The following is a 57483-nucleotide window of genomic DNA, read 5'->3' as shown; positions in this document are numbered from 1 at the left end:
GGGTGGTGATCCGCGGTGCCGAGTCGATCAAGTGGCTGGAAACCTTGTCTGCGCCGTTGCTGGTCGCGGTCGGCATCGGCTTGCTGGTGTGGGCGATGCCCAATGTATCGATGACCGAGCTGATGGCGATCCCGGCCAAGCGTCCAGAAGGGGCAAGCGTGGTCAGCTACTTCGCTGCCGGACTGACCGCCATGGTCGGGTTCTGGGCCACGCTGTCGTTGAACATTCCTGACTTTAGCCGTTACGCCAAGAGCCAGAAGGATCAGATCCTCGGGCAGATCATCGGTCTGCCGTTGACCATGTTTCTGTTCGCCGCCCTCGGTGTGGTGATGACCGCCGCGTCGGTCAAACTGGTCGGCGTCACGGTCTCCGATCCGGTCACGTTGATTGGCCATATCCAGAGCCCGGTGTGGGTGGCAGTGGCGATGGCGCTGATCATCGTCGCCACGCTCTCGACCAACACCGCCGCCAACATTGTTTCGCCAACCAACGATTTTCAGAACATTGCCCCCAAGGTGATCAACCGCACCAAAGCCGTGTTGCTGACGGGCGTTGTCGGCCTCGCGCTGATGGCCCATGAACTGCTGAAAAAACTCGGCTGGATTGTTTCCGATGTCAGCCTGGAGTCTGTGTATTCCAACTGGCTGCTGGGTTATTCGAGCCTGCTTGGGCCGATTGCCGGGATCATGGTGGTGGATTATTTCCTGATCAGGAAACAACGACTGGATCTGGCCGGGCTGTACCGCGACGACGTCTATCCGGCGTGGAACTGGGCCGGTTTTGTTGCGTTTGGCGTACCGGTGGTGTTGACCGTGATGTCGCTGGGCAGCGATGCGTTCAGCTGGTTCTACAGCTATGGCTGGTTCACCGGCTCGGCGCTGGGCGGGATTATTTATTACGGGTTGTGCGTGATGCGTGCGCAGCCCTCTGCCGTTAAAACAGCGGTGTAGCGGATGGCCTGTTCGCGATAGCGGTCTACCCGACACCACAGCAATATCCATAAGAAAAGCAGCCTGAGGAGATCCCCATGAACGCAGCCGTAGACGTTCTGCAATCGAGCCATCAGCACATCAACCGTGATCGCCTGTGGGCCTCGCTCATGGAACTGGCCAGGCTCGGTGCCACGGTCAAGGGCGGGGTTTGTCGCCTGGCCCTGACCGATCTCGACCGCCAGGCCCGCGACCTGTTTGTGCAATGGTGCAAGGATGCCGGATGCAGCGTCACCGTCGATGCCGTGGGCAACATCTTCGCCCGGCGCCCCGGGCGCAACCCCGATTTGCCACCGGTGATGACCGGCAGCCACATCGACACCCAGCCCACCGGCGGCAAGTTCGACGGCTGCTTCGGCGTGCTTGCCGGCGTCGAAGTCCTGCGCACGCTCAACGACCTCGGCGTGGAAACCGAAGCGCCGCTGGAAGTGGTGGTCTGGACCAACGAAGAAGGCTCACGATTTGCCCCGTGCATGATGGGCTCCGGGGTGTTCGCCGAGAAATTCACCCTCGAAGAAACCCTCGCCAAAGTCGATGCCGACGGCGTGACCGTTGGCGAAGCACTCAATGCCATTGGCTATGCCGGTCCGCGAAAAGTCAGCGGGCATAAGGTCGGCGCCTATTTCGAGGCGCACATCGAACAAGGTCCTATCCTCGAAGACGAACAGAAAACCATCGGCGTGGTGCTCGGCGCGCTGGGGCAGAAGTGGTTCGACCTCAAGCTGCGCGGCGTAGAGGCGCATGCCGGTCCAACGCCGATGCACTTGCGTAAAGACGCGCTGGTCGGCGCCTCGGTGATCGTCGGTGCGGTCAACCGCGCCGCCCTCGGTCATCAACCCCATGCCTGTGGCACCGTCGGTTGCCTGCAAGCCTATCCCGGCTCGCGCAACGTCATTCCCGGCGAAGTGCGTATGACCCTCGACTTCCGTCATCTGGAACCGGCGCGGCTGGACTCGATGATTGCCGAGGTGAAGCACGTCATCGACGCCACGTGCGAAGAACATGGCCTGACTTACGAACTGACCCCGACTGCCGATTTCCCGCCGCTGTACTTCGAAAAAGGCTGTGTCGAAGCCGTACGCGGCGCGGCGAAAGGTTTGGGGCTGTCGCACATGGACATCGTCAGCGGCGCCGGCCACGACGCGATCTTCCTTGCCGAGTTGGGGCCTGCCGGGATGATCTTCGTGCCGTGCGAAGGCGGCATCAGCCACAACGAAATCGAAAACGCTGCACCGGATGATCTGGCGGCGGGCTGTGCGGTGTTGTTGCGGGCGATGCTCGCGGCTTCGGCGATGGTGGCGCAAGGGCAGCGGGCGGCTTGAAGATCAAAAGATCGCAGCCTGCCGCAGGCTGCGATCTTTTTGCTGTCACCCAAATGTCATCAATCCATGCGATGTTGCCGCCCATGAAAATCATCACCTCGGGCGCGGCCTATCTGGATATCGATGCCTATGCCTGCTGTATCGCCTACGCAGAACTGTTGAACCTGCAAGGCATTCCCGCTCGTGCCGTCAGCAGCACACAACCCAACGCCAGCGTGTCGAAAACCGTGCTCGGTTGGGGCCCCGGTCTGCACGTTTACGCCGCGAAGCCGAACGACGAATTCGTCCTGGTCGACGTGTCCGACTATCACCATGTCGACCCAATAGTGGTGCTCGATCAGGTGGTGGAAGTGATCGACCATCATCCGGGTTATGAACATTACTGGGCGCAGAAGCTTGGGACTGCCGCCGATATCCGACCGATTGGCGCGGCGGCGACGCAGGTTTTTCAGCGTTGGCAGGCGGCAGGTTTGGTGTCGCAGATCAGCGAGCAAAGCGCCGCGTTATTGGCCACGGCGATTCTGGATAACACGCTCAATTTCACCGGGCAGACGACTACGGCGGCAGATATCGGGGCGTATGCCGAACTTGCGCCAAGAGCCCAGCTTTGTGCTGACTGGGCCGAACAGTATTTCCTTGAATGCCAGGCCGGCATCGAAGCTAACCTCGCCGCTGCGTTGGCAGCCGATTTGAAACGGATGAAGCCCGACAGCCATTTGCCACATAACTTCGCGCAAATGACGGTGTGGGATGCCGATGCCTTGCTGCAAAAACACCGCTCGACGATCAACTGCTGGATGGCAGAGCAGGGCGAGGACGGGGTGCTGAATGTCATCGGTATCCGCGACAGGAAAAGCTGTTTTCTGGCGCCTTCCACCGTTAGCCAACAAAAATTGAATAGGTTGTTGGCTCTCGATTGGGAGGCTGGAGTGGCTGTTGTAGCGCCTTCAATGCTGCGCAAGGAATTGTTGAAACTGGGGCTTTTTGCTGCCAGTCAAGGCGCGCCAAACAGCATCGTCCAGTAACCCCCTGCATCGCTGCCCGCTAGGCTTGCTCGCGAAGGGGCCAGTCCCGGTAACACAAATTCCCAGGCCCACCATCCTCACCGGTTTAACACATCCCCCATCCACTCCAGATACTGCCTGCGCTCGGAAATCGAGTTATGCCCGGAATCCGGCACCACTTTGAGCACGGCCACGCCCTTGGGGAAATACCCCAGCAAGCGCTCGGTGCTGGCCCGGGGAATCACCTCGTCATCACTCGCCGCCAGCAGCAACGTCGGCACACGAATATGCGCAGCGTACTTGCCCGACTCGAAACGATCCTTGAGCAACCACTTCACCGGCACCCAAGGGTATTGCCGCGCCGCAATTTCTTCGAGGCTGTTGTACGGCGTCACCAGAATCAACTGCGCCGCCGGACGCTCACTGGCCAGGCGCACGGCGACGCCCGACCCCAGACTGCGCCCGACCACGGCAATCTGCGGATGGCGGGCAGACACCTGATCGAACAACGCCAGCGCATCTTCGGCAATCGCTTCTTCGGATGGCGAACCGCCGCTACCACCAAAGCCCCGATAGTGCAGGAAAAACAGCGCGTAATCGGGAAACGCTTCGGCAAACGCCGGCAGATTGCGCGATACATCCTCGGCATTGCCGCCGAAATAGATCAGCGCCCGAGGCCCGACGCGCTCGCGCGTAGCGACCCAGATGTCGGCGTCCGGCATCGACAGTTTCAAACGCGAATCGGCGCTCTCGATGGCAGCGGGCTGCGGAAAATAGATCAGCGAGCGCTGGAAAAAGAACAGCGCGGCGCACAGCACCACGTAAACGGCGACGATCAATGCGACGAGTGACATCAGGGTTCGGGACATTCGGCTACTTTTAACGGGGTGTGAGGGTTTGCTGTCGCAGTGTAGTCCAGCGGTTCGCCCCGGCAGCGCTCCAACACAACATGCAACAGACTCACGCAGCGGGGGAGGCAGCATGAGCCACACTGAGGGTTACTCCCGTCGCCGATTGCTCACGCTGGCTGCCGGGGTTTCGGCGGTCTTCACCTTTGAACGGGCGCTGGCCGCTGTCACATCGTGCGCCGCTACCGGAGGCCAAGCCATGCAGACCCGTGTCATCCCTTCAAGCTCGGAGCCCCTGCCTATGGTGGGACTGGGCACCTATCGCGGTTTTGATGTTGTGCCGGGCGATCTGGCCTACAAGCAACTACCGGCGGTGCTCGATGAATTGTTCGCCAAGGGCGGTACGGTGGTCGATAGCTCACCCATGTATGGCCGCGCCGAACAGACCACCGGCGAATTGCTGTCGATCCACGAACCGCGCTCGCCGGCGTTTCTGGCCACAAAGGTGTGGACGCGCGGGCGCAAGGAAGGCATCGCGCAGATGGAGCAGTCGTTCAGCCTGCTGCGCACCGAGCAAATCGACCTGATGCAGATCCACAATCTGCTCGACTGGCAAACCCACCTGCCCACCTTGCGTGAATGGAAGGAGCAGGGGCGCATCCGCTACATTGGCATCACGCATTACACGCCTTCAGCCTATGACGAAGTTGAAGCGCTACTGAAGGCCGAACAGCTGGATTTCCTGCAGATCAACTACGCCCTCGACGACCGAGGCGTGGAACAACGCATCCTGCCACTGTGCCGCGAACGCGGGGTGGCGGTGATCTGTAATCGGCCATTCGGCGGCGGTGGTTTGCTCGCCCGGCTCAAGGGTAAACCGCTCCCGGCGTGGGTCTCGGATGTGCAGGTCACCAGTTGGCCGCAACTGGCGCTGAAGTTTTTGCTGACGCATCCGGCGGTGACTTGCGTCATCCCGGGTACCGGGAATCCGCGTTACATGGCCGATAACGTCAAGGCCGGATTCGGCCCGATGTTGACTGATGCGCAACGGCATCAGTTGATTGCATGGGTCGGTTAGGCCCGTTCAACCGCGAAACCGCAGCGCCTCCAGCAACAACGCAAACGCCGGTGCCGCCTGGCGCCGACTCGGGTAGTAGAGGTGATAACCGGCGAAGCGCGGGCACCAGTCTTGCAGAACTTGCACCAGCCGACCCTCTGCCAGATGCGCCGTGACGAGGTTCTCCGGGATGTAACTCAGGCCAAAACAGTCCAGTGCCGCGTCGAGTAACGGGTAGACACCATTCAGCGTGATCTGCCCGGACACCCGCACCTTGAGGCTTTCGCCGTCCTTTTCAAACTCCCAGGTGTACAGCCCGCCATTGGTGGGCAGGCGCAGGTTGTTGCAGGCGTGGTCGGTCAGGTCACGTGGCGTTTGTGGCGGTGGACGGCTGGCGAAGTAGGCCGGTGAGCCGACGACCACCATGCGCATGTCCGGGCCGATGCGCGTGGCGATCATGCCTTGGGCAACGTCTTCGCCCAAGCGCACGCCGGCATCGAACCCTTGCCCGGCGATGTCAACGAAGCCGTAATCGCAGCAGACTTCGACGGCGATGTCGGGGTATTTCGGCAGGAACGCCTTGAGTACCGGGCGCAGCAGCCAGTCCAGCGAATGATCGGTGGCGCTGATGCGAATCTTGCCCGCCGGGGTTTCACGCAGGTTGCTCAGGGCGGCGAGTTCCAGTTCGATCTCTTCGAAGCGCGGGCCGATGGTTTGCAGCAGGTGCTCGCCGGCCTCAGTGGGGGAGACGCTGCGAGTGGTGCGCGTGAGCAGGCGCAGACCAAGGCGCGCTTCGAGGGCGCGGATGGTGTGGCTGAGCGCGGACTGCGAGATGCCAAGTTTGGCGGCGGCTTTGGTGAAGCTGCGCGCGCGCGCCACGGCGAGGAAGGCGAGCAGGTCACTGGCGTTTTCGCGAAGCATTAATGAGTTTCCTGCATAAGTTATTTCGAACTCTAGTCGATTATCTGAAGAGTCGGCGCCGGTAAAGTTCAGGCATCACTTGCTGGAGAGACCGCCATGAACCCGATTGCCGCTTCTGCGTTGACCCTTTCCTTGCTGGCCGCCGACGCCCAAGCCAGCGAAATCCCGCGAGTCACCGTTACGCCCAACGGCTCACAACCGTCGGCCCAGGGGCCGGCGGATTGGTTCACCGGAACCGTGCGAATCGATGCGCCGTTCAAGGGCACTGATCGGGCGCGGGTCAGTGGCGCTACCGTGACGTTTGAGCCGGGTGCGCGCACGGCATGGCACACCCATCCGCTGGGGCAGACGTTGATCGTCACGGCCGGAGCGGGGTTTGTGCAGGAGTGGGGGCAGCCGGTGCGGCGGATTCAACCTGGCGATACCGTGTGGATCGCGCCCGGCGCCAAGCACTGGCATGGCGCCGCACCGACCACGGCGATGACGCATATCGCCATCGCTGAAATGCAGGATGGAGAAGTGGTGGAGTGGATGGAGCAGGTCGGTGAGGCGCAGTATCCGCGCAGCGAGTGAACCCATGGCCCTCGGCCCAGGCCTCTCCCTGAGTGAGAGGCCTGGGCCGAGGGGTTTTTCAGATCATTTCCGGTAATGACGAAAGAATCTTGTCCAGCGTAATCGGATACTCACGCACCCGGGTACCGGTGGCGTTGTAGATCGCATTCGCCACCGCCGCGCTCACACCGCAAATCCCCAATTCACCGACACCTTTGGCCTTCATCGGCGATGAAACCGGATCGGTTTCTTCAAGGAAAATGACCTCCTGATGCGGGATGTCGGCATGCACCGGCACTTCATATCCGGCCAGATCATGGTTGACGAAAAAACCCAGTCGCGTGTCCACCGCCAACGCTTCCATCAACGCTGCGCCCACGCCCATGGTCATCGCGCCGATGACCTGACTGCGCGCTGCTTTCGGGTTGAGAATCCGTCCGGCCGAACACACCGCCAGCATGCGCCGAACACGCACCTCTCCCGTAGCGGCATCCACCGCGACCTCAACGAAGTGCGCTCCAAACGTCGACTGCTGATATTGCTCGGCGAGGTCAGCAAACTCGATGCTGTCTTCTGCCTGCAACGCACCATCGTGTGCGGCGTTGCGCAGCGCAACCTGCTGGTCGCCGACGCGCACCAGACCGTCGCTAAACTCAGCCTTGTCGGCAGCCATGCCCAACTTGCCTGCCACTGCTTCGCGCAGTTTCATGCACGCGGCATACACCCCGGCCGTCGAGCAGTTGGCACCGAACTGGCCGCCTGATCCGGCAGACACCGGGTAACTCGAGTCGCCCAGCCGTACGGTCACGTCCTGGAGTCCAACGCCCATCATTTCAGCGGCGGTCTGGGCAATGATCGTGTAACTGCCGGTGCCGATGTCGGTCATGTCGGTTTCCACCGTGACCTTGCCGTCGCGCTCCAGCCTGACTCGCGCGCCGGATTTCAACAGCAGGTTGTTGCGGATGGCCGCAGCGACGCCCATGCCGATCAGCCAGCGGCCCTCGCGGCGCGTGCCGGGTTGCGCATTGCGCTTGTCCCAGCCGAATTTTTCGGCACCGGTTTGCAGGCACTCAATCAAATGACGTTGCGAGAAGGGCCGCTCGGTGTTCACCGGGTCGACTTGCGTGTCGTTAAGGATGCGGAACTGAACCGGGTCGAGTTTGAGCTGCTCAGCCATTTCGTCCATGGCGATTTCCAGCGCCATCAGGCCCGGGGTTTCGCCGGGGGCGCGCATGGAGTTGCCTTCGGGCAGGTCCAGCGGCGCCAGGCGCATGGTGACCAGACGGTTTTCGGCGGCGTAGAGCAATTGGCTCGGTTGCGCCGCGACTTCCACCTTGCCGTCCTCCAGATTGCCAGACCAGCCTTCGTGGGCGATGGCCGTGAGCTTGCCATCCGCTGTCGCGCCCATGCGAATGCGCTGGAGGGTGGCGGGGCGGTGGGTGGTGTTGTTGGCGACCTGCGGGCGGGCGATGGAGAATTTCACCGGGCGGTTGGCCATGCGCGCACCGAGGGCCGCGAGGATTACGTCGGCGCGGATAAACAGTTTGCCCCCGAAGCCACCGCCAATGTATGGCGAGATCAAACGGACGTTCTCCTTCGGCAGACCAAGGGTTTGGGCAACGTCGCCGACGCTCCAGGCGATCATCTGGTTGGAGGTCCACAGGGTCAGTTGATCGCCTTTCCATGCGGCCAATGTCGCGTGGGGTTCCATCATCGCGTGGGACTGATCGGGGGTGGTGTAAGTCTGATCGAACTGCACCGGCGCGGCAGCGAAAGCCTTGGCGAAATCGCCGTGGGTGACGTCCGGCAATTCGTCCTTCGCTTCGACGCCCTGGTCGCGCACGCTGGCCAGATCGAACTCGCCTTTGGTCGCGACGTAATCGACTTTGACCAATTGCGCGGCGGCCCGTGCCTGTTCAAAGGTTTCGGCCACCACCAGCGCCACGGCCTGGTGATAGTGCTGAACCTGAGGCCCGGCCAGCAAGTGCGCCGAGTTGAATTTGCCTTTGCCGAGTTTGCCGGCGTTGGCCGCGGTGACGATCGCCAAAACCCCTGGCGCTGCGTTCGCCTCCTCCAGATCAATGTGGCTGATTCGGCCCTTGGCGATGGCCGCACCGACCATAAATCCATAAGCCTGATTGGCCACCGCTTCATGTTGCTCGTAGGCGTAAGGCGCCTGGCCGCAGGTTTTCAGTTTGCCTTCGATACGGTCGGTGGGTTTGCCGATGACCTTCAGTTGGTCGATCGGGTTGGTGGTGGCGGGCGTGTCGAATTTCATGCTTGCTCCCTCGCTTGCGCTAACACCGAGCCGAGTGTGCGTTCGACCAGGGTCAGTTTGAACTGGTTGTCGTGGGTCGGCGTGGCGCCGTCTAGCAGGCGCGCGCTGACGGCTTTTGCGCCCTGGGGCAGCAGGGCTTCAGCCGCTTCCACCCGCCACGGTTTTGGCGCGATACCGCCAACGGCGACGCGGCCGCTACCGTCCTTTTGCAGAATCAAACCGACGGACACCAGGGCAAACGCGTAGGACGAACGATCACGCACCTTGTGATAAATGTGGGTGCCGCCCACCGGCGCCGGCAAAGTCACTGCGGTGATTAACTCGCCAGCGGTCAGGCTGGTTTCGATGTGCGGCGTGTGCCCCGGCAACTGATGAAAGTCCGCCATGGCGATGCGACGGGTGCTGCCATCGGGTTTGACCGTTTCAATCTGTGCGTCGAGGGCGCGCATCGCAATCGCCATGTCGCTTGGGTGGGTGGCGATGCAGGCATCGCTGACGCCGATAATGCCCAGTTGCCGACTGACCCCGCCAATCGCCGCGCATCCGCTGCCGGGGTTGCGTTTGTTACAGGCTTGATTCGTGTCGTAGAAGTAGGGGCAGCGGGTGCGTTGCAGCAGGTTGCCCGCCGTGGTCGCCATGTTGCGCAACTGCCCGGAGGCTCCGGCAAGCAAGGCACGGGAGAGCAGGGCGTAGTCCTTTCGCACGCGCGCGTCGGCGGCCAGATCGGTATTGCGGACCATGGCGCCGATACGCAAACCGCCCTCGGGCGTGGCTTCGATCTGATCCAGCCCCAGGTGATTGATATCAATCAGGTGCAGCGGAGTTTCGATGTCGAGTTTCATCAAATCCAGCAGGTTGGTGCCGCCAGCGATGAACTTTGCGCCTTCGACTTGCGCGGCTTGCGCTGCGGCTGTGGCGGGGGAGTCGGCGCGGCTGTAATTGAACGCTCTCATGCCGGCACCTCTGCGACTTCAGTGATGGCTTCGATGATGTTCGAGTAGGCGCCGCAGCGGCAGATGTTGCCGCTCATGCGTTCCTGAAATTCAGCGGCGATCATTTGCGGTGGTTCGGTCAGGCTGGCGCTGACGTGGCTGGGAATGCCGTCGCGGATCTCCTTGAGCACCGCCACCGCCGAACAGATCTGCCCCGGTGTGCAATAACCGCACTGATAGCCGTCGTGCTTGATGAACGCGGCTTGCATCGGATGCAGGTTGTCCGGCATGCCGAGGCCTTCGATGGTGGTGATCTCGCTGCCTTCTTGCATGACCGCCAGGGTCAGGCAGGCGTTGATTCGCCGGCCATCGGCGATCACCGTGCAGGCGCCGCACTGGCCGTGGTCGCAGCCTTTTTTGCTGCCGGTCATCTGCAGGTTTTCGCGCAAGGCATCGAGCAGGGTGGTGCGATTGTCGACCTCAAGGGTCTGAGGTTTGCCATTGACGTTTAAGGTGATTTTGCTCATGGCCGATTGCTCCAGGTTGGCCGCATAGGCCTTGAGGCTGATAAAGGGGGGCGTCGCAAACGCCGTCGCGGTCACGGCGCCGAGGATCAGAAATTTACGTCGGGAAATCGGCATGGTTCGATTCCTTTACTCTCATCAGGGCAGCAGGGTCACAAAAGGCCCAGAGGGGCGCGCCGGCATGTTTGCCAGTCTCGTTTGAGGAATGACCGCTGGAGAGAGGAAAAGGTTTTTGCCGATTTGCGCTATAGAGTTATGCGCATGGCTCATGAATCTTCAGATTTATTGTGGGAACGGGCATGCTGGCGAAGGGGCGTTTCAATCAACGAGAGGTTGAATGATCCACCGCTTTCGCGAGCACGCCCGCTCCCACAGGGGTTGCCTTCAGCCGTTATAAAAAATGAGCGCTCGCCTGGACGCGGGATCGCGCAGGCGTCGAGGCCTCGAGATCCAGCAAATGGGTGGCGAGAATGTCGCTCAGAAAGCGAAACTGATCGTTGATGCCGACCACTTCATTGCTGAAATGATGGGTCGCGGCGGGCATCAGCAAATCGTCGAAATCGTCGTTGAACACCAACGCCTGCGCCTTGCGTTGCACGACGTGTTGTTCGTAGTAGTTGCTGCCGAACACCGGGAAACTTACAGAGAGCGTGATGGTGTGAATCATGATGTGAACGCCTCGTTGTGGTTCGGATGGCGCAATCGTGCCTTTGATGTGCGGCGGGCGGAACGCAATCGTCGCGATGTTGGATATCGACGGTATTGATGGTTGGCGCAGACCCCTTGTGGGAGCTGTATTTGACCCAATACCAGACAAACGGCCTGTCTCCCGCACCTATACTCAAATTTGCCGCTCCTTACTCTGGGAGACCAAAACCGTGACACCGCGCGCGCTGCTCGTTGCCGCCCTGTTTCTGCTGGCCGGCTGCGCCTCTCCGGCGCGGGCCCCTGTAACGGTGCCGGCGGTGGTGGTTTCACCCGCCACCTGGCAGCAAATCGACCGCGAAATCGTCAACGCCTCGCAACAGTCCACCGAGCAGGTCAAGCTGTTCGCCCGTGGCTCGATGGAACATTGGCGCACTCGCGTCTATCAGCAAACTGAAGAAAATTTCATCCCGTGGTTCAGCAGTTACTGGACCCAGGAATGGCTGTCGATGAAGGTCAGTTGGTACACGATCAGCGCGGGTGGTGAGGAGGACGCGTCGGCCAAGCGTCTGGCGGCGTATCTGCTTGAGCAATATCAGGAAAAGGTGTTGGCGCCGGTGGCCGTGGAGATCGACCCGGACGCGATCCTCGGCCAGGCCACGGCGTTCTATGCGCAACTGATGGCCCGGCAGATGCCGCTCATCGCTCAGCGGCATGGCGTGCCGATGGCTCAGCTCAATGGACATTTGCAGAGGATTGCGGCGATCGCCCTCGGCCCGCCGCCGGCGCGGGATGCGTCGCTGTATCAGGTCATCAGCAGCGAACCGTTGAACACGCTGCCGGCCTACGCGGCGCTGATCGACAAAATCCACACCGACGGTGGTTCGAAAGGCATTGCCTCGACCGACGCCGGTATGGCCCCGGTGGCCAAACGCGCCAGCCAGCGGATGGAGGCGCAAATGGCCCCGCGCGGCGCCGCCAGCGCAGTGGCCGCTGCAGCCGGCAAGCTGGCCGGGGCGATGATTTCGGTGGGCGTGGCGGGTATTCGCGCAATCATCCAGGCCAACGACCGCCCCGACAGTGAGGCGCTGATCCGCAGCAGTCTGGGTAACACCTTCGACAAGGCCTGGTCGAAGCTGGTGCAAAACCCGACCACCGGTGTCATGGCCGGCACGCTGCACATGGCCGGGCAGATCGAGCGCAATCTGGGCGCAGGTGAAGAGCCGTTGGTCGGGTTTGGGGCGAACCGTGTCGAATGGCAGCCGCCACCATCGACCAATCAGCAGATCGAACCCAACCTGCAAGGAGAATGACCATGGCCTACATCGATATCTTTGTCGCACCCGTGCCGACCGCCAATCGCGAGCAATACAAAAAACACTGTGTCATCGCAGCGAAACTGTTCAAGGAGTACGGCGCCCTGAGCGTCGTCGAATGCTGGGGTGATGACGTGCCGGACGGCAAGATCACGTCGTTCCCGATGGCGGTGAAACTCAAGGAAGATGAAACCGTGGCCTCCGGCTGGCTGATCTGGCCGGACAAGGCCACCCGCGATGCGGGCATGGCGAAAATGATGGACGACCCGCGCATGCAACCGGACGTCAACCCGATGCCGTTCGACGGGCAGCGAATGATCTTCGCCGGGTTCAAATACCTCATCGAACCTTGAAACTCACGCAAGTCCCTTTGTGGGAGCGGGCTTGCTCGCGAACGCGGTGTGTCATTCAAAAATAATGTTGCCTGACACACCACTTTCGCGAGCAAGCCCGCTCCCACAGGTGTTGTATTTCACTCTGCCGATGGAGTAATCCGACAGCCTTTGCGATGACGAATCTGCTCATCCGTTGGCCGCTCTCGGACAAACTCGAAGCGCGGCTCACCTTCGCTGTAATGCACCAGCCAGCCCCATTCGAGCTCGGCTTCGTCCTGCCCGGGACTCGGTGGCCTGGCCCACCACGGCTCTTTGCTGAGGATCTCGCGCATGGCGGCCTCCGGTTGATGGCAATCCTTGAACTATAGACTTGTGTGGCGAGTCGTCAGAAAGGGGCAGGTAGAATCGGCAATCACAACCCTATAAGGAGCCAGGCCATGACGGATGAAAAACACGGGGATCTGCCGTCCAAGCGGCTGTTCTTTGCCCTGGACTGTCCACTGGCGCAGCGCAAGGCGATTGCCCAGTGGCGTGGGGAGTTGGGCTTGAGGGCCGGCAAACCCGTGCCCGCCGACAATTTTCACCTGACGTTATTGTTTCTCGGTGCCGTGCCATTGGCGCAGATCGGCGAAGTCTGCGAAGCCGCCAGTAAGGTACGCACGCCGGGAGGGGCTGTGCGGATTTCGCTGGATCGCTTGCAGGTCTGGCATCGCGCCGGGGTGCTGTCGTTGGCGCCCGAGCAGGCACCGCAGGCGTTATTGCGTTTGGTCTATGCGCTTGAGCAGGCCATGTTGCCGTTTGGTTTTGAGGCGCCGTCACACGCGTTTCGCCCGCATCTGACGCTGGCCCGTGATTACCGTGCGCCCGAGCCGGAAGCCGCCACACCGCCGGAGTTCTGCCTGCGTGCCGAGCGCTTTGCCCTGTTTGAATCGCACAAGGGGCGCTACCGCGTTTTGCAGGATTGGCCGCTGACCTGAGCGACAAAAAAAGGCGCCCGAGGGCGCCTGAAATTCACCTGAGCCGAGGGAGCCAGGTGAGGCCGTTCATGTGGGGGCAGCGGTGGTAAGGCGCTGCGTGAACGGGAAATCATAAATCTTCAAACCGCCACCTATCCCCTGTGGGAATGGGCTTGCTCACGAAGGCGTCAGGTCAGCCAATTCACAGGTGCCTGAGACTACGCTTTCGCGAGCAAGCCCGCTCCCACAGGGGGGGGGCGGTTACTGGCCGAGTTTCACCCGCGTCCAGCCGCGGGTCATGATCCGTTGGGTGGCAATCGGCTGATCCGGCACCGCATACAACGTCGCCATCACCGCTTGCGACGGATACGAGCCCGGATCGTTGCGGATCGCTTCATCCACCAGTGGCGTCGCCGCCGAGTTGGCGTTGCTGTAGCCGATGTTGTTGGTGACTTCGGCGATGATGTCAGCACGCATCAGGAAATTCATGAACAGGTACGCGTTGTCGACGTTCGCCGCATCACGCGGGATCGCGACCATGTCGTAGAAGCTGCCGGCGCCTTCCTTGGGGATGCTGTAGTCGATCTTCACGTTGTTGCCCGATTCCGCCGCCCGGGCCTTGGCCTGCAGCACGTCACCGGAATAACCGACGGCCACGCAGATGTTGCCGTTGGCCAAATCGGAGATGTACTTCGAAGAGTGGAAGTACGCCACGTACGGGCGGATCTTCATGAACAGCGCTTCGGCTTCGAGGATGTGCGACTTGTCCTTGTCGTTCACCGGATAGCCCAGGTAGTGCAGGGAGGCCGGGAGCATTTCGGTCGGCGAGTCGAGGAAGCTGATGCCACACGCCTTGAGCTTCTCGGCGTTTTGGGGCTTGAACAGCAAGTCCCAGGAATCGGTCGGGGCGTTGGCGCCGAGCACTTCCTTGACCTTGGCCGGATTGAACCCGATACCGATCGAGCCCCACATGTACGGGAATGCGTGAGCGTTGTCCGGATCACTGGCGGAGGCGTTTTTCAGCAGCACCGGGTTGAGATTCTTCCAGTTCGGCAGCTTCGATTTGTCCAGCGTTTGATACACGCCGGCCTTGATCTGCTTGGCCAGGAAACTGTTGGACGGCACGACGATGTCGTAACCGGATTTGCCCGCCAGCAAACGCGCCTCAAGGGTTTCGTTGCTGTCGAAGACGTCGTAGGTCACGCGGATGCCGGTCTCGTCTTCAAACTTCTTGACGGTGTCCGGCGCGATGTAATCGGACCAGTTGTAAACACGCAGCACCTTGTCGTTGGCCTGGGCGCCCATGGCCATTGCGCCCATTAAGGACAGTGTCAGCAGAGTCCTGCCAAACATTTTCATCGGTACAACTCCATTGTTCTTGTTCAAAAACTCAACGCGGTAAATCTGTGGCGAGGGGGCAAGCCCCGTCGCCACAACATCCGTTATCAAGCGCTGGCAGCGGTGCGTTGCGGTTGTTGCCACGACTCATTGGCGGTCTGATCCATCGCTTCCTGAATCGCACGTTTGCGGTTGGCTTCTGCCTTGCGGCCGAAATACCAGACCAGGAAGGTCACGATCGACACCGCCAGCAGAATCAGGCTGGCCACGGCGTTGATCTCAGGCTTCACGCCCAGACGCACCGCCGAGAACACTTCCATCGGCAGGGTGGTAGAACCCGGACCCGACACGAAGCTTGCCAACACCAGGTCATCCAGCGACAAGGCAAACGACATCATCCCGCCCGCCGCCAGCGACGGCGCAATCATCGGAATGGTGATCAGGAAAAACACCTTGAAGGGTTTTGCCCCCAGATCCATTGCCGCTTCTTCAATCGACAGATCCAGTTCACGCAGTCGGGCGGAAACGACCACCGCCACATAGGCTGCACAAAACGTGGTGTGGGCGATCCAGATGGTGACGATGCCACGTTCCTGCGGCCAACCGATCAACTGCGCCATCGCCACGAACAGCAGCAACAACGACAGACCGGTAATCACTTCGGGCATCACCAACGGCGCGGTGACCAAACCACCAAACAGTGTGCGCCCCTTGAAGCGTGTGACCCGCGTCAGCACAAACGCGGCCAGGGTGCCGAGGGCAACAGCGGCAATCGCGGTGTAGCAGGCGATTTCCAGCGAGCGCAGCACCGAGCCCATCAGTTGTGTGTTGTCGAGCAGGCCGACGTACCACTTCACCGACCAACCGCCCCACACCGTCACCAGTTTCGAGGCGTTGAACGAATAGATCACCAGAATCAGCATCGGCAGATAGATGAACATCAGGCCGAAGATCAGCATGAACTTTGCAAAACCGAAGCGTTTCATCCCCGTGCCTCCATCTCTTTGGCCTGGCTGCGGTTGAACAGCAGAATCGGCACAATCAGGATCAACAGCATCACCACTGCCAGGGCGGACGCCACCGGCCAGTCGCGGTTGTTGAAGAACTCTTGCCACAACACGCGGCCGATCATCAGCGTCTCCGGGCCACCGAGCAGTTCTGGAATCACGAACTCACCGACCACCGGAATGAATACCAGCATGCAACCGGCGATGATGCCGTTCTTGGCCAGCGGCACGGTGATTTTCCAGAAGTTGTTGAAGTTGCTCGAGCCCAGGTCTGACGCGGCTTCCAGCAGGCTGCCGTCGTGTTTGACGAGGTTGGCGTACAACGGCAACACCATGAACGGCAGATAGGCGTAAACCACACCGATATACACGGCCGTGTTGGTGTTGAGGATTTCGATCGGGTGATCGGTGAGCCCCGTCCACATCAGAAACGCGTTGAGCAAACCGTTGTTGCTGAGAATGCCCATCCACGCATACACGCGGATCAGGATCGCCGTCCAGGTCGGCATCATGATCAGCAGCAGCAAGACGTTTTGCGCTTCCTTGCTCGCCTTGGTGATCGCGTAAGCCATCGGGAAGCCGATCCCCAGGCACATCAGCGTGCTCAGTGCCGCGACCTTCAGCGAGCCGAGGTAGGCCGACAGATAAAGGTCGTCTTCACCCAACAGGGTGTAGTTGCCGATGTTCAGCAACAGTTGGAATTTCTGCTCGGCGTAGGTGTAGATCTCCGAGTAGGGCGGAATGGCCAGGGCTGCTTCCGAGAAGCTGATCTTCATCACCAGAAAGAACGGCAGCATGAAGAACAGGAACAGCCAGATGAACGGAATGCCGATCACCAGTTTTCGCCCGCTGGGCACCAGGCGCAGGAATTGCTGATTGAAAGTTTTCATGAGCGCAGTACCACGCCGCTGTCGTCTTCCCACCAGACGTAGACCTTGTCGTCCCAGGTCGGCCGTGCGCCACGACGTTCGGCGTTGGCCATGAACGACTGAACGATCTTGCCGCCGGGCAATTCCACGTAGAACACCGAGTGGCCGCCGAGGTAGGCGATGTCATGCACTTTGCCTTCGGACCAGTTGTAGCGGAACTCCGGTTGGGTGGTGCTGACGAGCATTTTTTCCGGACGGATCGCGTAGGTGATCGACTTGTCCTGTACGGAGGTGCTGACGCCGTGGCCGACGTAGATCTTCTGCTGCAAGTCCGGGCTGTGAATGATCGCGTGACCTTCCAGGTCTTCCACCACGGTGCCGTCGAAAGCGTTCACGTTGCCGATGAATTCGCACACCATGCGGCTGACCGGGGCTTCATAGATGTCGATCGGGCTACCAATCTGCGCGATCCAGCCCAGGTGCATGATCGCGATGCGTTCGGCCATGGTCATGGCTTCTTCCTGGTCGTGCGTCACCATCACGCACGTTACGCCGACGCGTTCGATGATTTGCACCAGTTCCAGCTGCATCTGCGAACGCAGCTTCTTATCCAGTGCGCCCATCGGTTCGTCGAGCAGCAATAGCTTCGGACGTTTGGCCAGCGAGCGGGCGAGGGCGACGCGCTGACGCTGGCCGCCGGACAACTGATGGGGTTTGCGCTTGGCGTATTGGGTCATGTGCACCAGGCGCAGCATCTCTTCGACGCGGGCGTCGATTTCGCTGGTGGGCAAACGGTCCTGCTTGAGGCCGAAGGCAATGTTCTGCGCCACGGTCATGTGCGGAAACAGCGCGTAGGACTGGAACATCATGTTGATCGGCCGCTCGTAGGGCGGCATGTCGGTGATGTCCACGCCGTCGAGCAAGATTCGCCCTTCAGTCGGGCGCTCGAAACCGGCCAGCATGCGCAGCAGGGTCGATTTGCCCGAACCGGAGCCACCGAGCAGGGCGAAAATTTCGCCCTGATGGATCTCCAGTGACACATCGTCCACGGCGGTGGTTTCGTCGAACTTCTTGGTCACGCGATCGACTTTCACCAGAACCTTTTTCGGTTGCTGATGACCTTCAAGAGCCTTCCTGTAAGTGCTGGAGGCGTTTGCCATGTGAAACTCCCAACAGGTTTCGTTCGCCGGGCCAATGTGGCCTGGCTTAAAAGTGGATTGCAGAGCGGTCAGCGCATTGCCTGTCGGATCACATCCCCCTGTGGGAGCGGGCTTGCTCGCGAATACGTCGTGTCAATCGACATCGTTGTTGCCTGACACACCGCTTTGGCGAGCAAGCCCGCTCCCACAGGGTTTTGCGTTGTCCTGACGGGCACTGCTCTTACCGATCCGGCTTGGTCGGCGCCGCCGTCCTGGCTGCCTGGGTCGTACTTGTTGTTATTACGGTTTGTCGTTTTCACGGATGACGGATGCACAAACGCGCAGCCGCCGACCCGTGGGGGCAGTAAACAGTGATGAAATCCCGGGTTGGGTCAGCGTTGGTTGCGTCGCGTCGCCCGTTGCCGGCAAGCCTGGCCGAACGCCTGGAAAATCCTCAGGTAGTTCGGGTTATCGAGTACCTGCCATTCCGGGTGCCATTGCACACCGAGGGCAAAGGTCGGGCTGTGCTCCACCGAGATCGCCTCGATCAGGCCATCCGGCGCCACCGCTTCGGCGCGCAGGCCGGGAGCGAGGCGGTCGATGCCCTGACTGTGAATCGAGTTGACATGGAACTCGTCCGGCAACCCCAGCGCTTCGAACACGCCGCCACCAAGCACGGTGACGGCATGGGCCGGTGCGTATTGCACGGCCACATCCGGGCTGTCGGCTTCGCGGTGATCGAGCATGCCCGGCAACTCATGCACCTTCTGATGCAGGCTGCCGCCGAACGCGACGTTCATTTCCTGGAAACCACGGCAAATGCCCAGCACCGGAACGCCCGCCGCAATGGCGGCACGCAATAAAGGGAGGGTGGTGGCGTCTCGCGCCGGATCGTGATCCGTGCCGGGGACGCTGGCCGGGCCTTGATAGTGGAAAGGTTCCACATTGGAGGGCGAGCCGGTCAGCAACAGACCGTCGAGTTGACCGAGCAGGTCATCGATTTCAGTCAGGTTGCCAAGGGAAGGAATGACCACCGGCAGCCCCAGCGCCGCAACGCTGACAGCGCGAACGTACTTGTCGCCGCTGATGTGATAGGGGTGCAGGCCAATCTGTTTGACGCACGCAGTAACGCCGATCAATGGCTTGAATGCCATTTTTATTCACCTCGAAGTTTGACACTTGAACGAGCTTTTCCGGAGCTTAGCCTCGTTGATTTTAATTAACAACTGCCATGTAAAAAATTCTAAACGCCGTTCATCCATCTTTCACGGTTTCCGGGTGTCTGGCGCCTGCGCTGGCATGAAAGTGTTAAAAAAAGCCCTAAAAATAAAGACTGGGCGGTCAGGTGTTCGCTATTGACTTCACTTTGTCTTTCGGATTGACTGGCTCGGCGAAACAGCAGTGAACATAATAATTAACAGCTAAATAGGTGCATCATGTCGGTCCCTCTGCGTGCCGTTCAACTCAACGAAGCAAACGCATTCCTTAAGAAACATCCTGAGGTTTTGTACGTCGACCTTCTGATTGCGGATATGAACGGTGTGGTGCGCGGCAAGCGCATCGAACGCACCAGTCTTCATAAGGTTTACGAGAAAGGCATCAACCTGCCGGCCTCGCTTTTCGCCCTCGACATCAATGGCTCCACGGTCGAAAGCACTGGCCTGGGGCTGGACATCGGCGACGCTGACCGCATCTGCTACCCGATCCCTGGCACCCTGAGCATCGAGCCGTGGCAGAAGCGCCCCACCGCACAATTGTTGATGACCATGCACGAGATCGAAGGCCAGCCGTTTTTCGCTGACCCGCGTGAAGTGTTGGCCAACGTGGTGCGCAAGTTCGATGAAATGGGCCTGACCCTTTGCGCGGCGTTCGAACTGGAGTTCTATCTGATCGACCAGGACAACGTGAACGGCCGTCCGCAGTCGCCACGTTCGCCGGTGTCCGGCAAGCGTCCGGTGTCGACTCAGGTCTACCTGATCGACGACCTCGACGAGTACGTCGACTGCCTGCAAGACATCCTCGAAGGCGCGAAAGAGCAGGGCATCCCCGCTGACGCCATCGTCAAGGAAAGCGCCCCGGCGCAGTTCGAAGTCAACCTGCATCACGTTTGCGACCCGATCAAGGCGTGCGACTACGCCGTCCTGCTCAAGCGTCTGGTGAAAAACATCGCCTACGACCACGAGATGGACACCACCTTTATGGCCAAGCCGTATCCAGGCCAGGCGGGCAACGGTCTGCACGTACACATTTCGATTCTGGACAAAGAAGGCAACAACATTTTCGCCAGCGAGGATCCCGAGCAGAACGCCGCGCTGCGACACGCAATCGGCGGTGTGCTGGAGACCCTGCCTGCGCAAATGGCGTTCCTCTGCCCGAACGTCAACTCGTACCGCCGCTTCGGCGCACAGTTCTACGTGCCGAACTCGCCGAGCTGGGGCATCGACAACCGCACCGTGGCGGTCCGTGTGCCGACCGGTTCGGCCGACGCCGTGCGCATCGAACACCGCGTGGCCGGTGCCGACGCCAACCCGTACCTGCTGATGGCGTCGGTGCTGGCCGGTATCCACCACGGCCTGACCAACCAGATCGAACCGGGTGCGCCGGTGGAAGGCAACAGCTACGAGCAGAACGAGCAGAGCCTGCCGAACAACCTGCGCGACGCACTGCGCGAGCTGGACGACAGCGAAGTCATGGCCCGCTACATCGACCCGCTGTACATCGACGTGTTTGTCGCGTGCAAGGAAAGCGAGCTGGCCGAGTTCGAAAACTCGATCTCTGACCTTGAGTACAACTGGTACCTGCATACGGTCTGATTTGCAGACCAACACCGACCCAATGTGGGAGCTGGATTGCTCGCGAATGCGGTGTGTCATTCAAAATCATTTTGTCTGGCATGGTGCTTTCGCGAGCAAGCCCGCTCCCACAGGGGATACGGTTACCAGGTTTTGATGAGTGGGCGATCGCCTGCCATCACCCCAATCCCCCCTTGTCGAGCCACAACAATGACTACAACCCGCAACGACTGGGAACAACGCTTCCAGTCCCTGACCCTCGAATCCCGCGCGTTCATCAACGGCGAATACCGCCCGGCGATCAGCGGCGACACCTTTGAATGCCTGAGCCCCGTCGACGGCCGTTTCCTCGCCTGCGTGGCCAGTACCGACGAAGCCGACGCCAACCTCGCTGTTGAAGTCGCTCGCCAGTCTTTCGAATCCGGCGTGTGGGCGAAAAAAGCCCCGGCCGAGCGCAAGCGCATCCTGATCCGCTTCGCCGATCTGATCCTGCAACACCAGGAAGAACTGGCGCTGCTTGAAACCCTGGACATGGGCAAACCGATCAGCGACTCCATGAGCATCGACATCCCGGCGACCGCCAACGCGATCCGCTGGAGCGCCGAAGCCATCGACAAAATCTACGACGAAGTCGCCGCCACGCCGCACGACCAACTCGGTCTGGTGACCCGCGAACCTTCGGGCGTGGTTGCCGCCATCGTGCCTTGGAACTTCCCGCTGATCATGGCCAGCTGGAAGTTCGCTCCAGCGCTGGCCGCCGGTAATTCGTTCATTCTCAAGCCTTCGGAAAAGTCGCCACTGACCGCCATCCGCATCGCGCAACTGGCGCTGGATGCCGGCATTCCAAAAGGCGTGTTCAACGTCCTGCCGGGCTTTGGTCACACCGTCGGCAAAGCGCTGGCGTTGCACATGGACGTCGACGTGCTGGCCTTTACTGGCTCCACGGCGATTGCCAAGCAACTGATGATTTATGCCGGCCAAAGCAACATGAAACGCGTTTGGCTCGAGGCCGGGGGCAAGAGCCCGAACGTGGTGTTTGCTGACGCCCCGGACTTGCGCGCAGCAGCCCAGGCCGCCGCCGGCGCCATCGCCTTCAACCAGGGCGAAGTGTGCACCGCCGGTTCGCGTCTGCTGGTCGAGCGTTCGATCCGCGAGCAATTCATCCCCCTGCTGGTGGAAGCGCTGCAAGCGTGGAAACCCGGTCACTCCCTCGACCCGGCCACCACCGTCGGCGCCGTGGTTGATCAGCGTCAACTCGACAACGTGCTGCGCTACATCAGCATCGGTCGCGAGCAGGGCGCCGAACTGATCGCTGGCGGCCAACGCACCCTCGAAGAAACCGGTGGCCTCTACGTGCAACCGGCGCTTTTCGACGGCGTAACCAACGCCATGACCATCGCCCAGGAAGAGATTTTTGGCCCGGTGCTGTCGCTGATCACCTTCGACACTGTGGAAGAAGCACTGCACATCGCCAACGACAGCATCTTCGGCCTCGCCGCCGGAGTCTGGACCAGCAACCTGAGCAAGGCGCACACCTTCGCTCGTGGCCTGCGCGCCGGCAGTGTGTGGGTCAACCAGTACGACGGCGGCGACATGACCGCGCCGTTCGGTGGCTTTAAACAGTCGGGCAACGGTCGCGACAAGTCGCTGCATGCGTTCGACAAGTACACCGAGCTGAAAGCGACCTGGATCAAGCTCTAATTCTTTTACAGCGACGGTCGCAGGTGTTCTGCGGCCATCGGAGAAACGTATGAAACAACAACACGTAAACAGCTACTACGCCGCCACCCGTAACGAAGTCATCGACTTTCCGATGCTGGAAGAAGCGGTGGACTGCGACGTCTGCATCATCGGCGCCGGTTACACCGGTTTGTCCTCGGCGCTGTTCCTGACCGAAGCCGGCTATAAAGTGACGGTGCTGGAAGCGGCGAAAGTCGGCTACGGCGCCAGCGGCCGCAATGGCGGTCAACTGGTCAATTCCTACAGCCGCGACGTCGACGTGATCGAAGAGCGCTACGGCGACAAGACCGCAGAAATCCTCGGCAGCATGATCTTCGAAGGCGCCGACATCATCCGTTCGCGCATCAAGGACTACGACATCCAGTGCGACTACCGCCCGGGCGGCATTTTCGCGGCGATGAACAAGAAGCAGCTCAACGGTTTGGCCGAGCAGAAGCGCAACTGGGAACGCTACGGCAATCGCAATCTGAAGATGCTCGACGCGGCGGACATTCGTCGCGAAGTCGGCTCCGACGCCTACGTCGGTGGTCTGCTGGACATGCAGGGCGGCCATGTTCACCCGCTGAACCTGGCCCTCGGTGAGGCCGCTGCAATCACGCGCCTGGGCGGCAAGATCTACGAGCAATCGGCCGCCGTGGAGATCACCTACGGCGAGCCCAACGTCGTGCGCACCGCCAAAGGCCTGGTACGCGCCAAGTACCTGTTGATCGCCGGCAACGCCTACCTGCCGCAAGGCCTCGACAACCGCGTGACCGCGAAAAGCATGCCGTGCGGCTCGCAGATCGTCGTCACCGAACCGTTGACCGAGAAGCAGGCGCGCAGCCTGATCACCAACAACTACTGCGTCGAAGACTGCAACTATCTGCTGGATTACTACCGCCTGACGGCCGATAACCGTCTGCTGTACGGCGGCGGCGTGGTCTACGGCGCGCGGGAACCGGACGACATCGAACAACTGATCCGCCCGAAGATCCTCAAGACCTTCCCACAACTCAAGGATGTGAAAATCGACTACCGCTGGACCGGCAACTTCTTGCTGACCATGTCACGCATGCCGCAATTCGGCCGCATCGAGAAAAACGCCTACTACATGCAAGGCTACAGCGGCCACGGCGTCACCTGCTCGCACCTGGCCGGCAAACTGATTTCGGAGATGATCCGCGGCGACGCCGAACGCTTCAACGCCTTCGCCTCCCTGCCACACATGCCCATGCTCGGCGGCCGTACCTTCTCCGCCCCATTGACCGCCCTCGGTGCCGTCTACTACTCGCTACGCGACCGCTTCGGCATTTAGGTTACCTCCCCGGCGGCGGCCCCCAAGACTCCCGCCGGTTTTTTTCCTGAGTCCAGCGCTCAAACTGTGGAAGCTGATCTGCCAGCGATAGCGTCATGACGGGGTGTGCAAGGCCAACTGCTTGATCACTTCAACCACTGGCGCCACCCGTTCAGCCTGCCCATGCGGCCAAACCGCATAGAGGTTGTAATGCGCCGCAATCTGCGCCAGACCGTCCGACAACACACTGGCAAACAACTGCCCGGCATCCGCCAGGTTGCTGCCGCCACCTTCACGCACGAACAGCGGCTGGCCGATGAACTGCATTTCGGTCGTGCCGCTGAGCGGTTGCATATCTGTCAGCCGCCTCTGAGCCAGCAGATTCGCCTGCTGGAAGAAGAACTCGGCACGCCGCTGTTCGAACGCAGTCATCACCGCGTTGAGCTGACAGCGGCGGGGTTGGTGTTCAAGGCGCTGACGCCACCGCTGACGCCACCGCTGCCGGAAGTGCCGCTGTACGCCACCTATCGGGCGGACGATGCTTCGCCGATGCTCAAGCTGTTTCTCGATACGTTGCGTGAGTGGGTGGAACACTGATCCCTGTGAGAGCGGGCCAGCCCGCGAGGAGGCCGGATAAATCAGCATCAAGTCTTATGACGGACCCTTGCAGGTGCTTCGCACGATCACGCGCCGCTGCGGTCGTAATCTTCACATGGTCGTATCACTTGTGGAGATCCAATGAGCCAGGAAGTCCTGACCCGCGAAACCAATCGTCGTCAGTTGCAACAGATCATCGCCGGGTTGTCCGACGGGGTGATTCTGCTTGAGCTTGATCAGAGCATCCTCTGGGCTAATGAAGCGGCGTTGGCCATGCACGGCGTCAACCGGATCGGTGAGCTGGGCACGAACGCCGATGAGTACGCCAAGCGCTTCAGCCTGCGTTATCGCAACAATCACCCGGTGCCGCCCGAGCACTATCCCATTAGCCGTGCCGCGCGTTGCGAAGTCTTCAGCGACGTGTTGATCGAGGTGTTCGCTGTGGATGACCCCGAGCGCATCTGGGTTCACAGCGTGCGCAGCATGGTGCTGACCGACCGTGATGGCCAGCCCGAGTCGCTGGTGCTGATCATGAGTGACGTTACTGATTGGGCCAATGCTGAGCAGCGCTTCGAAAAGACCTTCAATGCCAATCCGGCACCGGCGGTGATCTGCCGTCTCAGCGATTTGCGGTATATCAAGGTCAATCCGGGGTTCCTGGAGATGACTGGCTACACCCGCGACCAAGTGATTGGCACCTCGGCCTATGAAATCGACATCCTTGAGCAGGCCGATGATAAAGACCTGGCCATCCAGCGCCTGCGCGATGTGGCGACTATTCCGCAGATGCAGGCTGAACTGCGATTGCCCGATGGCACCACCAAGCAAGTGATCGTTGCCGGACAACCGCTGGTGCTTAATGACGAGCCGTGCATGTTGTTTTCCTTTGTCGACATGGAGTCGCGGCGCCAGGCTGAAGTGGCGCTGCGCCAGAGTGAAGAGCGGTTTGCCAAGGCTTTTCGCCTGACCCCGGTGCCGATTCTGATCTGCAGCGCCGACGAGCAACGGGTCATCGACGTCAATCAAGCGTTCCTCGAAACCCTGGCCTATGCCGGCGAAGACGTCGTGGGCAAAACCGTGACGCAACTGAACGTTATCAACGACGCCGAAGAGCGCGAACGGTTGCTGGTGGCACTGGAGAAAAACGGCCGGGTTGATCGGGTCGACGTAAGCGTGCGCAAGCAGGATGCAGATTTGCTTGAATGCACGCTGTCCGCCGACACGGTCAATATTCAGGGCATACCGTGCTACCTGCTGGTGCTGATGGACATCTCCGAGCGCAAGCGTACCGAGCTTGAACTGGTGGCGGCGATTGAAGAGGTGATGAAGGACGCTTCGTGGTTCAGTCGCACGCTGATCGAAAAACTGGCCAATGTGAAGAAGGTCAACTCGCCGCAATTGCCGAGTGTGTCGTTCACCGATCTGACCGCTCGTGAGCGCGATGTGCTGGGGTTGATCTGCGAGGGGCTGGCGGACAAGGAGATCGCGGCGCGGCTGAAACTGGCACCGAACACGGTGCGTAATCATGTGGCGACGGTGTATTCCAAACTGGATGTGCACAGCCGCAGTGAAGCAATTGTCTGGGCGCGCGAGCGTGGCTTGTTTTCGGGCGATTGGCGCAGCAAAGGCCAGCGATAGGGTGCAAATGCACTAGTGCGACAGGTGCAAATTCGTGTGTTGCTGTGACGAGGCTGTTCTTAGTCTGGCGGGGTGCGATACGAGCCTTTTTTGGCTTGGGATCGTGTCCCAGTGAGACAGTTCAAGGAATAGCTCCAATGATGAATCTTGCGCAGTTGCGCGCGCGGCTTGAGCACAGTTTTTCGCCGCTGGCTTGTGAGTGTTCGGTGGATGGTGATCATTCGCTGACGGTGAAGCTGTTTGACCCGGTTTCCGGGCAGGTGGATTTGGTGATCGGTGGTTTGAAACTCGATGCTTTGCGCACGTCCGGGTCTGTCGATGTGTTGATTGATGAATTGCGTTATGAGTTGCAGAGCAACTCTTTGGGGACTTCGCGGGATCCTGATCTGGCGTAGATTATGGTGTGGGCAGGTTGCTTGCTGGGGCTCTGAGTTCCTTCGTTTCGGGGCGCACCAATAGCAGCCGTGGTCGCCGACCCATTTCTGTCGGATGCCCGCGATCCCTGTGGGAATGGGCTTGCTCGCGAAAGCGGCCAGACTGGCCAGCGGCTTGTGCAGGCAACCTGCGCCGGGAGCACAACGCAAAATCGACAGCCAGTCTTCCCTGATCTGGCCGTTTTACTGGCGCTTGCGAGGGGCTCGGCTATAAAGAATGAGTGGTCAGGTCTTCCGTGGTCGGTTTGGTCGCGGGAGTTTGTCTCTCTTTTCGCGGGTCGTCCTATGAACAATCTTGGGAAACGCGTGTGTTCGCCGTTGTCGTTGGTTTTTTCTGTGGCGCTGTTGGCCGGTTGTGCCAGTGCGCCGCCACCGCCACCGGTAATGCCACCTGCGCCGCCGGAACGCACCTGCCAGGTCCTCGAGAATACCGAGGTAGCCGGCGATGTGTATGCCGACGGGCAAGTGACTCGTCACATCACCACTACCCGTTGCATCACCCAATAGCGTGCGCAGGGCAATAGTCTCTGTCTGAGCTGATTGTGCTGGAGGCTGACGAGGTGGGCGGGACGGTGTTGAGTTTCGGTTGGCAAGTGCCAAGGGTCTTGGCCTGGTACACATGCCCTGTGGACGCGAGCACGCTCACCTCCACAGGGTTATTGATTGACCGCCAGGATCAGGACAGGAACCCGCCGTCCACGTTCAGTGAGACGCCTGTGGTGTAGCTCGACGCATCACTGGCCAGGTACAGCACCGCACCGGCCATTTCACTCGGATCGGCCACACGCTTGAGCGGGATCTGCGTCAGCGCCTGTTTCAGAATCGCGTCGTTCTTCACCAGCGCCGAGGCGAACTTGGTGTCGGTAAGGCCCGGCAGCAGGGCGTTGCAGCGGATGCCGAATTGCGCGCATTCCTTGGCGAAGACCTTGGTCATGTTGATCACCGCCGCTTTGGTCACCGAGTAGATGCCCTGAAAGATCCCCGGCGAGATGCCGTTGATCGAGGCGACGTTGATGATGCTGCCACCACCGTTTTCGCGCATCAGCTTGCCCGCTTCCACGGACATGAAAAAGTAGCCACGGATGTTCACGTCGACGGTCTTCTGGAACGCGCCCAGATCGGTGTCCAGCACGTTGCAGAACTGCGGGTTGGTGGCGGCATTGTTCACCAGAATGTCCAGGCGGCCGAACTGTTCCTTGATCCCGGCGAACACTTGGCTGATCTGTTCCATTTCACCGATGTGGCAGGCCACCGCGGTGGCTTTGCCGCCGTCAGCGATGATGGCGTCGGCGACGTGCTGGCAGCCGTCGAGTTTGCGACTGGAAACGATGACGTGCGCGCCTTGTTGGGCGAGCAGTTTGGCGATGGCTTCACCGATGCCACGGCTGGCGCCGGAGACGAAAGCGATCTTGCCGTCGAGGTCGAACAACTGAGTCTTGGACATAAGGGTTCCTGGGTGTGGGCCGTCAGAGGCTCGATTTCGAAATGACCTGCAAGCTCATCTGCTCCAGCAGTTTGTTCATGTGAATGAACTGCGCGAAGCGTTTGTCCTGGGTCTGGCCATGGTAGAAGCGGTAGTAGATCTGCTGCACGATCCCGGCCAGACGGAACAGGCCGTAGGTGTAGTAGAAGTCGAAGTTGTCGATCTGGATGCCCGAGCGTTCGGCGTAGTAATCGACGAACTCGCGGCGGGTCAGCATGCCCGGGGCGTGGCTCGGCTGGCGGCGCATCAGTTGCACCGGCGCCGGATCGCCCGCCTCGATCCAGTAGGCGAGGGTGTTGCCCAGGTCCATCAGCGGATCGCCGAGGGTGGTCAGTTCCCAGTCGAGTACGCCGATGATCTGCATCGGGTTGTTCGGGTCGAGGATCACGTTGTCGAAACGGTAGTCGTTGTGGACGATGCTCGACGTCGGGTGGTCGGCTGGCATCTTGTCGTTGAGCCAGGCTTTGACCGCTTCCCAGTGCGGTGCGTCCGGGGTCAAGGCTTTTTCGTAGCGCTCGCTCCAGCCTTTGATCTGGCGGGCAACGTAACCTTCAGGCTTGCCCAGATCACCGAGACCACAGGCCTTGTAATCGACACGGTGCAGTTCGACGAAACGGTCGATGAAGCTCTTGCACAGCGCCTCGGTTTTCGCTGAATCCAGACCCAGTTCCGGCGGCAGTTCCGAGCGCAGGATGATCCCGTTGACCCGTTCCATCACATAGAACTCAGCGCCAATCACCGATTCGTCGGTGCAGTGCACGTAGGCTTTCGGGCAATACGGAAAACCGTCGCGCAATTGATTGAGGATGCGGAATTCGCGGCCCATGTCGTGGGCGGATTTGGCCTTGTGACCGAACGGCGGCCGGCGCAACACGAACTCCTGCTCGGGGTATTCGAGCAGGTAAGTCAGGTTTGACGCGCCGCCGGGAAACTGGCTGATCGCAGGCAAGCCGCGCAGGCCCGGAATGTGTGCCTTGAGGTATGGATCGATCAGGCTGGCATCGAGTTCTTCGCCAGAGCGGATACGGGTGGACTGGTCAGTAAGCGCCATGCTTATCCCTTCTGCTTATTTTGGAGGCCAGACATCATTGGCTAATCTAATGGGGCGCTCGGTCGGTCACAAGCGCGGGTCGGTCTTATAGGTTAGCGTGTTGCCGGACAATCACCTTTGGGAATGTGCAGGGCGGGCCGTAGCAGACTAAGGTTTAGCGGGTATGCCGTGTCCAACAAGGAGTCGGGAAATGGGCTGTCCACAAGTCTGTGCCACTGCCACTTTGCAATGCAGCTTCGGCGCCGCACCGTCGGCGCTCAACGTGTTGCCGGTCAATCGCACGCTGACCGGCGGGATGCCGGCGGCGAACATCATGGATTACATTCCGCTGGTCAACATCCTGCCGTTCGGGGTGTGCATGAGCATGGCCAATCCGACGGTGGCGGCCGCCACCGCTGCTGCGCTGGGCGTGCTGACACCGATGCCGTGCATTCCGGCAACCGCGTCGCCATGGATTCCCGGCGGCGCGCCGACCTTGCTGCTCGGCGGGATGCCAGCGATCGATGCCAACAGTACGTTGATGTGCACTTGGGCGGGGGTGATCAAGATCGTCATGCCGGGGCAGATGCAGATGCTGATTCCCTGATTGTTGCGTTGGATGTGCCGGCCTCTTCGCGAGCAAGCCCGCTCCCACATTTGATCGCATTCCAATGGGTAAGCGGGCTTGCTCGCGAAAGGGCCAGTCAATACACCCTGAAACGTCAGGCCTGCTGCGGATCCATCCAGCGTTGATACCACCAGCGCACCCGCGAAATCGGCTTGCCATCCGCGCCCAACGGCCGTCCATCCTCGGCAAACCCCTGTTCAGGCTCCATCAACTGCCCATTCACATAACGCGCTTGCACCGCCGGTTTGCCATTGGGATGAAAGCGCTGATAGCGCCCCTCACGCACGCCATCGCGATAAAACTCAGCCTCCGCCACCTGGCCGTCAGGAAAGTAATTGAACGCTTCCCCATGCAACAGCCCGCGCCGATACGTTGCCTTGCGTTGTAAAAAGCCCTCAGGTGCGTAAAAACTGGCAACCCCTTGCAGCTTGTCGTGTACAAACGGCATCTGCGCCGAGACCTTGCCATTGGGGTGATAGAGCAGCGACGTACCCTGCAACTCGCCCTGGCTGTAGTTCAGATCGGCTTGTTTGCGCCCGTCGTCCTTGATTTGCAACGGGCCATCGAGCTGGCCGTCCTGCAAACGTCCCTTGAGCTGCTTGTCATTTTGCTGCAAGTCCAGCGGTGTGATCGCCATGGTTGCTCCCTGTCAGTTGACCTGCACCAGCCCGCCCTTGATGGTCAGCATGCCGCCGCCGTCCACGGTCTGCGAGGCCGCGCCCTTGTTGGTCAGGCTGATGCCAGCGTCGTTGGTCAGGGTGGTTCCGGCCTTGTTGTCCAGCGATGTACCGGCCTGATTGGTCAAGGCAGTGCCGGCCTTGTGGGTGATCGAGGTGCTGGCAGAGGTCGCCAGATCGGCGCCGCTCTTGATGGTGAAGCTGCCGCCACTTTGCAGGGTCAGGGTGCCGCTGACTTTGATCGTCAGGTTGCCGTCCACGGTCAGGCTGTAATCGCCCGTGACTTTGTCGGTGTAATTACCGCCCGTGCTGTGATCTTGGTCAGCGCCGACTTTTACCGTGCGACTGTCCTTCACATCGAGCGTGTCGCTGCCGGTCTGGATCGTCACACTGCGTTTGCCTTTCTCCAGGGTCACGGTCTCGTCGCCGTCCTTGACCGTGCGGGTGCGGGCGTTCTGTACGGTGAGGGTTTCGTCGTGGCCGACGGTGGCCGTGGTGTCGTTGAGCACGTTGATCTTCAGATCTTTCTGCGCCTGCAAAAACACCTCTTCGGCGTCTTTCTTGTCCTCGAAGCGCAGTTCGTTGAAACCGCCGCCACCCTTTGACGATTGGGTCTTGATCCCCGATTGCGTCTGATTGGCCGGCAAGGCGTAGGGCAGGGCGTTGTCGCCGTTGTAGACGCACCCGGTCACCAGCGGCCGATCCGGATCGCCGTCGATAAAGGTCACGATGACTTCCTGACCGATGCGCGGGATGAACTGCATGCCAAAGCCCTTGCCGCTCCACGGCAACACCACGCGCACCCAGCAGGAACTGGTTTCGTCATTTTTGCCATCGCGATCCCAAGGGAACTGCAACTTGATCCGGCCGTATTCGTCGGTCCAGATTTCTTCGCCGGTCTTGCCCACCACAATTGCAGTTTGCGGGTGCATGCGCGGTTTTGGTGTGACCCGTTGCGGGCGAAACGGCGTGGCTTTGGGGATCGCTTCGAAACGGTTGCGATAGCTTTCATGGCTGACGTCATGGGTGACCCGCGTCACCACCCAGTCGATGTTCAGGCTCGCATCGTCGTGCCCGTCGAGGGTGAACCAGTGCCCCGGGATCAGCCAGCGACAGTCGCTCTCGCCGACAAAGCGTTTCTCTTCACTGCGCAAACCGTCGACGCGTTGCTTGGTCAACGCATCGCCGCGCGCCTTGGCGTTGTAGCCGCCCGGATGTTCGTAGATCGCACGCGGCCCGGCGACCGCTTCGGCCTGGCCGTACAGCGAAGTGGTCGGCGTGGTGAACTCGTAATCCGTCGCCTTGTATACCCCAGCCACCGCTTGCAAACACACCTGGCCTGCGCGAATCCCGTGCAGCTCGCGCTGACCCAGTCCTTGCCCCAGATAGCTGACCTTCGGCCCATTAGGGATCTGCACGAAAGCGTCGTTGCTGTCGCCCAGTACAAGCGTGTGCTTGCCGTCGTCGTGGGTGAAGAACCAGAAAATGCCTTCTTCTTCCAGCAACCGCGAGACGAAGGCGAAATCGGTTTCGCCGTATTGCACACAGTATTCGCGTGGGGTGTAGCTGCCGGTCAGCGACAGTTTGAAATCGCTGAAACCGTGGGCGTTGAAAATCGTCGTGACGATGTCCGAGGTGGCGAGGTTCTGGAACACGCGGTTGTTGCTGGCCAGGGTCAGCCACCAGAGCCATGGCCTGAGTACAAGCTGATAGCGCTCGGCGGTGGCGTCGGCGGGGAGCTGGCGGATTTCAGCGACCAGCGCATCGAACGGACGCAGTTGTTCGTCGTTGTGCAGGGTGGTGGTGACGTGGGTGGCGACGGCGCTGATCAGGGTGAGGGCGGTGCCGTCGTTGAGGCCGTTGAGGATTTGTGAACCGAGCAGGTTAAGGCCTTCGTCACCGGACAACGCCTCAGGGTAAAGCGCCGACAGCGACGTGGCAGTGAGCGAAAGGCTGGTGTTGCTGTCGGTGGATCGGGGCATGGTGTTGTCTCTTTAGAGGGGGCAGGTTCCACTATTCAGAGGCTGAGACAAGTGAATTTATACAGATAGATTTCGACTTGACCGGGCTTTTCAATTCGTTCGGTTATTAAACTATAACTGTACGACAACCGGATTCAGTGTCTCCATGTGCGCAGAGTACCCGCAAGGACCGACCTGTTGACTCGTGGCCTTGTGACTTAGGAAATCAACGAGATGCATCAAAGTGTCACTCATGTATCTGACTGTACCTGATACTCCATCGCCTACTGTGCCCGAGTGAGCCTCTATCTGAAACCAGGAGTCTCCATTGTTAGTTCCGAAAAGAACGGTTCCCCAGTTTTGTTGGGGGGTCAAAGGGAGGCGAAGTTCATACTGCGGATTGGCGTTCCCTGGATAATGAGAAGATGGAAGATTTACGCCTGAATTTCGCTGTCCCGAGGGGACTGTTAATTGTTGATATTCCTGTTGCCAGGTTTGATACAAGGCTGCTCCGTCTCTGACGATAACGTGCCCGCCATGAAACGCCAGAGTCCCGCCCTCGGTATTGCCTGCCTGAGTGGTACCCAGTTCATACAAGTAACGGACTTGGTTGATCAGGTCTATTTGCAGTCCACTGAAGTAAGCCTGATCGTAAATAAGTCGTTGATAGATTTCATTTGAGGTGAACACACGCATACCTGGGATGGTAGCCAAACTTAACCAGGGACGAACGCCACCACCGAGTTCTGCTGGGGTCATGATACTAAATGGCATGGTTACTCCGTGAATAGGTGAGTTATTGATGTTGACCAAAAAAAGGGTACGGATTTATTTGTTCGGCAAACGGCAGAATTAAATCCGTCCCCTTTGATTTAGCTACTTCTGAACATTTTTGGCCTCAGCCGCCTTGGCCTGCTGCCACATCGGAATCGCCTTGAACGCAGTGACCATGTCGTAATCCAGCGCCACCGGTTTTGCACCTGCTGAGGTGTCCGGCCCCATCGGGGTCTTGCCGTCGCGGCTCTGGAACCAGCTCATCCAGAGTTTCGATCCGGGGTCGGCCATGACCAGTGCCGCGTCAGGGTCACTGCCCGAAAGTGGTGGATCGATGGTTTGTGGTGGCTGGCTGGAGGTGGGCAGCAAGAACGAGGTCATCGGATATTGGGCGCTGCTGTGGCATCCCAGGCATCCGGCACTGGCCAGACCGGCCGGGTAATAGTGCGAGCCGGTCCAGGCTGGCGTCACGACGGCACCGTCGTTCGGGCCTGACAATCGGCCGTCCCATCCCAGCGTTGAGACCGAATAAGCCGGCGACTGGGGATTGATCCAGTTTTCGCTGAGCTTCGGATTGACCGTGACGGGCGGCGTCAGCGCCGTTGGCGCCGTGTTGATGACGTCCGGGTTGCCGCCCCAGGTGGCGCCCAGCGGAATCATCTTGTCCCAGGCGTCTTTGCCCGGCGCGTTCTTGTCGTAGACCAGGGTCGAAAACACCCATCCGGTTTGCGGTGAGGCGACACTGTCCTTGACGATGATGTCGAACTGCATCAACGACACCTTGGTCATCGCCGGTTGAGTGGTGGTGCCCTTGAAGTCTTTGCCGACGCATTGTGTTTTATTCAGCGCGCTGCCATTGCTGGTGTTCACCGGTGCGTAGATTTCCCATTGGGCGGCGCCTTCCATGGGGGCCCAATCGCTGCCACAGGCACTGACCATGGCAAATTTGATGATGACGCTGCCTTCGGCAAACTGCGTGGTGCTCGTTTCCAGCACCGGATTCATTGCGCGTTCAGGGGTTTTGCCCCAGATGTCGCCGAGGGTTTTCGCCGCACGGGTGTCGTACAGTGTCAGCACATAAGTGGTCACGGGCAGGGTCTGATCCGTCAGTGTGCCGGCGGGAAACCCTGACCCGACATACACACCACGAATGGGTTCGCGTTCGATACCCAGCCAGATCGAGTCGTACCAGCCGCTGTCCTTGTAGTTCCAGTTGGCGTAGTCGTAGACGATCTTGCGCATGTCCGGGGAGACGTAATCTTTCAGCGCCTGAACGTAGGCACCGGCGTTGGCCTGGGTGATCTTGCCGTTGCCGGTGGTCTTGCTCCACGGGAAGGAAGTGCCGGTCGGTAATTGGGTCGGATAATCATGGCTGAGTGTGAACAGCGGCCCCTTGTAGTTCGGCGGCGGGGAAATGGGCGAGGTCAGAAAGGGGTCAATCTGCAAGTTCGCGCCATTGAGTTTTTCGACCGTAGAGGTCAGGAAGGACACCTTGCCCACCAACTCGTTTTCCAAATGTCGGGTGTCCGCTGGTGCGGACAACGGTATTGCGACACAGGCTCCCAGCAGACTCATCGGTAATTTCAGGCTTTTTTTCATGACATTATCCTTGTCAGTTTTGGAAGAGTACCTTCCTTTCATCACGGTTTTTCGTACATCGGCGAAGGGCGATGGGGATTACTCCAGCACCCACTCCGCCAACTTCCCCGTCACTTGCGTCATCAACACATTCTCGACATCCCGCGCACCCGCCGCACTGCACTTGGCGAGCACGGCTTTGACAATCCCCGCATCAAACTCAAATTGTTTGCCGGTCGCTGCCTTATAGCGCCCGCGTAACTTCTCAAGTTTCGCCAGCACAATCCCTTCCAGCGTCGCCTCATCCAGCGGTCGATACGCAACCACGGTCATGCGCGCCAGAAATGCCGGACGGAAGGCTTGCAGGAGGACTTTATGCAGGGCTTCGTTGAAGGCGTCAGAACCGAGTTGCGCCACGGGTGTGTCGAGCAGTAACTCGGCACCGACATTGCTGGTGGCGAGCATCACGGTATTTTTGAAGTCCACCACCAATCCGGTGCCGTCCTCCATCAAGCCTTTGTCGAAAACGTTGTAGAACGCCTCCAGCACATCGGGATGGGCCTTCTCGATCTCATCGAGCAACACCACGGAATACGGCTTGCGCCGCACCGCTTCCGTCAATACACCACCGCTGCCATAACCGACATAACCGGGCGGCGCGCCTTTGAGTTGGCTGACGGTGTGGGCTTCCTGGTACTCGGAGAGGTTGATGCTGATCAGGTTGCGTTCGCCGCCGTACAACGCATCGGCCAGCGCGTAAGCGGTTTCGGTTTTGCCGACGCCGGTAGGGCCGACCAGCAGGAACACCCCGACCGGTTTTTGCGGGTCGGTGAGGCCGGCGCGATAGGCCTGCAAGCGTTGGGCGATAGTGTTGAGCGCGGTGCTTTGGCCCATGACGCGTTGGCCCATGCGGGTGCCGAGTGTGCGCACGGCATGGGCTTCGTCGGCGAGCATTTTGCCGACAGGAATGCCGGTCCATCCGGCGATCACGGCGGCGACGGTTTTGGTATCGACCTGCTCGGGCACCAGTGGATCGTCCTGGCGAATCGCATCGAGTCCGGCTTCCAGACGCAGCAGTTCAGCGGCCAGATGATCGATGCGGCTGTCAGTCGCTTCGTCGGGTTTGTCGCTGTCGGCGCGCTCGCTCAAGTCGAGCAACTCACGACGAGTGTCGAGCAACTCGCGCACGGCTACACGCTCTTCACCCCAACGGGTTTCCAGCTCGCGGATGGCTTGAACGTTGCCGCCAGATTCGCTTTCCAGCAGGGTAATGCGCTCACGGTGATCCAGCCCTGTGGCCTGTTCGCGGCGCAAGCGCTCGACTTCATCCTTGAGGCTGTTTTGCCGGTGGCGCAGGCTTTCCAGCGGTGGGGGCACGTCGTGCTGGCCGAGGGCGACGCGCGCGCAGGCAGTGTCGAGGACGCTGATGGCTTTGTCCGGCAACTGACGGCCGGAGATGTAGCGGTGCGACAGTTTCACCGCTTCGTGGATCGCCGCATCAAGCACCTGCACGCCGTGGTGCTGTTCGAGTTTGGCGGCGACACCACGGAGCATTTCCACGGCGGTGATTTCGTCCGGCTCTTCCACCTGCACCAGTTGAAAGCGGCGGGCGAGGGCCGGGTCTTTCTCGAAATATTTTTTGTACTCCATCCACGTCGTCGCGGCGAGGGTGCGTAATTCGCCTCGGGCCAATGCCGGTTTGAGCAGGTTGGCCGCATCACTGCCGCCCTCGGCACCGCCGGCGCCGATCAGGGTGTGGGCTTCGTCGATGAACACAATGATCGGTTTGTCGGCGCTGCGTACCGCGTCGATCACGCCTTTCAAGCGTTGTTCGAATTCGCCCTTGACCCCGGCGCCGGCCTGCAACAGACCGAGATCAAGCACGCGCAAACTGACTTCCTGCAACGAGGGCGGCACGTCGCCGGCTGCGATGCGCAGGGCCAGGCCTTCGACCACGGCGGTTTTGCCCACGCCCGGTGCGCCGACCAGAATCGGGTTGTTCTGCCGGCGCCGCAGAAGGATGTCGATGCATTGGCGAATCTCACCATCGCGGCCCACGATCGGGTCGATGCGTCCGGCATGGGCGTCGGCGGTCAGGTCCTGGGTGTATTGATCCAGCACCGAATCCTGTCGTGGCGCAGGATGTCCAGAGGAAGCCGCGGAACGCGGGCCGACATGCTCACGGGAGTTTTCGGTCCACTCCAGCAAGTTCGCCCGCAGCGCTTCTTTGGGAATGCGCAGTAACGATGAGGCACTGTTGAGCAGCAGGCTGCGGCGCTCGTCGCGGTCAATCAACGCCAATAGCAGCAGCCCCGAACGAATGCTGTCGAGTCCCAACACACTGGCCTGCACCACCGCATCTTCGAGCAAGCCCAGGGTGTGTGACGACAGCGCTGGCGTGCGCGTGCTGCCAGCCTTGAACAGTTCCAGCGCCTTGTTGATTTCAGCGCTCAGCGCATCACGCTCCAGACCGAAGCGCGGCAGCAAAAAGGCAAAGTCGCCGCCCTCGATATCCAGCAATTCCAGCAGCAAATGCTCAATCTCGACAAAGTGATGCCCGCGTTGCAGGCACCGTTGCGCGGCGCGTTCGAGGGCGCGGCGGTTGTCCGGGTTGAGGCGTCCGATCAGGCTGGCCAGTTCCATTTCAGGTGATCTCCAGCTGACGCAGGCGGGTTTCGATGCGTTGCACTGCAAGGCTGGCCTGACGTTGCAAACCACCGTTCCAGCTCAACAACGCCGGGGCCTGACGCCCCAGTTTCATCGGCCCGGCACCGCGCACCAGCAATACCAGCGTGACATCCAGATCTGGCCCGAAGTACAACGCGGCGAGGCTCGCCAGCGCCGGGTGCGCCTCACCGTCCGGCAGGAAACGTCCGGCTTGCGCCGACAGCAACGGCCCCAGCGTCAGGCGAATGCCGGCGTGTTCATCCCAGACCCGAGTACCGGCCACGGCCGTGCGCCCCAGTTGCAGATTGCGTCCACCGGGTTTGATCACGCTGCGGCTGGCGGGCGGAATCTCGCGCCAGGCACCCTCATAAGCGTTCAGTTCGACCGGCACTTCAAACTGCTCGCGGACAATGGCGGCGAACCCGGCCAGTGAGCGGCGGCCATCGGCAAACAACGCTGTACAGGCCAACACCGCACAGTCCGGAACCGCTTGGCGCTCCTGCAAGGATTTGGGCAGTAAACCGGTCAGTGCGCGCAGTTGCGCCTGTACCGGCGAAGCCCCTGGCGTGACAAAGCCAAGCGCGATCCGGTGTTTGCGCATCACCTTGTACAGCAGGCTGAGCAGGCGATGCTGAAACAGATCGAGGAATTCGGCGGGCGCATGATCCTTGGCCCGGGCGCGTTGTTGCAGCCATTCCTGATAGGCGTAGGGCAGCGGGCCGTCGGGGCCGCCGAGGCCGAAGATCGGCGTGTCGAGGGTCAGCGGTGCGCCGGGCTCTTCGCACAGATTTTCGATCTGGCTGGTGGGAAACAACGGCGTCAACGGCCCTCGCAGTTTCAAGGCCTCCGCTTGGGGCGAAGTGCCGCTGCCGAGGGTTTCGGCCTGTGGTTGTTCGCGCTCCAGCAAGAGCAGCGCCTGCAACCACTCGAACGCTTGGGGATCGCGGCGCAGTCGTTGGCTCAGGGTCAGAGCGATAGGGGCATGCCGGCTTGGGGTTGCCATGCCTTGACCTCCTTGTCGGCTTGCATCAACACCGTGCGCACAAAGCGATTGGCCGTGGCGTACACCGAGAAAAACTGCGCGAGCACTGCCGAAAACAGCACTGCGCTGCTACCGACGAAATGCTGCGGATCAAGCTGCAGTTGCACCTCCAGACCGTTGCGCCAACCGCGCCAGGCATCGACGCCGACATGGCCGATCACTCGCTCGCAACTCAGGCTCAACAACCCTTCGATCTGGCGCAAAGCGCTGGCTTCGTCACGCAGGTTGTGCAGATGCAGAATCTCTTTCAATGCGTCGAGTGCCTGCGGGCCTTCGACCAGCGACAAGTGATTGAGGGTCAGTTGCGACACCAGCCGCCAGCGCGAATCACCGTCCAGTCGCGGCATGCTCTGCGGGCTTGGCGGATTGCGCAGGCGTGCCCACGCGACCGGGCCGGGGCGTTCGAAGCCCAGCGGTGTGCCGGCGGCCAGGCTCTGAGCCAAATGACGATTGGTGCAGAGCAGTTCGGCGGTGAGGCTGTAGTCGGGCAGATCCGTTTGCGGTTCGAAGCGGGTGTCGACCACGCTCACCAGCAGGTCACTGCCGAGCCGGTTCGGGGTCATGCCGCTGACTCGCCGGGCATGCCAGTAACGCTGTTGATCACCGCCGCTGTGCTGACTGCCGTAATACGCCGGCAGGCGCTGCACGCCGGCACTGGAGCTGGCACGCATGCCGCGAATGCTGTGGATCTCGACGCTGTTCTCACGGTGGCTGTCGGCGATCAAACGGTATTCGCTGCGGGTGCCATCGGGGCGCAGCGGCTCGGAGGTGCGCGGGAACAGGTTGATGGCGGGGGCGCAACCGAGGGCGATGTCGCTGGCCTGCAAATGCAGACGGCTGGTGGGGGCGCGGTCGAAAACGATGTACAGATAGAGCGTCTGACTGTCGCTGGAAACGCCACTGAGTGGCAGATCGAAGAAGTGGAATTTGTCCGGGAAGGCAAAGTACTCGGCCAGCAGACGCATGCCCGGATGCACGCCGTCTTCGTCGGGCAGCAGCACTTCGTCGTCGCTGAAACCGACGATCTTCGGCAAGCCTTTAACGGTCACCGGAACGCTGCCCGGCGACCCTGCCAGCACCTGCACGGCATGGGCGCCGAGCAAGTCATATAAACCGGCGTTGATCACCGGCGAAGCCGCCAGATGAATACGCAACTGCTCAATGCCCAGCTGCGCCCATTGGCTGTCACCCAGGCAGCGCAGACTCAGGCGCAATGCTGAGCGAGACTGCGCCACACCCGTAAGCGCCTGGGCTTCATCGCTGCCAAGCAACAAGGCCTCTGTGACTTCAACCGGCCACAAACGCACTGCGGCACTGGTGCGAAAGTGGATGCTTTCACCTTTGCTGGTGGTGACGAACAGCGGCGTGTCGCGGGGCAGGGGATAGCCTTCGTCGAGGTTGCCTTTGCTCGGGTCCGGTTCAAATTGCACGATGGCGCAGGACGGCAACGGGCGCATGGCCAACGGGTAAAGTTGTTCGAGCAGCGCGTCGCTGAACTCGGCGTAGTCATCGTCCAGTCGTCGTTGCAGACGCGCCGCCAGCAGCGCAAAACCTTCCAGTAAACGCTCGACATGCGGGTCCGGGCATTCGCCGGGGGACAGTTCCAGGCGCCGTGCGACTTTCGGATAGCGCTCGGCAAACTGGCTGCCGGCATGCCTGAGCCAGGTCAGTTCGCGTTGATAGTAGTCGAGCAGTTGCGGGTCAATCGAGTCGCTCATGGCGCACCTCCAGCCCTTGGCCGCCAGGCTCGATGACAAACGCCACCGGCCAGTGCTGGTGGCCGCTGCGCAACTCGCCGAGCAGGCGAATGCTCATTTGCTGAGGGTGTTCGGGCAACGGATTGACCTGAACCTCGCCCAGACGCAGGCGCGGTTCAAAATGTGTGATGGCTTCGCGAATGTCTCGCGCCAGTCGACGTCGGTCGTCGCTGCGCTGCTGTTGCAGAGCGCTCCAGTCAGCGATGCCGTAGTCGATCACGCTCGGCGGTGTGGTCAGTGTGCGCGGGCCACGGCGGGTGTTGAACAGGCGCCCGAGCTCGGCGTGCACCGAGTCGAGCAAATCCTGGCGATCAAATTCCCGCGCGCCCTCAGCCTCGCTGGATGCGAGGCGTTCGAACAGCGGGGGAAGCATGCCGGTGCCTGCCATGGCCGGGGCGCCGGGTTAGCTGACGAGCTTGTTGGCGGCCATGTCCCACGTCGACGCGGCGGTGCCTTCCTTGGTGCCGTCGTCCTTCTGCGCGGTGAGTTCCCATTTGATCTTGGTGAAGTTCAGGGAAACGGTTTCCACCGGTTTGCCTCCGGTACCGCCACTGACGCTGACGTTCGACAGCACCACGTTGGTCAGGGTGTAGATGATGAACGGCAAGAGTTGCCCGCTGCCTTCGGCGGCGTTGCGGCCGATGGTGATCTTGGCTTCTGGAATCGGCTTGCCGGCACAGCAGTATTCGTTGAGGGACGGCGTCGAGGTGTCGACGAATTTGGTCACGGTGAACTCGCCGACGTGAGGTTTACCGGAAGTGCGCTCCGAGTTGCTGACGTCATTGGTGACTTGCATCGCGACGTTGTGGCTGTAGGACATGACTTCGATCTTGTCCGCGTAACCCTCGAGCAGGCTGTCGCCTTTGATGTCGCCGCCGAGGTCGAGAATGATTGCATCCATCGCTTGAAACTCCTGAAAGGTGTCGCGCTAGATAAAGGACAGCCCCCGCCGCACGGGCGGCGGGGGCTGCAGGTCAGGCAGCTACCGGTGGCGGCAGGGTGGCGACCAGGCGGATCGAGGCGGTCAGCTCTTCGAGTTGAAAGTGCGGCCGCAGAAACACCGTGGCCCGATAGGCGCCCGGTTTGCCGGCGACTTCGGTGACGTCCACTCGCGCTTCGCGCAACGGGTACTGCGCCTTGATTTCCTGCGGCGCGTTGTCGTTGATCAGCACGTAGTCGGCGATCCAGTTGTTGAGGTAGGTCTGCACGTTGTCGCGGGTCATGAAACTGCCGACCTTGTCGCGCATGATCACCTTCAGGTAATGGGCGAAACGCGAGGCCGCGAGCACGTACGGCAACATCGCCGAGATGCGCGCGTTGGCATTGGCCTCGTTGGTGTTGTAGAGCTTGGATTTGTTGGTGGTCTGGCCGCCGAAGAACACGGCGACGTCGCTGTTTTTCTTGTGGCACAGGGCAATGAAACCGAGGTCGTTGAGCTCTTTTTCACGGCGGTCGGTGATCGCCACTTCGGTCGGGCATTTGAGCGACAGATCGCCCGAACTGGTGCGGAACGTGTGCGCCGGCAGGCCTTCTACTGCGCCGCCACCCTCAGCGCCACGAATTGCCGCGCACCAGCCGTATTTGGCGAACGCTTCGGTGATGCGTTGCGACAACGCCCACGCGGCATTGCCCCACAGGTATTTGCTGTGGTCGGTGCCGTTGACGTCCTCGACGTAGTTGATGCCTTCCACGGGCGAGGTGTCCGGGCCGTAAGGCAGGCGCAGGAGGAAGTGCGGCAGCACCAGCGAGACGTAGCGCGAATCTTCGCTCTCACGGAACGAGCGCCACTTGATCAGCTCCTGGCTCTCGAACACTTTCGACAGATCACGCGGCACCGCCAGTTCGGTGAAGCTGTTCATGTCGAACAGTCGCGGGCTGGCGGCGGCAATGAATGGCGCGTGCGCCGCAGCGGCGACGTTCGACAGTTTTTCCAGCAGGCCGATGTCCTGCGGGTGACGGCCAAAGGTGTAGTCACCCACCAGCAGGCTGAAGGGATGGCCACCGAAGGTGCCGTATTCCTCTTCGTAGATCTTCTTGAACAGGGCGCTCTGATCGAACTCGACGGCTTTTTCCAGGTCGTTCTGCAGCTCTTTCTGGGTCACGTTGAGCAGGCGCAGTTTCAGCCGGGTGCTGGTTTCGGTGTTCTGCACCAGCATGTGCAGGCCACGCCACGAGGCTTCGAGTTTTTGCAGGTCGGGATGGTGCAGCACCTCGTTGAGCTGGGCGCTGATCAGCTCGTCGATCTGGCTGATGCGGTCGTTGATCATCGCCACGGTGTCCTTGTCGATGGCCATGCCTTCGTCGAGCACCTGGGTGGCGAATTCCGCGAGCATGTCGCGGGCGTAATCCTGCTGACTGTCATCGTGGGCCATACGGCCATCGAGAATGATCTGGTCGAGCAGGGAAAGTGTCTCGGTTGTACTGTCGCTGGCTTGGTTCTTGGCGGCGGCGGGCATGGTGAATTCTCCCCTCGGTTAAGTGGACGATCAGGCTTGCGGTTCGGCCGGCGCCTCGGCATCAGCTGCCGGGGTAGCGGTGTCTGGGCGGGCCGATTTGATTTCCTGCAAGCCTTCGGTGTTGGCGATGACGTCGCGCAACAGTTTGTCCAGGTCATCGTTGCCGTCGAGTTTGGTCAACAGGTCACGCAGACGTTGGCGGGCCTCGAACAGGCGACGCAGCGGCGTGACTTGCTCCACTACCTTGACCGGGTCGAAGTCGTCGATGTGTTTGAAATTGAGTTCGATGTTCAGCTTGCTGTCGTCGCCGCTGAGGGTGTTGTTGACCTGCAACGTGGCGCGCGGGGCGATCGAGGCGAGTACTTCGTTGAAGTTGTCGCGGTCGATTTCGGTAAAACGCCGATCGGTCAGTTTCGCCAATGGTTCAAGGGGTTTGCCCGAGAGGTCGGCGAGGATGCCGACCACCAATGGCAATTCCTTTTTCTCGATGGCGTTGCCGATTTCGACGTCGTAAGTGATTTGCACTCGGGGCGGGCGCACCCGGTCGAGCTTGTGCTGAGTACTTTCTGCCATGTCGGCGGACTCCGATGCGATGAGCGGGCGCAATGCATCGGGGGGGCCCGTTCATCGCTTTCCCTTGCTGGACCGTAGGTTAGAAAGGGTGGCAGATGAGCTGTCGTTCCTTTGACAAACCTTCTTGGATTCGGCTGTAGGAACCGAACTACCCAAGACGCTAGAACAGGTCTATAAAAATGCAAGCAAAAACATTTTTGGACACGGCCGAGAAAAGGAAAATTCATTTTGTGCGGACGATTTTTTGTAGCGTTTTGGTTGGTGCTTCTGACGGGCTGTTCTTTCTTCGAGCCGACGGTGGACCTCGACAGCCTGACCCTCGACGTAGCCCCCAAGGCCAACGATGACACGCCGATTGCCGTGGATTTCATCGCCGTCAACGACCCTGATCTGCTCAAACAACTGTCCGGTATCAGCGCCAGTCAGTGGTTTGCCGAGCGCGAACAGTACCAGCGCGACTATCGTCAGTTGATGAGTGTGTGGGGGCTGGAGTTGGTGCCGGGGCAATTTATCGACCACCAACCCTTCCCGCTGGGGGGCAAGAAGGCGGCTGGACTTTTGGTCTTCGCCAGCTATAACACTCCCGGAGCGCACCGCTTGCGCCTCGATGATCAGCGTCGAGCGTGGCTGAAGTTCGACAGTCGCGAGATGAGCCTGGTCAGTCAGGAAAACTGAAACACACCGCCCGCCGCCGGATCGCGGCGAGGTCGAAGGGAGTCGTATGAGTTTGCTACCTGACGCGGTTTGCTGGCATGAAGGCATGCAATTGCTGCCGCAGCATTTTCAGTTGCAGGGGCTGCGGGCCGAAGCACTCGGCGCGCATCTGGCGCATGCGTGTAACCCGTGGTTCTGGGGCGTCAGCCACATGGAGTTTGACCCGTCGGCACTGAGCGCCGGCGTGGTGCGGGTGGTGTCGCTGCAAGGGACGATGCCCGACGGCTTGCCGGTGGATGTGCAGGCGGGTGTCGGCCCAGTGCTGGAACTGGATGTCAGCGCGGCGATCAACGCCACTGACGACGCCACCGTCACTGTGTTCCTGGCGATCAGCCCGATGTGGCGCGCCGGACAATTGCTGCCGCTCAAGGGCCGTTTGCAATCGGTCGTCGGCGAGGCGCTGCCGGATCTCACCAGCGGCCAATTCCCTGAATCGATCACGGTGTGGCGACCCAATCCACGCCTGTGCACACAACTGAACAAAGCCGACTCGATCTGCCTGCCGCTGCTGAAAATCCGCAAGGAGGGCGGAGGCTTCCTGGCGCTGGGTTATACGCCGCCAACGCCGATCCTGTTGCCCGAATCTGTGCTCGGTCGACGCATCGCCGGGCTCTGCGCGCGGGCTCGGGAGAAGTGTCTGTTTCTGGGCGGGCGCTTGCGTCAGGCGCAACAGGCCGGCAATCAGGATGATGCGCTGGAAATCCGTCGGCAGTTGACCGCGCTATGGGCACGCCTGCCGGAAGTCGAAGGTTCACTGAACAGCCGCATTGCCCAGCCGCAAAGGCTCTATGTGCAACTGCTCGGAATGGCCGGTGCATGGTCGGCGCTTGATCCGCTGGCCGGTGTGCCGGCGTTTGCGCCGCTGGATTTTCTCGAATTGCAGCGTGGTTACGACGCGGTGCTTCAGTGGCTGGAAAGCACCCTCGAACTGATTCGCGCCGGCTATCGCAGCCTGCCGTTCGAACGCAGCGAGCAGAGTTTTTCCATTCAGTTGCCCGATGAGCAACCGAGCCAGCGTCTGGTCATTGGCTTGCGCATGCCAAACGGCGCCAGCGAGCAAGCCGCGATTGACTGGTTGCGCGGCGCGATCATCGCCTCGGCACCACACATCTCGCTGCTCGGTCGCCAGCGCATGAGCGGTCTGCCCCATCAAGTGATGAACCGCAGCGAGCAGGTGGCCTACAGCGTGGGCGAGGACACGCGGCTGTTTGTCATCACCGCCGAAGGCGCGTGGTTCGACGCGCAACTGCCGCTGGTGATCGCCGCCCCCGCCGCGAAGCTGACCAGCAGTCCATGGCAAGTGGTGCTGTTTGTCGCCCAGAACAGTGAAAGTGCCTGATCACACAAGGAACGCCGTATGTCGCAAGGAAGTGCCGCAAGCCTGGGGTTGCAGGACGCACCGTTGAGCAGCGCGTTCCGGCAGACGTGGCAGCAATGGCAACAGGATTGGGTGCAATTGCCCAAGGACAGCGACGACGAAGCGGCGCTGGTGGAGACGGTGGTCGAGCTGTCGACGCAGGCTTCGCAACGGCTCTGGCGCACGGCGTATTCGCGGGTCGGTGATTCGGCGACGGATCAGGTCAAGGCACTGGTTTACGCGTTTGTTGCACTGGTCGATGAAACCCTGTTGTTTACGCCGTGGCCGGGGCAAGCGGCGTGGCAGGACAAACCGCTGGAGTCGCGGTTGTACGCCAGCCGTCAGGCGGGCGAGCAAGTGCCGGCGGCCATTCAAACCCTTCTCGATGAACAACAACCGACCACCCGCGATCTGGCCAACGTGTACTTGCAGTGCTTGATTCTCGGTTTCCACGGGCGTCTGCGCGGTGAGCACGCTCAGGCGCAACGGGAGAAATGGCGGCTGGCCCTGTTCAACTTTGCCTGGCAGGACGAAGCCACGTATGACGATGTCAGCCAGCGACTGGTGCAACCTTCACTGGTGGCGCCGTTGCAGTTGCCCGTGCGCACCGCGCTGCCGGACGGCTTTCGTCTGGCGTTGGGTATTCTCGCGATGGTGTTGTTGCTGACCGGACTTGGCCAGTTCCTGTGGCGTGACATTCGTTCCGAGCTCGATCCGGTGCTGCAAATGACCGATTCAGTGGCCGCGCCGGAGCAAGACTCATGAGCCCCCTGACGATTGTCGCGTGGGTCGTCGCGCTGCTGCTGTTGCTGGTCATCATCGCCGTGGCCGTGTGGTGGCTACGGACCCAGAGCGGCGCGGCTATCCGCAGTTTTTATGCGTCCGTGCGCCATATGGAGCAGGAGCAGGGCAGTCACGATCGTTATCAGATGCCGTGGATGTTGATGCTCGGCGATGAAACTCAAGGCACACAATTGGTCACCGAGTGGCGATTGCAGCCGACCGATAAACCGGCGTGGTTTGGCCGCTGGTGGTCGGACCCCGAAGGCGCTGTGCTGGTGGTGCCGCAGGCATTGTTTCTGCCGGACGACGGCATGCATTTGCAGCGCGGTGGCTGGTGGCGACTGCTTGGGTTGATCCTGCGCATGCGCAGCAAGCGGCCGCTGGACGGCGTGATCTGGACGGTGCCGGTCAGCCAACTGAGCAATCTTGAGCAGGCTGCCAGCCTTGGTCTGGCCGCACGCCGACGCTTTATCGATCTGCTGCAACGCTTTGGCTTGAGCGTGCCGGTGTACGTGATCGTCACCGGACTGGAAGAGTTGCCGGGGTTTCAGGAGCTGATCAGCGCCTTGCCCGAGGAGGCCCGTGAACGCACCTTGGGCTGGTCGTCGCCCTACGCGCGCGATGCCGTGTGGCAAGGGCAGTGGAGTGATCAGGCGCTGGATCGAATCCACCGCGCCATGGCCGAAGCCGTGATCGAAATCGGCACGTTGTCGGGGCAGTTGAGCGCCGACCTGTACGCCTTGCCGGAGCGTCTTGAGACGCTGCGCCGTGGACTTCAGAGCGTGCTCGAACCGGTTTTTCAGGGCAACGCGCAGGGCGAAGCACCGTGTTTTCGCGGTGTGTATTTCACCGCCAATGAAGCTTCAGAGGACGCCAAGGACGGCTTTTGCGCCGATGACAGCGGATTGCAGCAGAGCGTGTTCGTGCGCCAGTTGTGGCGTCAGCGTCTGGTCGGCGAACACGGACTGGCCCAAGGCGTGCCGCGTCTGTTGCGTTTGCGTCAGCGTTGGCAGCGGCTGACAGCCGGGGTGGCGTTGGTGGTCGCAGTGGTCTGGGCGGTAGCGATGCTGTGGGTCTGGCACCAGTCGGTCAAGGATGCCCACGAACTGGCGCGGCTGATGCAGGGCGCGCAAAAGAGTTACGTGGCGGTCACCGATGAGGCGCATCGGATTGAACCGACCCGGCGCAATGTGCAGGGTTTCTGGCGGGTGCTGGAGCGAGCACCGCAATGGCGCTACGTTTCGCTGGCATTTCCGTCCTCTTGGTTTTCATCCCTGGACACCCTGCTTGAGCAGGAGCTGTTCCGCTCAGCTCAGGGTCAAATGCTCGTGCCGCTGCATGAACTGCTGGTCGCTGAACTGGCGAAAATCAAAACGATCCGCGCCACTGATCGGCGCAGCAGCATTGAAAGTGAAGACCCGGCGCAGTGGAAAAACTATCAAAAGGCCACGGATCTGGTGGACCGGGCATTACGTCTGGAGCAGCAGAACCAATTGTTTGGCGAAGTGCAGAACAATCAGCGGGCACCGCTGGACGATCTGGTGCAACTGAGCAACAGCGCTCTATCACTGAACCTCAATGCCGCGACATTGCCCCATGCCGCGTATTACAACCGGTTGTTGGCGGCGGGTGATGGCGGCAATTTGCAGGCGTTGGATTTGAGCGTCGAGCAGCCGCTGATACTGAGCAACTTCAACGGGTTGATGGAACTCTGGCTCAATCAGTATTTCCTTGCCGACAACTTTGTCAGCAAGGCCGGTTACCTCAAGTTGCACCTGGAACAACTGGAGGCCGGCAGTGGCAACAGCCTCGGTGAACTGGAAGAACTGCGCGCACTGATTGATGGCCTGCAAGCAGCGATTTCCATGACCAACGCGGCGTGGGGACGCGGCAAGGGCCAGGAACTGGTGCCCGGCTATCGCGCTTTTCTCGACAAGGTGCACAAGAGTTCATTGCTGGGGCCAACCGTGGAGCAACAACTGGAAAACCAGGCCAGCAAATTGCAGCAGAGTTTTCGTGACCAATGGATCGCCCGCGCAGGTTCACGGGACAACTTGCTGGTGCAGCAAGGCAGTGGACAACTGGCGCTGCAGGAACACGTGATCAAACTCGATAACGCCCTGCAGTCGCTATTCAAACGCGATTTTCTGGCCGTTGCCTTGCGCGCCAATCAAGACAATGGGGGCATGCAAGGCCAGACCGTGGACGGCGATGACTTCAACCTGTCGTTGAGCTATTTCGCCAGTTACAAAAGCTACGTGGCTGAAGAGCTGCCCCGGATCCCGCCGGCCTATCGCGGGGCGGTGTTGCAAGCCGCCGAAAACGCCGCCGCCCAGGCGATGTGGCTCAGCCTCAGGGATCACGACGACCGGACTCAATCGTACGCAGTGTTCAACGTGCGCGCCGAGCAGGCCATGGCCCTGCAAAAAGCCTTTGTGGAACTGCGTCGCAGTGATCTGGCGGCACGTTTGCAAGGCGGGTTGAACCGTCGGGCGATGGCGCAGATTGTCAGTGGCCTGAATGAAATCAGCGACCAGCCGCTGTTTGGCGGGCGCACTGAAGTCAGTCAGTGGGACGGCTCGAAAAACCTCGGTCTGCAACTGTACGGCGCCAGTGATGTGCAGGACTTGAAACTGAGCCTCAAGCAGCAGTTCAACACCATGCTCGGCATCACCGAACGGCGCACCTCGGCGTTGCAATGGCTGATGACTCAACAGGGCAGTCTGTCGGCGCTGGATTACGAGCGGGTGACACAGTTCAGCGCGCTCAACGACGACTTGCTCAAGTACAAGGATTCGAACCCGGCCAGCTCACCGGCGCAGATCGAGCAACTGGTCAGCCGCGACTTCATCGAGATGGATACCGCCTCGTGCGAACACGTATTACAGACCGCCAATGTTGCTCCCGGACGCAGCACGCTGGCGATGCGTGCCGTGGAACTGCAACAGTCCGCCATGCAGCGTTGCCAGTCCCTGCAACAGCAACAGGCCGCAGCGGCATGGAATGAACTGGCCAACTATTTCAATCAATACCTGGCCGATCGCTTTCCCTTCGCCAATGGCGTGCAAGCGCAGGATGCCGACCCGGCACGGGTTCAGTATTTCCTCGAGATCATCGACAAACGCTTGCCGGTGGCGCAGGCCGGACTGGTCCTGAGCCAGACACCGGAACGCTTGGCGGCGGAGGATTTTCTCAATCGCCTGAAGCAGGCGAGCGTCTGGCTCAAGCCGCTGTTCGTGCGCGACAAGAGCGGCATTCTCGGCGTTGAACTGGACGTGCGTTGGCGTACCGATCGTGATGATGAAAAGGGCGCCGATAAGGTGATTGCCTGGAGCCTGCTCGCCGGCCGTCAGGAGATCAACTACCCGGCAGCCGAAGAGCCGAATCTGCGCTGGAGGGTTGGCCAGCCTATTCGCCTGACCCTGCGCTGGGCGCGTAACGGCAAGGAACGTCCGGTCAACGATCCGCTGCAACCGAACCTGGTGGTGCGCGATCTGGAGGCAGGCTGGGAGTACGGCGGGCCGTGGTCGCTGCTGCGCCTGATGCGTGCGCATTTCTCGGTGCAGCGCCAGCCGAGCATGGATTACACCGATTTCCCGCTGGCCCTGCGTTTGCCGGTGACCGGGGCGCCCGACAGCGTTACCAGTGAATTCGCACGAATGTACGTGCGCCTGTCGTTGATGAGTCAGGGCTCGAAACTGCCGCTGTCGATTGCACCGTTGCCCACGCGCGCACCGCACTCACCGTTTCAGTTCATCGGCACGACGACGGCCGCCATTGAATCGCAGAAGGAGGGATTGTGAATCTGCCATCGACCCCGTTGCCGGATCTGATTGATCAGTTGCTTGCGCCGATCAGCGCAGAAGCGCCGTGCGGCGTCGATCTGCGCTATGAACGCGAGTTCGACCAGTTGCGCGACCTGCGCCGCGAAGACGACGCCAGCCTGCCGACCGGCGTGTGGCAGTCGACGCTGAAGCGGGCGAACTGGCCGCAAGTCGAAAAGCTCACGACCACGTTGTTGCTGGAACGCAGCAAGGACCTGATGCTCAGCGCCTGGCTCGGCGAAGCGTGGCTGCACCAACAGGCGCTGGACGGTTTACCCGGTAGCCTGGCGCTGATTGCCGGTTTGTGTGAGCGTTTTCCCGACCAGTTGCACCCGCAAGCCGAGGACGGCGACCAGTCATGGCGGGTTATTCCTCTGGAATGGCTGGTGCGTCGATACAGCGAGGTGTTGCTCACCCGGGTGCCGCTGTTCGGCAGTCGCAACAGCGATTTCGAGGCCTATACCCTTGAAGTCTGGCGGCGTTTGCAGGTTCAGCAGGTGCAGGCCAACGACAGCAAGAATGCCAAGACATCGGCGCAAACCGCGAGCAATGAACAGAAGAAACTCAACGATCAGATCCGCGTTACGCCGCTGGCGTTCTGGCTACGCACCCAAGGCAATCTGCTGCTGAGCCTGCAACACCTGCAACGGCTCGACACCTGGAGCGAGGCTTATCTGGGCGATCAGGGCCCGGGGTTACGCCCGTTGCAGGACATCATTGAAGCGCTGCTGAAGCTGGTTCAGGAGTTTATCGCCATGCACCCACAACAACCGGCGTCGTCCGCGCCAATGCCCGACGTACCCGCCGCCGTGGCGCCATCGACTGAAGAAACCCCAGTGGCTCAGGTGTTTAGCGAACCGGCAAGCCGCGAAGAGGCCTACCGCCAATTGCTGCTGATCGCCGAATACCTGGCGCGCACCGAGCCCCATAGCCCGGTGCCGTATCTCATCCGGCGTGGAGTCGAGTGGGGCAACAAACCGCTGAGCGAGCTGCTTGGCGAGTTGATCTCGGCAGATGCCGAGTCACGACGTTTATGGACGTTGCTCGGGGTGCTTTAGTGCACGCGCTGATTGCCGGTTTTCGACGGCAGTTGAATCGGTGTGAGTACCGGTTGGCCTGAAAAGAACGCCACGAGGTTTTTGCCCACCAACTCGACGGTACCTCGAATGGCTTCCGGTGACAGACCGGCGACGTGTGGCGTGAGCAGCACATTGCTGAGGGCTTTCAGCGCCTCCGGCACTTGTGGTTCGTGGTCGAATACATCCAGCGCGGCACCGGCGATTCGGCGTTGTTCAAGGGCCGTGATCAGGTCCGCGGTGGCGATCACACTCGCCCGCGCAATATTGACGATGAAACCTTTGGGCCCCAGCGCATCAAGTACCGGGCGGGTTACCAGGTGCTGAGTGCCGATGCCGCCGGGTGTGGCGACGATGAGAAAGTCCGACGCCCGAGCCAATTCGGTCGGCGTCGAGCAGAACGCGTAAGGCACGTCATTGCGTACCTGACGGCTGTGATAGCTGATCTGCATGTCGAAGCCCAGGCCTGCGCGTTTGGCAATCGCCATGCCCACAGATCCCAAGCCGAGAATCCCCAAATGTTTGCCGGCCAGCGACGGACGCATGATCTTCGGCCATTCACCCCGACGCACGGCCGCATCGCAACGTGGAATGTCACGCACCAACGCCAGCAGCATGGCCATCGCGTGATCAGCCACCGACGAGGCGTTGACCCCGGCGCCATTGGTCACAGTGATCCCGCGATCACTGGCGGCTTGCAAGTCGACGTGTTCGTAACCGGCACCAATCACCGTGATGATTTTCAGCGCGGGCAGGGCGGCGATTTCGTCGGCGGTCAGGCCCAAGGGGCCACGGGTGAGCACAGCGTCGATGCGGCTGCCATGGGTGGCGATCGCTTGAGCGCGTTCGGCGGGTGTCGGCGCCAGAATCAGGTGGAAGCCCTGATGTTCAAGAATCGGCAAATAGTCATTGATGGTTTCAACCAGTACCAGAACGGATGCGGGCATTGCGCGGCTCCTGTGATCGTCGGTGTCGAGGGCATCAAATGAGTTTCAGAGTGCTGATAGCAAGGCAGCATGGCAATGGTCGACATTCAAGCATGGGTGCTTTGATTCTGGACGGCTTCGCGCAAGAAGCAAGGGCCGCAGCACACCGGCTATCCAGTGCGCTCAAGGTTGGCGACTGATCGTGTTTGAGCCAGACGGTCAGTTCCCACAGTTGTCAATTAGCGGTCGGCGGCCTTTACCCCCCCCACACACATGAACTCGTGGTTTCAAACCTGAGTCGCACGTTGCTTACCTGCAATCTGTCAGATATTTCGTCAGCTTTTGTAGCTGATAAACGCGATTCTTGGCTTCCGTGTAAAGACATCCGTAGTTACGTGCCAATGCCCACAAATTCTTGCGTCGTTGCCTACGCGTGCGCCAGAATCCGCCGGCTTGTGCGCCTGGAGGGCGGTCGGTAACTTGGTTCGCATCACTGATTTCCAGTGATCGGGCTTAGCGGCCCGGTTTGTTCTCGGTTGCATAAGTCTTATCTAGACGGGCATATGCCTGCGCTTGATGGTGGCTGTGCGCATGGCACCTTCGGGTGCGCCGGGTTTCGAGAACTTACCGGTCCGCTAACTTGCGCATAGCCGCCACCCTTTTGCTTAGCGGCGAGAGGGGAGGCGGCATTACCGGAGGTAAGTTCTCAATGTTCAAGGTAACGCCAAACCCGCCGAATCCCGATCCGGCATCCCCCTACGAATCCCCTGGCTCCAAGAAATTCCACGAAGCCGCCGAGCGCGCCCTCGACCACTACCTGGATCCGCCAGCCGCCAAAGTCATGGCCGCGCCCTACGCACCCAATCGCCTGTACATGGCCAACCCCGCCGCCGGCAACGAACCCCTGCTGGCCGATGCGAGCGAAACCCTCGGTTCGGCCAACGTCATGCTCAACAACTTCGCCGCCCTGCTGGAAGGCACCCATCGCCAGACCGCATTAGGCATCGCCCAGAACGTGATGCTGGCTGAACTGGCGGTCAATCAGGTGCTCGATAATCTGGTGCCCACGGAATAAGCCAAACGCTGCGTCGGGGTCATTCGCCTCGCCGCAGTCTCTGTCATGGCGTTGTATGAGGCGGCCTGCTCGACTCCCGGATTTTGCCTGCGAAACCCTCGGATCCATCCGCTTTCCGGCAAGCGATGAGCGCGAAATCATGAGGACTCAATGCAGTCTGAGCAGCCACTGCCAACAGCCAAGGAAGGCCAGTTTTGCATTTCACTTGGATTCATATTGGGTCGATCGGTCTGATCAAGTTTTTTCGGTCACATGTGGCACTGAAACATGCCTAAAAACGACAGTTAACCTTTCCATGGCCGACATATATTTTGCCAAAAGCGACATTCAATAATCTGATCCGCACAACCATTGCTCAGCTAAGTCTTTGCTTCTGTTGATTTATCACGGAGAATCGCGCCCCTGTTTCGGCCGGAGCATGTCTGTCGGTTTTTTCCGACGCGTCCTGACCGAGTGGCAAGTGACCGGAATGCGGAGATCCGACCGGATGAATGAGCAGGCCAATAGCGTCAACGAACGCTATGAAGCAGCACCAGCCGAGCTGTCGAGCTGGAGTCGCCAGGACACCACCTGGATGTTGGGACTGTTTGGGACGGCGATTGGCGCCGGTACCCTGTTTTTGCCAATCAATGCGGGGCTGGGCGGCTTCTGGCCGCTGGTGATCCTCGCGCTGCTGGCGTTCCCGATGACGTTCTACGCACACCGTGGCCTGACCCGTTTTGTGCTCTCCGGTCGCGAAGGCGCCGACATCACTGAAGTGGTCGAGCAGCATTTCGGCATCAAGGCCGGGGCGCTGATCACATTGCTGTACTTTTTCGCCATTTTCCCGATTCTGCTGATCTACAGCGTGGGCCTGACCAACACGGTTGCCAGTTTCCTCGAACACCAACTGCACATTACGCCGCCACCGCGGGTGATTTTGTCGTTTGTGCTGATCCTCGGTCTGCTGGCGGTGGTACGTTGCGGCGAGCAGGCGATCGTCAAGGCGATGAGCCTGATGGTTTACCCGTTTATCGTCGCGCTGCTGTTTCTGGCGGTGTACCTGATCCCGCACTGGAATGGCGGCATCCTCGCCACCGCTTCGCACGTACCGGCACCATCCGCGTTGCTGCATACGCTGTGGCTGGCCATTCCGGTGATGGTGTTCTCGTTCAACCACTCGCCGATCATTTCCGCGTTTGCGGTCGATCAGAAGCGTCGTTACGGCGTTCACGCACAAGAGCGCAGTTCGCAGATCCTGTCCCGCGCTCATGCGTTGATGGTGCTGATGGTGCTGTTCTTCGTGTTCAGTTGCGTACTGACGCTGTCGCCCGCGCAACTGGCTGAAGCGAAGGCGCAGAACCTGTCGATCCTGTCGTACCTGGCCAACCACTTCAGCAACCCGACCATTGCCTTCGCGGCACCGTTGATTGCATTCGTGGCGATTTCCAAGTCGTTCCTCGGTCACTACATCGGTGCCAGCGAAGGTCTGAAAGGTCTGATCGTCAAGAGCGGCAAGCGTCCGGGGGCGAAAGCGCTGGATCGCATTGTGGCGGCGTTCATGCTGGTCATCTGCTGGATCGTGGCGACGCTGAACCCGAGCATTCTGGGCATGATTGAAACCATCGGCGGCCCGGTGATTGCGGCCATTCTGTTTTTGATGCCGATGTACGCGATTCGTAAAGTGCCGGCGATGGCGCGCTATCGTGGGCAGGCGTCGAACGTGTTTGTCACGGCTGTGGGGCTGGTGGCGATTTCGGCGTTGATTTATTCGCTGACGGCGTAGGCCAAAGCGCCGGATACTCAGCTACAGTGGCCGCTGTGCGTGATGCGCACAGCGGCTTTTTTTCGTCTGGAGACAGTGGATTGTCGAGCGCCCCGCAACCTGTTGAACCCACCCACCGCTGGCAGGACGTACTCGCCGGCCTGTCGATTGCCGGGCTGCTGTTGCCTGAAGCGGTCGCGTATTCGACCATCGCCGCGCTGGCGCCGCAGGCCGGAGTCATCGCGCTGTTTGCCGGGTTGCTCTGTTACGGGTTGTTCGGCACCAGCCGCTTTGCGATTGTTTCGGCCACCTCGTCATCCGCGGCGGTGCTGGCGGCGGCGACAGCGACGCTGGCTCAGGGTGATCCGCAATTACGCTCGACCTTGGCGGTCGGCTTGGTGCTGGTCACCGGGGCGCTGTTTTTGCTGGCGGGGATCTTTCGTTTCGGCAGCGTCACTGCATTTATCGCCAAACCGGTGTTGCGCGGATTTGCCTTTGGTCTGGCGCTGACGATCATTCTCAAACAGGTTGCCAGCGTCGTCGGTGTGCATCTGAGCGACGCCAATCTGGTGCGCTTCGCCCCGCAACTGCTGGAGCAACTGCCGCAATGGAACTGGCCGGCGGCGGGCGTCGCCGCTGTGGCGCTGGTGTTGCTGGGGCTGTTCTCACGCTTTCCACGGGTGCCGGGTGGCTTGCTGGTGGTGGTGATCGGCATTGTGGCCGGGCAATGGCTGAACCTGCCGGCCTATGGCGTGAAGATGATCGGACTCATCGATCTGAGCCTGGAAGTGCCGACTCTGCCAGTGCTGCCATTTGCTGATTGGCTGCGGTTGGGGGAGGTTGGGTTTGCGCTGGTGATGATTCTGTATGCGGAGTCTTTCGGCTCGATCAGTTCGTTTGCGCTCAAGCATGGCGACCGGGTGACTTCCAATCGCGATCTGCTGGCATTGGGGGCGTCGAACCTGTTGTCCGGGTTGTTTCATGGCATGCCGGCAGGGGCAGGGTATTCGGCGACATCGGCGAATGAGGCGGCGGGTGCGACTTCACGCTGGGCGGGTGGGGTTGCGGCGATGGTGGTGTTGCTGATCGTGCTGACGGTGTTGCCATGGATCGCCCTGACGCCGGAGCCGATTCTTGCCGCCATCGTCATGCATGCGCTGGGCAGGGGCTTGAGCTTGCAGCCGCTGGGTCGCTACTTCATTTGGCGCCGGGATCGGGTATTGGTGCTCTGTGCTGTGGGCGCGGTGCTGGTATTGGGCGTGCTGGATGGTTTGCTGGTGTCGGTGGCAATCAGTGTATTGCTGATGCTCAAGCAGATGTCGGCGGCGGATATTCAGGTACTGGGGCGGATTGACGGCGGGCATGATTTCGTCGACTTGCAGCGTCATCCGAGCGCGACAGCGGAGTCGGGTGTGTTGATTGTGCGGCCCAGTGAGGCGTTGTTCTTTGCCAATGTCGAACGGATTCTCGGCGCGGCGTTGCATTTGGTCCGCCATTCGCCGGTGCCGGTGCACACGGTGATCCTCAGCCTGGAGGAAACGCCCAACCTGGATGGCACCAGCATCGAGGCCATGCAGGAGTTTTTTCTGCGGGTGGATCAGGAGGGTAAGCGACTGATCCTGGCGCGGCTCAAACATGAGGCCAAGAGTGCCTTGGCGAAGCTGCCGGAGGTTTCTGCCAATGACGTGATTCTTAGCGGGCTAAGTGTCGATGGCGCTGTCCAGCAAGCCCAATCCCACAGGTAATTTGAGTCCGATTGTTTGGGGTATAAAAAAACGCCGCTCATCTCACGATGGGCGGCGTTTTTCATTGCGTTGCAGCGTTAGGCTTGAACGACCGGGATGTTGGCGTTCGCAGCCGCTTCACGGAACTCGGCAATCTGGTCGAAGGACAGGTAGCGGTAGATATCGGCCGCCATGCTGTCGATCTTGCCAGCGTATTCCATGTACTCCTCGACGGTCGGCAGGCGACCCAGGATCGAAGCAACGGACGCCAGCTCGGCCGAAGCCAGGTAGACGTTCGCGCCGTCGCCCAGACGGTTCGGGAAGTTACGGGTGGAGGTCGACACCACGGTGCTGTTCGGCTCAACGCGTGCCTGGTTACCCATGCACAGCGAGCAGCCTGGCATTTCCATGCGAGCACCAGCCTTGCCGTAGATGCCGTAGTAGCCTTCTTCGGTCAGTTGGTGAGCGTCCATTTTGGTCGGCGGCGACAGCCACAGACGGGTTGGCAGCTGACCCTTGACCTGGTCCAGCAGTTTACCGGCAGCGCGGAAGTGACACATTATAGAAAAGCACTAAACTAATAACACTTCGTCGATCTTCTCGCCAGCAACGCTGGACAGCAGACGGGCGTCGTCCGGATCGTTCGGCGCGCAGAGCACAGGCTCGTTGACGTCGGCCAGATCGATTTCGATGACTTCGGCGTATTCGGCGTCGGCATCGGCTTCCATCAGCTCAGGGTTGGCAACCCAGGCTTCCATTGCTTGCGCGCGACGTTCCAGGGTACGTGCATCGCCGTAGCCTTCGCCGATCATCCAGCGCAGCAGGGTGATGTTGGAGTTCAGGTACTCGGTGATCGACTCTTTCGACAGCTTGATGGTGCAACCGGCAGCCGAACGTTCGGCCGAGGCGTCGGACAGCTCGAAAGCCTGTTCCAGCGTCAGACCTTCCAGGCCTTCGATTTCCAGGATGCGTCCGGAGAAGGCGTTCTTCTTGCCTTTCTTCTCGACGGTCAGCAGACCGTTCTGAATGGCGAAGTAAGGAATGGCATCAACCAGGTCACCCAGGGTGATGCCAGGCTTCATTTTGCCTTTGAAGCGCACCAGGATCGATTCCGGCATGTCCAGCGGC

The 57483-nt window shown here is 60.6% G+C and carries 50 protein-coding genes and 2 pseudogenes (1 of these 52 only partly in view); 24 read left to right on the top strand and 28 right to left on the bottom strand.

The genetic code is table 11. The features are described 5' to 3' along the window. The 3 genes from ACIOWA_RS08610 to ACIOWA_RS08600 form a co-directional block, all read left to right on the top strand. On the top strand, positions 1-950 hold the 3' portion of the coding sequence (locus ACIOWA_RS08610; protein WP_339507867.1) for an NCS1 family nucleobase:cation symporter-1. 535 nt of this gene lie to the left of the window's left edge; only the last 950 of its 1485 coding nucleotides appear in the window; its start codon lies beyond the left edge, outside the window; it ends in the stop codon at positions 948-950. A gap of 77 nt (positions 951-1027) precedes the next feature. Further along, positions 1028-2311, top strand: a complete 1284-nt coding sequence (locus ACIOWA_RS08605; protein ID WP_339465638.1) for a Zn-dependent hydrolase — start codon at positions 1028-1030, stop codon at positions 2309-2311. Between the two features lie 83 nt (positions 2312-2394). Then, on the top strand, positions 2395-3336 hold the full coding sequence (locus tag ACIOWA_RS08600; RefSeq protein ID WP_401159288.1) for a DHH family protein: 942 nt from the start codon (positions 2395-2397) through the stop codon (positions 3334-3336). 77 nt (positions 3337-3413) lie between these two features. Here the strand turns inward: ACIOWA_RS08600 and ACIOWA_RS08595 are convergent, their stop codons facing one another. After that, entirely contained in the window at positions 3414-4184 is a 771-nt protein-coding gene (locus ACIOWA_RS08595; protein WP_339494236.1) for an alpha/beta fold hydrolase, read from the bottom strand. Positions 4185-4296: 112 nt separating this feature from the next. Here ACIOWA_RS08595 and ACIOWA_RS08590 point away from each other — a divergent pair, with 112 nt between their 5' ends. Next, positions 4297-5241 carry an aldo/keto reductase gene (locus tag ACIOWA_RS08590; protein ID WP_401159286.1) on the top strand — a complete coding sequence of 315 codons (945 nt, stop codon included), beginning with the start codon at positions 4297-4299 and terminating at the stop codon, positions 5239-5241. Between the two features lie 6 nt (positions 5242-5247). On the opposite strand, the gene ACIOWA_RS08585 is transcribed toward ACIOWA_RS08590, so the two are convergent. Beyond that, positions 5248-6141, bottom strand: a complete 894-nt coding sequence (locus tag ACIOWA_RS08585; RefSeq protein ID WP_401159284.1) for a LysR family transcriptional regulator — start codon at positions 6139-6141, stop codon at positions 5248-5250. Between the two features lie 96 nt (positions 6142-6237). Between ACIOWA_RS08585 and ACIOWA_RS08580 the strand changes: the two genes are divergently transcribed. Further along, the gene (locus tag ACIOWA_RS08580) at positions 6238-6714 is read left to right on the top strand and encodes a cupin domain-containing protein (protein WP_339494233.1); all 477 of its coding nucleotides are present in this window, start codon (positions 6238-6240) and stop codon (positions 6712-6714) included. 58 nt (positions 6715-6772) lie between these two features. Here ACIOWA_RS08580 and paoC read toward each other — a convergent pair whose 3' ends face one another. The 4 genes from paoC to ACIOWA_RS08560 form a co-directional block, all read right to left on the bottom strand. After that, positions 6773-8971: an aldehyde oxidoreductase molybdenum-binding subunit PaoC gene (gene paoC, locus ACIOWA_RS08575; RefSeq protein WP_401159282.1), complete on the bottom strand. Its 2199-nt coding sequence runs from the start codon at positions 8969-8971 to the stop codon at positions 6773-6775. Continuing rightward, positions 8968-9924, bottom strand: a complete 957-nt coding sequence (locus ACIOWA_RS08570; RefSeq protein ID WP_401159280.1) for an FAD binding domain-containing protein — start codon at positions 9922-9924, stop codon at positions 8968-8970. The genes paoC and ACIOWA_RS08570 overlap by 4 nt, the downstream gene beginning before the upstream one ends. Next, positions 9921-10544: an aldehyde dehydrogenase iron-sulfur subunit PaoA gene (gene paoA, locus ACIOWA_RS08565; RefSeq protein WP_401159278.1), complete on the bottom strand. Its 624-nt coding sequence runs from the start codon at positions 10542-10544 to the stop codon at positions 9921-9923. Before paoA ends, ACIOWA_RS08570 begins: the two co-directional genes overlap by 4 nt. A gap of 274 nt (positions 10545-10818) precedes the next feature. After that, positions 10819-11094, bottom strand: coding sequence for a hypothetical protein (locus ACIOWA_RS08560; RefSeq protein WP_339432736.1), 276 nt, complete (start codon positions 11092-11094; stop codon positions 10819-10821). 211 nt (positions 11095-11305) lie between these two features. Between ACIOWA_RS08560 and ACIOWA_RS08555 the strand changes: the two genes are divergently transcribed. Both ACIOWA_RS08555 and ACIOWA_RS08550 read left to right on the top strand, forming a co-directional pair. Beyond that, the gene (locus ACIOWA_RS08555) at positions 11306-12385 is read left to right on the top strand and encodes a hypothetical protein (protein WP_401159275.1); all 1080 of its coding nucleotides are present in this window, start codon (positions 11306-11308) and stop codon (positions 12383-12385) included. 2 nt (positions 12386-12387) lie between these two features. After that, the gene (locus ACIOWA_RS08550) at positions 12388-12741 is read left to right on the top strand and encodes a DUF1428 domain-containing protein (RefSeq protein WP_339538651.1); all 354 of its coding nucleotides are present in this window, start codon (positions 12388-12390) and stop codon (positions 12739-12741) included. A gap of 119 nt (positions 12742-12860) precedes the next feature. On the opposite strand, the gene ACIOWA_RS08545 is transcribed toward ACIOWA_RS08550, so the two are convergent. Continuing rightward, complete coding sequence (locus tag ACIOWA_RS08545) at positions 12861-13055, bottom strand: hypothetical protein (protein WP_339432733.1); 195 nt, start codon at positions 13053-13055, stop codon at positions 12861-12863. 105 nt (positions 13056-13160) lie between these two features. On the opposite strand from ACIOWA_RS08545, the gene thpR reads away from it, so the two are divergent. Further along, a complete protein-coding gene (thpR, locus tag ACIOWA_RS08540; RefSeq protein WP_401159272.1) occupies positions 13161-13700 on the top strand; it encodes an RNA 2',3'-cyclic phosphodiesterase in 540 nt (179 codons plus the stop codon). 240 nt (positions 13701-13940) lie between these two features. Here thpR and ACIOWA_RS08535 read toward each other — a convergent pair whose 3' ends face one another. The 5 genes from ACIOWA_RS08535 to ACIOWA_RS08515 all read right to left on the bottom strand — a co-directional run bounded on the left by ACIOWA_RS08535 (position 13941) and on the right by ACIOWA_RS08515 (position 19186). After that, complete coding sequence (locus ACIOWA_RS08535; protein WP_401159270.1) at positions 13941-15038, bottom strand: polyamine ABC transporter substrate-binding protein; 1098 nt, start codon at positions 15036-15038, stop codon at positions 13941-13943. Positions 15039-15124: 86 nt separating this feature from the next. Further along, a complete protein-coding gene (locus tag ACIOWA_RS08530; RefSeq protein ID WP_339432730.1) occupies positions 15125-16003 on the bottom strand; it encodes an ABC transporter permease subunit in 879 nt (292 codons plus the stop codon). Further along, positions 16000-16881 (bottom strand): ABC transporter permease subunit, encoded by an 882-nt coding sequence (locus ACIOWA_RS08525; protein WP_339432751.1) that lies wholly within the window; start codon positions 16879-16881, stop codon positions 16000-16002. The genes ACIOWA_RS08530 and ACIOWA_RS08525 overlap by 4 nt, the downstream gene beginning before the upstream one ends. A 29-nt stretch (positions 16882-16910) precedes the next feature. Beyond that, positions 16911-18053, bottom strand: coding sequence for a polyamine ABC transporter ATP-binding protein (gene potA, locus ACIOWA_RS08520; RefSeq protein WP_339432729.1), 1143 nt, complete (start codon positions 18051-18053; stop codon positions 16911-16913). Between the two features lie 371 nt (positions 18054-18424). Then, the gene (locus tag ACIOWA_RS08515) at positions 18425-19186 is read right to left on the bottom strand and encodes a gamma-glutamyl-gamma-aminobutyrate hydrolase family protein (RefSeq protein ID WP_339538648.1); all 762 of its coding nucleotides are present in this window, start codon (positions 19184-19186) and stop codon (positions 18425-18427) included. A 282-nt stretch (positions 19187-19468) separates the two neighbouring features. Here ACIOWA_RS08515 and ACIOWA_RS08510 point away from each other — a divergent pair, with 282 nt between their 5' ends. From ACIOWA_RS08510 to ACIOWA_RS08500, 3 genes are all read left to right on the top strand, one after another. Continuing rightward, positions 19469-20845, top strand: a complete 1377-nt coding sequence (locus tag ACIOWA_RS08510) for a glutamine synthetase family protein (RefSeq protein ID WP_339432727.1) — start codon at positions 19469-19471, stop codon at positions 20843-20845. A 189-nt stretch (positions 20846-21034) separates the two neighbouring features. After that, entirely contained in the window at positions 21035-22525 is a 1491-nt protein-coding gene (locus ACIOWA_RS08505) for an aldehyde dehydrogenase (protein WP_339432726.1), read from the top strand. A gap of 49 nt (positions 22526-22574) precedes the next feature. Beyond that, entirely contained in the window at positions 22575-23858 is a 1284-nt protein-coding gene (locus tag ACIOWA_RS08500) for an FAD-binding oxidoreductase (RefSeq protein WP_339432725.1), read from the top strand. Between the two features lie 93 nt (positions 23859-23951). Here ACIOWA_RS08500 and ACIOWA_RS08495 read toward each other — a convergent pair whose 3' ends face one another. Beyond that, the gene (locus ACIOWA_RS08495; RefSeq protein WP_401159322.1) at positions 23952-24191 is read right to left on the bottom strand and encodes a hypothetical protein; all 240 of its coding nucleotides are present in this window, start codon (positions 24189-24191) and stop codon (positions 23952-23954) included. Between ACIOWA_RS08495 and ACIOWA_RS08490 the strand changes: the two are divergent. The 4 genes and pseudogenes from ACIOWA_RS08490 to ACIOWA_RS08475 form a co-directional block, all read left to right on the top strand. Beyond that, positions 24147-24305 (top strand): annotated as a pseudogene (locus ACIOWA_RS08490) (LysR family transcriptional regulator); the annotation flags it as partial. The gene ACIOWA_RS08495 and the pseudogene ACIOWA_RS08490 sit on opposite strands and share 45 nt — an antisense overlap. A gap of 270 nt (positions 24306-24575) precedes the next feature. After that, positions 24576-26072 carry a helix-turn-helix transcriptional regulator gene (locus ACIOWA_RS08485; protein ID WP_401159266.1) on the top strand — a complete coding sequence of 499 codons (1497 nt, stop codon included), beginning with the start codon at positions 24576-24578 and terminating at the stop codon, positions 26070-26072. Between the two features lie 137 nt (positions 26073-26209). Next, positions 26210-26467 (top strand): DUF1652 domain-containing protein, encoded by a 258-nt coding sequence (locus tag ACIOWA_RS08480; RefSeq protein WP_339432723.1) that lies wholly within the window; start codon positions 26210-26212, stop codon positions 26465-26467. Positions 26468-26791: 324 nt separating this feature from the next. Next, positions 26792-27013: a hypothetical protein gene (locus tag ACIOWA_RS08475; RefSeq protein ID WP_339432722.1), complete on the top strand. Its 222-nt coding sequence runs from the start codon at positions 26792-26794 to the stop codon at positions 27011-27013. A gap of 169 nt (positions 27014-27182) precedes the next feature. Here ACIOWA_RS08475 and ACIOWA_RS08470 read toward each other — a convergent pair whose 3' ends face one another. Beyond that, positions 27183-27950, bottom strand: a complete 768-nt coding sequence (locus ACIOWA_RS08470; RefSeq protein WP_221732683.1) for an SDR family oxidoreductase — start codon at positions 27948-27950, stop codon at positions 27183-27185. A 22-nt stretch (positions 27951-27972) separates the two neighbouring features. Beyond that, a complete protein-coding gene (locus tag ACIOWA_RS08465) occupies positions 27973-29040 on the bottom strand; it encodes a phosphotransferase family protein (protein ID WP_339432721.1) in 1068 nt (355 codons plus the stop codon). 190 nt (positions 29041-29230) lie between these two features. Here ACIOWA_RS08465 and ACIOWA_RS08460 point away from each other — a divergent pair, with 190 nt between their 5' ends. Next, entirely contained in the window at positions 29231-29626 is a 396-nt protein-coding gene (locus tag ACIOWA_RS08460; RefSeq protein WP_221732681.1) for a DUF4280 domain-containing protein, read from the top strand. Positions 29627-29741: 115 nt separating this feature from the next. On the opposite strand, the gene ACIOWA_RS08455 is transcribed toward ACIOWA_RS08460, so the two are convergent. From ACIOWA_RS08455 to tssB, 11 genes are all read right to left on the bottom strand, one after another. Next, positions 29742-30284: a toxin-antitoxin system YwqK family antitoxin gene (locus ACIOWA_RS08455; RefSeq protein WP_401159264.1), complete on the bottom strand. Its 543-nt coding sequence runs from the start codon at positions 30282-30284 to the stop codon at positions 29742-29744. A gap of 12 nt (positions 30285-30296) precedes the next feature. After that, positions 30297-32306 carry a type VI secretion system tip protein TssI/VgrG gene (tssI, locus tag ACIOWA_RS08450; protein ID WP_401159262.1) on the bottom strand — a complete coding sequence of 670 codons (2010 nt, stop codon included), beginning with the start codon at positions 32304-32306 and terminating at the stop codon, positions 30297-30299. 111 nt (positions 32307-32417) lie between these two features. Further along, entirely contained in the window at positions 32418-33059 is a 642-nt protein-coding gene (locus ACIOWA_RS08445; protein WP_339432718.1) for a hypothetical protein, read from the bottom strand. A 102-nt stretch (positions 33060-33161) separates the two neighbouring features. Next, a complete protein-coding gene (locus tag ACIOWA_RS08440; protein ID WP_401159260.1) occupies positions 33162-34658 on the bottom strand; it encodes a hypothetical protein in 1497 nt (498 codons plus the stop codon). Positions 34659-34736: 78 nt separating this feature from the next. Next, positions 34737-37280 (bottom strand): type VI secretion system ATPase TssH, encoded by a 2544-nt coding sequence (gene tssH, locus ACIOWA_RS08435; RefSeq protein WP_339432716.1) that lies wholly within the window; start codon positions 37278-37280, stop codon positions 34737-34739. Position 37281: 1 nt separating this feature from the next. After that, positions 37282-38307 carry a type VI secretion system baseplate subunit TssG gene (gene tssG / locus ACIOWA_RS08430; RefSeq protein WP_339432715.1) on the bottom strand — a complete coding sequence of 342 codons (1026 nt, stop codon included), beginning with the start codon at positions 38305-38307 and terminating at the stop codon, positions 37282-37284. Continuing rightward, positions 38271-40064: a type VI secretion system baseplate subunit TssF gene (gene tssF, locus ACIOWA_RS08425; protein ID WP_401159257.1), complete on the bottom strand. Its 1794-nt coding sequence runs from the start codon at positions 40062-40064 to the stop codon at positions 38271-38273. Before tssF ends, tssG begins: the two co-directional genes overlap by 37 nt. After that, on the bottom strand, positions 40048-40491 hold the full coding sequence (gene tssE / locus ACIOWA_RS08420; protein WP_221732672.1) for a type VI secretion system baseplate subunit TssE: 444 nt from the start codon (positions 40489-40491) through the stop codon (positions 40048-40050). Before tssE ends, tssF begins: the two co-directional genes overlap by 17 nt. Before the next feature lie 15 nt (positions 40492-40506). Next, positions 40507-41004 (bottom strand): Hcp family type VI secretion system effector, encoded by a 498-nt coding sequence (locus tag ACIOWA_RS08415; protein WP_221732671.1) that lies wholly within the window; start codon positions 41002-41004, stop codon positions 40507-40509. Between the two features lie 73 nt (positions 41005-41077). Further along, on the bottom strand, positions 41078-42559 hold the full coding sequence (tssC, locus tag ACIOWA_RS08410) for a type VI secretion system contractile sheath large subunit (RefSeq protein WP_339432712.1): 1482 nt from the start codon (positions 42557-42559) through the stop codon (positions 41078-41080). Between the two features lie 30 nt (positions 42560-42589). After that, positions 42590-43132: a type VI secretion system contractile sheath small subunit gene (gene tssB, locus ACIOWA_RS08405; protein ID WP_339465613.1), complete on the bottom strand. Its 543-nt coding sequence runs from the start codon at positions 43130-43132 to the stop codon at positions 42590-42592. Between the two features lie 228 nt (positions 43133-43360). On the opposite strand from tssB, the gene ACIOWA_RS08400 reads away from it, so the two are divergent. From ACIOWA_RS08400 to tssA, 5 genes are read left to right on the top strand one after another with little or no spacing between them, the layout of a single operon-like run. Further along, positions 43361-43807 carry a type VI secretion protein gene (locus ACIOWA_RS08400; RefSeq protein ID WP_339432710.1) on the top strand — a complete coding sequence of 149 codons (447 nt, stop codon included), beginning with the start codon at positions 43361-43363 and terminating at the stop codon, positions 43805-43807. 46 nt (positions 43808-43853) lie between these two features. Further along, on the top strand, positions 43854-45185 hold the full coding sequence (gene tssK / locus ACIOWA_RS08395) for a type VI secretion system baseplate subunit TssK (protein WP_401159253.1): 1332 nt from the start codon (positions 43854-43856) through the stop codon (positions 45183-45185). 18 nt (positions 45186-45203) lie between these two features. Next, the gene (locus tag ACIOWA_RS08390; protein WP_401159251.1) at positions 45204-45968 is read left to right on the top strand and encodes a DotU/TssL family secretion system protein; all 765 of its coding nucleotides are present in this window, start codon (positions 45204-45206) and stop codon (positions 45966-45968) included. Next, positions 45965-49789 (top strand): type VI secretion system protein, encoded by a 3825-nt coding sequence (locus ACIOWA_RS08385; protein WP_401159249.1) that lies wholly within the window; start codon positions 45965-45967, stop codon positions 49787-49789. The genes ACIOWA_RS08390 and ACIOWA_RS08385 overlap by 4 nt, the downstream gene beginning before the upstream one ends. Next, positions 49786-50868 carry a type VI secretion system protein TssA gene (tssA, locus tag ACIOWA_RS08380; protein WP_339432706.1) on the top strand — a complete coding sequence of 361 codons (1083 nt, stop codon included), beginning with the start codon at positions 49786-49788 and terminating at the stop codon, positions 50866-50868. Before ACIOWA_RS08385 ends, tssA begins: the two co-directional genes overlap by 4 nt. On the opposite strand, the gene ACIOWA_RS08375 is transcribed toward tssA, so the two are convergent. Then, on the bottom strand, positions 50865-51833 hold the full coding sequence (locus tag ACIOWA_RS08375) for a 2-hydroxyacid dehydrogenase (RefSeq protein WP_401159247.1): 969 nt from the start codon (positions 51831-51833) through the stop codon (positions 50865-50867). The genes tssA and ACIOWA_RS08375 overlap by 4 nt on opposite strands. A 688-nt stretch (positions 51834-52521) precedes the next feature. Between ACIOWA_RS08375 and ACIOWA_RS08370 the strand changes: the two genes are divergently transcribed. From ACIOWA_RS08370 to ACIOWA_RS08360, 3 genes are all read left to right on the top strand, one after another. Further along, a complete protein-coding gene (locus ACIOWA_RS08370; protein WP_339465606.1) occupies positions 52522-52887 on the top strand; it encodes a DUF6124 family protein in 366 nt (121 codons plus the stop codon). 487 nt (positions 52888-53374) lie between these two features. Next, positions 53375-54652, top strand: a complete 1278-nt coding sequence (locus tag ACIOWA_RS08365) for an HAAAP family serine/threonine permease (RefSeq protein ID WP_221732714.1) — start codon at positions 53375-53377, stop codon at positions 54650-54652. A gap of 80 nt (positions 54653-54732) precedes the next feature. Continuing rightward, positions 54733-56376, top strand: a complete 1644-nt coding sequence (locus ACIOWA_RS08360) for a SulP family inorganic anion transporter (RefSeq protein ID WP_401159244.1) — start codon at positions 54733-54735, stop codon at positions 56374-56376. 77 nt (positions 56377-56453) lie between these two features. Here the strand turns inward: ACIOWA_RS08360 and ACIOWA_RS08355 are convergent. Next, positions 56454-57483: pseudogene (locus ACIOWA_RS08355) on the bottom strand (aconitase family protein); the annotation flags it as partial.

This window comes from Pseudomonas sp. NPDC087614 (assembly GCF_044743485.1).
Lineage (GTDB): Bacteria > Pseudomonadota > Gammaproteobacteria > Pseudomonadales > Pseudomonadaceae > Aquipseudomonas > Aquipseudomonas baetica_A.
Note: the sequence above shows the minus strand (reverse complement) of the source record. Positions and strands in the feature narration are given on the sequence as shown.

Bases quoted from the DNA above. Each gene is read 5' to 3' on its own strand.
- ACIOWA_RS08605 (WP_339465638.1), top strand. From the start codon at position 1,028: ATGAACGCAGCCGTAGACGTTCTGCAATCGAGCCATCAGCACATCAAC.
- ACIOWA_RS08600 (WP_401159288.1), top strand. From the start codon at position 2,395: ATGAAAATCATCACCTCGGGCGCGGCCTATCTGGATATCGATGCCTAT.
- ACIOWA_RS08595 (WP_339494236.1), bottom strand. From the start codon at position 4,184: ATGTCCCGAACCCTGATGTCACTCGTCGCATTGATCGTCGCCGTTTAC.
- ACIOWA_RS08590 (WP_401159286.1), top strand. From the start codon at position 4,297: ATGAGCCACACTGAGGGTTACTCCCGTCGCCGATTGCTCACGCTGGCT.
- ACIOWA_RS08585 (WP_401159284.1), bottom strand. From the start codon at position 6,141: ATGCTTCGCGAAAACGCCAGTGACCTGCTCGCCTTCCTCGCCGTGGCG.
- ACIOWA_RS08580 (WP_339494233.1), top strand. From the start codon at position 6,238: ATGAACCCGATTGCCGCTTCTGCGTTGACCCTTTCCTTGCTGGCCGCC.
- paoC (WP_401159282.1), bottom strand. From the start codon at position 8,971: ATGAAATTCGACACGCCCGCCACCACCAACCCGATCGACCAACTGAAG.
- ACIOWA_RS08570 (WP_401159280.1), bottom strand. From the start codon at position 9,924: ATGAGAGCGTTCAATTACAGCCGCGCCGACTCCCCCGCCACAGCCGCA.
- paoA (WP_401159278.1), bottom strand. From the start codon at position 10,544: ATGCCGATTTCCCGACGTAAATTTCTGATCCTCGGCGCCGTGACCGCG.
- ACIOWA_RS08560 (WP_339432736.1), bottom strand. From the start codon at position 11,094: ATGATTCACACCATCACGCTCTCTGTAAGTTTCCCGGTGTTCGGCAGC.
- ACIOWA_RS08550 (WP_339538651.1), top strand. From the start codon at position 12,388: ATGGCCTACATCGATATCTTTGTCGCACCCGTGCCGACCGCCAATCGC.
- ACIOWA_RS08545 (WP_339432733.1), bottom strand. From the start codon at position 13,055: ATGCGCGAGATCCTCAGCAAAGAGCCGTGGTGGGCCAGGCCACCGAGT.
- thpR (WP_401159272.1), top strand. From the start codon at position 13,161: ATGACGGATGAAAAACACGGGGATCTGCCGTCCAAGCGGCTGTTCTTT.
- ACIOWA_RS08535 (WP_401159270.1), bottom strand. From the start codon at position 15,038: ATGAAAATGTTTGGCAGGACTCTGCTGACACTGTCCTTAATGGGCGCA.
- ACIOWA_RS08530 (WP_339432730.1), bottom strand. From the start codon at position 16,003: ATGAAACGCTTCGGTTTTGCAAAGTTCATGCTGATCTTCGGCCTGATG.
- potA (WP_339432729.1), bottom strand. From the start codon at position 18,053: ATGGCAAACGCCTCCAGCACTTACAGGAAGGCTCTTGAAGGTCATCAG.
- ACIOWA_RS08515 (WP_339538648.1), bottom strand. From the start codon at position 19,186: ATGGCATTCAAGCCATTGATCGGCGTTACTGCGTGCGTCAAACAGATT.
- ACIOWA_RS08510 (WP_339432727.1), top strand. From the start codon at position 19,469: ATGTCGGTCCCTCTGCGTGCCGTTCAACTCAACGAAGCAAACGCATTC.
- ACIOWA_RS08505 (WP_339432726.1), top strand. From the start codon at position 21,035: ATGACTACAACCCGCAACGACTGGGAACAACGCTTCCAGTCCCTGACC.
- ACIOWA_RS08500 (WP_339432725.1), top strand. From the start codon at position 22,575: ATGAAACAACAACACGTAAACAGCTACTACGCCGCCACCCGTAACGAA.
- ACIOWA_RS08495 (WP_401159322.1), bottom strand. From the start codon at position 24,191: ATGCAACCGCTCAGCGGCACGACCGAAATGCAGTTCATCGGCCAGCCG.
- ACIOWA_RS08485 (WP_401159266.1), top strand. From the start codon at position 24,576: ATGAGCCAGGAAGTCCTGACCCGCGAAACCAATCGTCGTCAGTTGCAA.
- ACIOWA_RS08480 (WP_339432723.1), top strand. From the start codon at position 26,210: ATGATGAATCTTGCGCAGTTGCGCGCGCGGCTTGAGCACAGTTTTTCG.
- ACIOWA_RS08475 (WP_339432722.1), top strand. From the start codon at position 26,792: ATGAACAATCTTGGGAAACGCGTGTGTTCGCCGTTGTCGTTGGTTTTT.
- ACIOWA_RS08470 (WP_221732683.1), bottom strand. From the start codon at position 27,950: ATGTCCAAGACTCAGTTGTTCGACCTCGACGGCAAGATCGCTTTCGTC.
- ACIOWA_RS08465 (WP_339432721.1), bottom strand. From the start codon at position 29,040: ATGGCGCTTACTGACCAGTCCACCCGTATCCGCTCTGGCGAAGAACTC.
- ACIOWA_RS08460 (WP_221732681.1), top strand. From the start codon at position 29,231: ATGGGCTGTCCACAAGTCTGTGCCACTGCCACTTTGCAATGCAGCTTC.
- ACIOWA_RS08455 (WP_401159264.1), bottom strand. From the start codon at position 30,284: ATGGCGATCACACCGCTGGACTTGCAGCAAAATGACAAGCAGCTCAAG.
- tssI (WP_401159262.1), bottom strand. From the start codon at position 32,306: ATGCCCCGATCCACCGACAGCAACACCAGCCTTTCGCTCACTGCCACG.
- ACIOWA_RS08445 (WP_339432718.1), bottom strand. From the start codon at position 33,059: ATGCCATTTAGTATCATGACCCCAGCAGAACTCGGTGGTGGCGTTCGT.
- ACIOWA_RS08440 (WP_401159260.1), bottom strand. From the start codon at position 34,658: ATGAAAAAAAGCCTGAAATTACCGATGAGTCTGCTGGGAGCCTGTGTC.
- tssH (WP_339432716.1), bottom strand. From the start codon at position 37,280: ATGGAACTGGCCAGCCTGATCGGACGCCTCAACCCGGACAACCGCCGC.
- tssG (WP_339432715.1), bottom strand. From the start codon at position 38,307: ATGGCAACCCCAAGCCGGCATGCCCCTATCGCTCTGACCCTGAGCCAA.
- tssF (WP_401159257.1), bottom strand. From the start codon at position 40,064: ATGAGCGACTCGATTGACCCGCAACTGCTCGACTACTATCAACGCGAA.
- tssE (WP_221732672.1), bottom strand. From the start codon at position 40,491: ATGGCAGGCACCGGCATGCTTCCCCCGCTGTTCGAACGCCTCGCATCC.
- ACIOWA_RS08415 (WP_221732671.1), bottom strand. From the start codon at position 41,004: ATGGATGCAATCATTCTCGACCTCGGCGGCGACATCAAAGGCGACAGC.
- tssC (WP_339432712.1), bottom strand. From the start codon at position 42,559: ATGCCCGCCGCCGCCAAGAACCAAGCCAGCGACAGTACAACCGAGACA.
- tssB (WP_339465613.1), bottom strand. From the start codon at position 43,132: ATGGCAGAAAGTACTCAGCACAAGCTCGACCGGGTGCGCCCGCCCCGA.
- tssK (WP_401159253.1), top strand. From the start codon at position 43,854: ATGAGTTTGCTACCTGACGCGGTTTGCTGGCATGAAGGCATGCAATTG.
- ACIOWA_RS08390 (WP_401159251.1), top strand. From the start codon at position 45,204: ATGTCGCAAGGAAGTGCCGCAAGCCTGGGGTTGCAGGACGCACCGTTG.
- ACIOWA_RS08385 (WP_401159249.1), top strand. From the start codon at position 45,965: ATGAGCCCCCTGACGATTGTCGCGTGGGTCGTCGCGCTGCTGCTGTTG.
- ACIOWA_RS08375 (WP_401159247.1), bottom strand. From the start codon at position 51,833: ATGCCCGCATCCGTTCTGGTACTGGTTGAAACCATCAATGACTATTTG.
- ACIOWA_RS08370 (WP_339465606.1), top strand. From the start codon at position 52,522: ATGTTCAAGGTAACGCCAAACCCGCCGAATCCCGATCCGGCATCCCCC.
- ACIOWA_RS08365 (WP_221732714.1), top strand. From the start codon at position 53,375: ATGAATGAGCAGGCCAATAGCGTCAACGAACGCTATGAAGCAGCACCA.